The sequence below is a fragment of the Cobetia sp. L2A1 genome (assembly GCF_009796845.1).
Taxonomy (GTDB): Bacteria; Pseudomonadota; Gammaproteobacteria; order Pseudomonadales; family Halomonadaceae; genus Cobetia.
The window spans coordinates 1,325,178-1,382,848 of sequence record NZ_CP047025.1; the positions used below are offsets into that span (position 1 = coordinate 1,325,178).

The 57,671-nt window shown below is 57.5% G+C and carries 49 protein-coding genes and 1 riboswitch (2 of these 50 cut by a window edge); of the genes, 26 read left to right on the plus strand and 23 right to left on the minus strand.

Features of this window, described 5'->3' with window-relative positions:
• On the minus strand, positions 1–1,147 hold the 5' portion of the coding sequence (glcD, locus tag GQR90_RS05730; RefSeq protein WP_158773276.1) for a glycolate oxidase subunit GlcD. 353 nt of this gene lie to the left of the window's left edge; only the first 1,147 of its 1,500 coding nucleotides appear in the window; its start codon is at positions 1,145–1,147; the stop codon falls past the left edge of the window.
• 209 nt (positions 1,148–1,356) lie between these two features.
• Between glcD and glcC the strand changes: the two genes are divergently transcribed.
• Entirely contained in the window at positions 1,357–2,145 is a 789-nt protein-coding gene (gene glcC, locus GQR90_RS05735; RefSeq protein ID WP_233266444.1) for a transcriptional regulator GlcC, read from the plus strand.
• A 97-nt stretch (positions 2,146–2,242) separates the two neighbouring features.
• Positions 2,243–2,827, plus strand: coding sequence for a YqaA family protein (locus GQR90_RS05740; RefSeq protein ID WP_024951654.1), 585 nt, complete (start codon positions 2,243–2,245; stop codon positions 2,825–2,827).
• 27 nt (positions 2,828–2,854) lie between these two features.
• Here GQR90_RS05740 and GQR90_RS05745 read toward each other — a convergent pair whose 3' ends face one another.
• The 4 genes from GQR90_RS05745 to GQR90_RS05760 all read right to left on the minus strand — a co-directional run bounded on the left by GQR90_RS05745 (position 2,855) and on the right by GQR90_RS05760 (position 7,740).
• A complete protein-coding gene (locus tag GQR90_RS05745) occupies positions 2,855–4,246 on the minus strand; it encodes a D-serine ammonia-lyase (protein WP_158773277.1) in 1,392 nt (463 codons plus the stop codon).
• Positions 4,247–4,836: 590 nt separating this feature from the next.
• Positions 4,837–5,256 carry a CBS domain-containing protein gene (locus GQR90_RS05750; protein WP_158773278.1) on the minus strand — a complete coding sequence of 140 codons (420 nt, stop codon included), beginning with the start codon at positions 5,254–5,256 and terminating at the stop codon, positions 4,837–4,839.
• 140 nt (positions 5,257–5,396) lie between these two features.
• Positions 5,397–6,881, minus strand: coding sequence for a dihydrolipoyl dehydrogenase (locus GQR90_RS05755; protein WP_158773279.1), 1,485 nt, complete (start codon positions 6,879–6,881; stop codon positions 5,397–5,399).
• 109 nt (positions 6,882–6,990) lie between these two features.
• A complete protein-coding gene (locus GQR90_RS05760; RefSeq protein WP_158773280.1) occupies positions 6,991–7,740 on the minus strand; it encodes a glutathione peroxidase in 750 nt (249 codons plus the stop codon).
• A gap of 331 nt (positions 7,741–8,071) precedes the next feature.
• On the opposite strand from GQR90_RS05760, the gene GQR90_RS17515 reads away from it, so the two are divergent.
• The 6 genes from GQR90_RS17515 (at position 8,072) to GQR90_RS05790 (ending at position 13,618) form a co-directional block, all read left to right on the plus strand.
• Entirely contained in the window at positions 8,072–8,395 is a 324-nt protein-coding gene (locus tag GQR90_RS17515) for a hypothetical protein (RefSeq protein WP_199269478.1), read from the plus strand.
• 132 nt (positions 8,396–8,527) lie between these two features.
• Positions 8,528–8,689 carry a YqaE/Pmp3 family membrane protein gene (locus GQR90_RS05770; protein WP_035159406.1) on the plus strand — a complete coding sequence of 54 codons (162 nt, stop codon included), beginning with the start codon at positions 8,528–8,530 and terminating at the stop codon, positions 8,687–8,689.
• 335 nt (positions 8,690–9,024) lie between these two features.
• The gene (locus tag GQR90_RS05775; protein WP_442778540.1) at positions 9,025–10,161 is read left to right on the plus strand and encodes an ABC transporter ATP-binding protein; all 1,137 of its coding nucleotides are present in this window, start codon (positions 9,025–9,027) and stop codon (positions 10,159–10,161) included.
• A 76-nt stretch (positions 10,162–10,237) separates the two neighbouring features.
• On the plus strand, positions 10,238–11,362 hold the full coding sequence (locus tag GQR90_RS05780) for an extracellular solute-binding protein (RefSeq protein WP_158773281.1): 1,125 nt from the start codon (positions 10,238–10,240) through the stop codon (positions 11,360–11,362).
• A 129-nt stretch (positions 11,363–11,491) separates the two neighbouring features.
• Positions 11,492–12,763, plus strand: coding sequence for an ABC transporter permease (locus tag GQR90_RS05785; RefSeq protein WP_158773282.1), 1,272 nt, complete (start codon positions 11,492–11,494; stop codon positions 12,761–12,763).
• A gap of 3 nt (positions 12,764–12,766) precedes the next feature.
• Positions 12,767–13,618, plus strand: a complete 852-nt coding sequence (locus tag GQR90_RS05790) for an ABC transporter permease (protein ID WP_158773283.1) — start codon at positions 12,767–12,769, stop codon at positions 13,616–13,618.
• Positions 13,619–13,743: 125 nt separating this feature from the next.
• Here the strand turns inward: GQR90_RS05790 and GQR90_RS05795 are convergent, their stop codons facing one another.
• Positions 13,744–15,864, minus strand: a complete 2,121-nt coding sequence (locus GQR90_RS05795; RefSeq protein ID WP_158775335.1) for a sigma-54-dependent Fis family transcriptional regulator — start codon at positions 15,862–15,864, stop codon at positions 13,744–13,746.
• A 395-nt stretch (positions 15,865–16,259) separates the two neighbouring features.
• Here GQR90_RS05795 and GQR90_RS05800 point away from each other — a divergent pair, with 395 nt between their 5' ends.
• The 7 genes from GQR90_RS05800 (at position 16,260) to GQR90_RS05830 (ending at position 24,856) form a co-directional block, all read left to right on the plus strand.
• A complete protein-coding gene (locus tag GQR90_RS05800) occupies positions 16,260–17,417 on the plus strand; it encodes an ABC transporter ATP-binding protein (RefSeq protein ID WP_158773284.1) in 1,158 nt (385 codons plus the stop codon).
• Positions 17,417–18,631 (plus strand): ABC transporter ATP-binding protein, encoded by a 1,215-nt coding sequence (locus GQR90_RS05805; RefSeq protein ID WP_158773285.1) that lies wholly within the window; start codon positions 17,417–17,419, stop codon positions 18,629–18,631. The genes GQR90_RS05800 and GQR90_RS05805 overlap by 1 nt, the downstream gene beginning before the upstream one ends.
• A complete protein-coding gene (locus GQR90_RS05810) occupies positions 18,631–19,500 on the plus strand; it encodes a carbohydrate ABC transporter permease (protein WP_024951645.1) in 870 nt (289 codons plus the stop codon). Before GQR90_RS05805 ends, GQR90_RS05810 begins: the two co-directional genes overlap by 1 nt.
• Positions 19,501–19,511: 11 nt before the next feature.
• Positions 19,512–20,312 (plus strand): carbohydrate ABC transporter permease, encoded by an 801-nt coding sequence (locus tag GQR90_RS05815; RefSeq protein ID WP_024951644.1) that lies wholly within the window; start codon positions 19,512–19,514, stop codon positions 20,310–20,312.
• 88 nt (positions 20,313–20,400) lie between these two features.
• Positions 20,401–20,673 (plus strand): DUF2160 domain-containing protein, encoded by a 273-nt coding sequence (locus tag GQR90_RS05820; protein WP_158773286.1) that lies wholly within the window; start codon positions 20,401–20,403, stop codon positions 20,671–20,673.
• 227 nt (positions 20,674–20,900) lie between these two features.
• Entirely contained in the window at positions 20,901–22,907 is a 2,007-nt protein-coding gene (locus GQR90_RS05825; RefSeq protein WP_158773287.1) for a DUF4955 domain-containing protein, read from the plus strand.
• A 206-nt stretch (positions 22,908–23,113) separates the two neighbouring features.
• Positions 23,114–24,856 (plus strand): ABC transporter substrate-binding protein, encoded by a 1,743-nt coding sequence (locus GQR90_RS05830; RefSeq protein ID WP_233266445.1) that lies wholly within the window; start codon positions 23,114–23,116, stop codon positions 24,854–24,856.
• A 134-nt stretch (positions 24,857–24,990) separates the two neighbouring features.
• Here GQR90_RS05830 and gcvP read toward each other — a convergent pair whose 3' ends face one another.
• Entirely contained in the window at positions 24,991–27,885 is a 2,895-nt protein-coding gene (gcvP, locus tag GQR90_RS05835) for an aminomethyl-transferring glycine dehydrogenase (RefSeq protein WP_158773288.1), read from the minus strand.
• Between the two features lie 239 nt (positions 27,886–28,124).
• Positions 28,125–28,517: a glycine cleavage system protein GcvH gene (gene gcvH / locus GQR90_RS05840; RefSeq protein ID WP_158773289.1), complete on the minus strand. Its 393-nt coding sequence runs from the start codon at positions 28,515–28,517 to the stop codon at positions 28,125–28,127.
• A 699-nt stretch (positions 28,518–29,216) separates the two neighbouring features.
• On the opposite strand from gcvH, the gene GQR90_RS05845 reads away from it, so the two are divergent.
• The gene (locus tag GQR90_RS05845) at positions 29,217–30,578 is read left to right on the plus strand and encodes an alanine/glycine:cation symporter family protein (RefSeq protein ID WP_442778547.1); all 1,362 of its coding nucleotides are present in this window, start codon (positions 29,217–29,219) and stop codon (positions 30,576–30,578) included.
• Between the two features lie 188 nt (positions 30,579–30,766).
• On the plus strand, positions 30,767–31,900 hold the full coding sequence (gcvT, locus tag GQR90_RS05850; RefSeq protein ID WP_442778541.1) for a glycine cleavage system aminomethyltransferase GcvT: 1,134 nt from the start codon (positions 30,767–30,769) through the stop codon (positions 31,898–31,900).
• Between the two features lie 255 nt (positions 31,901–32,155).
• Here the strand turns inward: gcvT and GQR90_RS05855 are convergent, their stop codons facing one another.
• From GQR90_RS05855 to GQR90_RS05865, 3 genes are all read right to left on the minus strand, one after another.
• Complete coding sequence (locus GQR90_RS05855) at positions 32,156–32,362, minus strand: cold-shock protein (protein WP_024951638.1); 207 nt, start codon at positions 32,360–32,362, stop codon at positions 32,156–32,158.
• 612 nt (positions 32,363–32,974) lie between these two features.
• Positions 32,975–33,637, minus strand: a complete 663-nt coding sequence (locus GQR90_RS05860) for a 3-oxoacid CoA-transferase subunit B (RefSeq protein ID WP_158773291.1) — start codon at positions 33,635–33,637, stop codon at positions 32,975–32,977.
• A gap of 96 nt (positions 33,638–33,733) precedes the next feature.
• On the minus strand, positions 33,734–34,435 hold the full coding sequence (locus tag GQR90_RS05865) for a CoA transferase subunit A (protein WP_158773292.1): 702 nt from the start codon (positions 34,433–34,435) through the stop codon (positions 33,734–33,736).
• Positions 34,436–34,699: 264 nt separating this feature from the next.
• Here GQR90_RS05865 and GQR90_RS05870 point away from each other — a divergent pair, with 264 nt between their 5' ends.
• A complete protein-coding gene (locus GQR90_RS05870; RefSeq protein WP_158773293.1) occupies positions 34,700–35,608 on the plus strand; it encodes a LysR family transcriptional regulator in 909 nt (302 codons plus the stop codon).
• Here GQR90_RS05870 and GQR90_RS05875 read toward each other — a convergent pair.
• From GQR90_RS05875 to GQR90_RS05895, 5 genes are all read right to left on the minus strand, one after another.
• Entirely contained in the window at positions 35,605–36,360 is a 756-nt protein-coding gene (locus tag GQR90_RS05875; protein WP_158773294.1) for an alpha-ketoglutarate-dependent dioxygenase AlkB family protein, read from the minus strand. The two genes, GQR90_RS05870 and GQR90_RS05875, sit on opposite strands and share 4 nt — an antisense overlap.
• A gap of 72 nt (positions 36,361–36,432) precedes the next feature.
• Complete coding sequence (locus GQR90_RS05880; RefSeq protein WP_158773295.1) at positions 36,433–36,981, minus strand: phosphatase PAP2 family protein; 549 nt, start codon at positions 36,979–36,981, stop codon at positions 36,433–36,435.
• The gene (locus tag GQR90_RS05885) at positions 36,953–38,110 is read right to left on the minus strand and encodes a glycosyltransferase family 4 protein (protein ID WP_158773296.1); all 1,158 of its coding nucleotides are present in this window, start codon (positions 38,108–38,110) and stop codon (positions 36,953–36,955) included. The genes GQR90_RS05880 and GQR90_RS05885 overlap by 29 nt, the downstream gene beginning before the upstream one ends.
• A gap of 146 nt (positions 38,111–38,256) precedes the next feature.
• Complete coding sequence (locus GQR90_RS05890; RefSeq protein ID WP_158773297.1) at positions 38,257–39,174, minus strand: LysM peptidoglycan-binding domain-containing protein; 918 nt, start codon at positions 39,172–39,174, stop codon at positions 38,257–38,259.
• On the minus strand, positions 39,164–40,066 hold the full coding sequence (locus GQR90_RS05895) for an acyltransferase (protein ID WP_158773298.1): 903 nt from the start codon (positions 40,064–40,066) through the stop codon (positions 39,164–39,166). The genes GQR90_RS05890 and GQR90_RS05895 overlap by 11 nt, the downstream gene beginning before the upstream one ends.
• Before the next feature lie 268 nt (positions 40,067–40,334).
• Here GQR90_RS05895 and nhaD point away from each other — a divergent pair, with 268 nt between their 5' ends.
• On the plus strand, positions 40,335–41,642 hold the full coding sequence (nhaD, locus tag GQR90_RS05900) for a sodium:proton antiporter NhaD (RefSeq protein WP_158773299.1): 1,308 nt from the start codon (positions 40,335–40,337) through the stop codon (positions 41,640–41,642).
• A gap of 348 nt (positions 41,643–41,990) precedes the next feature.
• Here nhaD and GQR90_RS05905 read toward each other — a convergent pair whose 3' ends face one another.
• Entirely contained in the window at positions 41,991–42,761 is a 771-nt protein-coding gene (locus GQR90_RS05905) for a DUF1338 family protein (protein WP_158773300.1), read from the minus strand.
• Between the two features lie 117 nt (positions 42,762–42,878).
• On the opposite strand from GQR90_RS05905, the gene GQR90_RS05910 reads away from it, so the two are divergent.
• A complete protein-coding gene (locus GQR90_RS05910) occupies positions 42,879–43,778 on the plus strand; it encodes a DMT family transporter (protein WP_158773301.1) in 900 nt (299 codons plus the stop codon).
• A gap of 77 nt (positions 43,779–43,855) precedes the next feature.
• Here the strand turns inward: GQR90_RS05910 and GQR90_RS05915 are convergent, their stop codons facing one another.
• The 3 genes from GQR90_RS05915 to GQR90_RS05925 form a co-directional block, all read right to left on the minus strand.
• On the minus strand, positions 43,856–45,610 hold the full coding sequence (locus GQR90_RS05915) for a monovalent cation:proton antiporter-2 (CPA2) family protein (RefSeq protein ID WP_158773302.1): 1,755 nt from the start codon (positions 45,608–45,610) through the stop codon (positions 43,856–43,858).
• 206 nt (positions 45,611–45,816) lie between these two features.
• Positions 45,817–46,083: a GrxA family glutaredoxin gene (locus GQR90_RS05920; RefSeq protein WP_158773303.1), complete on the minus strand. Its 267-nt coding sequence runs from the start codon at positions 46,081–46,083 to the stop codon at positions 45,817–45,819.
• Positions 46,084–46,302: 219 nt separating this feature from the next.
• Positions 46,303–47,361, minus strand: coding sequence for a YeiH family protein (locus GQR90_RS05925; protein ID WP_233266446.1), 1,059 nt, complete (start codon positions 47,359–47,361; stop codon positions 46,303–46,305).
• Between the two features lie 192 nt (positions 47,362–47,553).
• Between GQR90_RS05925 and GQR90_RS05930 the strand changes: the two genes are divergently transcribed.
• From GQR90_RS05930 to GQR90_RS05940, 3 genes are all read left to right on the plus strand, one after another.
• Entirely contained in the window at positions 47,554–48,462 is a 909-nt protein-coding gene (locus tag GQR90_RS05930; protein WP_158773304.1) for a LysR substrate-binding domain-containing protein, read from the plus strand.
• A gap of 82 nt (positions 48,463–48,544) precedes the next feature.
• Positions 48,545–49,369, plus strand: a complete 825-nt coding sequence (locus tag GQR90_RS05935) for an alpha/beta fold hydrolase (protein WP_158773305.1) — start codon at positions 48,545–48,547, stop codon at positions 49,367–49,369.
• 38 nt (positions 49,370–49,407) lie between these two features.
• Positions 49,408–50,625 (plus strand): MFS transporter, encoded by a 1,218-nt coding sequence (locus GQR90_RS05940; protein ID WP_233266518.1) that lies wholly within the window; start codon positions 49,408–49,410, stop codon positions 50,623–50,625.
• 136 nt (positions 50,626–50,761) lie between these two features.
• Here GQR90_RS05940 and GQR90_RS05945 read toward each other — a convergent pair whose 3' ends face one another.
• The 3 genes from GQR90_RS05945 to GQR90_RS05955 all read right to left on the minus strand — a co-directional run bounded on the left by GQR90_RS05945 (position 50,762) and on the right by GQR90_RS05955 (position 53,625).
• Positions 50,762–51,961, minus strand: coding sequence for an ABC transporter substrate-binding protein (locus GQR90_RS05945; RefSeq protein ID WP_233266447.1), 1,200 nt, complete (start codon positions 51,959–51,961; stop codon positions 50,762–50,764).
• Positions 51,962–52,063: 102 nt separating this feature from the next.
• Positions 52,064–52,831 (minus strand): ABC transporter permease, encoded by a 768-nt coding sequence (locus GQR90_RS05950; protein WP_158773307.1) that lies wholly within the window; start codon positions 52,829–52,831, stop codon positions 52,064–52,066.
• Positions 52,828–53,625: an ABC transporter ATP-binding protein gene (locus GQR90_RS05955; protein ID WP_158773308.1), complete on the minus strand. Its 798-nt coding sequence runs from the start codon at positions 53,623–53,625 to the stop codon at positions 52,828–52,830. Before GQR90_RS05955 ends, GQR90_RS05950 begins: the two co-directional genes overlap by 4 nt.
• Positions 53,626–53,669: 44 nt before the next feature.
• Positions 53,670–53,785, minus strand: a riboswitch (TPP riboswitch).
• 191 nt (positions 53,786–53,976) lie between these two features.
• On the opposite strand from GQR90_RS05955, the gene GQR90_RS05960 reads away from it, so the two are divergent.
• The 3 genes from GQR90_RS05960 to GQR90_RS05970 all read left to right on the plus strand — a co-directional run.
• The gene (locus GQR90_RS05960; protein ID WP_158773309.1) at positions 53,977–54,927 is read left to right on the plus strand and encodes a hypothetical protein; all 951 of its coding nucleotides are present in this window, start codon (positions 53,977–53,979) and stop codon (positions 54,925–54,927) included.
• 142 nt (positions 54,928–55,069) lie between these two features.
• Positions 55,070–56,779 carry a potassium/proton antiporter gene (locus tag GQR90_RS05965; protein WP_442778548.1) on the plus strand — a complete coding sequence of 570 codons (1,710 nt, stop codon included), beginning with the start codon at positions 55,070–55,072 and terminating at the stop codon, positions 56,777–56,779.
• A gap of 171 nt (positions 56,780–56,950) precedes the next feature.
• Positions 56,951–57,671, plus strand: partial view of a GGDEF domain-containing protein gene (locus GQR90_RS05970; protein WP_158773310.1) — the 5' portion only. The gene runs 404 nt beyond the window's last position; only the first 721 of its 1,125 coding nucleotides appear in the window; it begins with the start codon at positions 56,951–56,953; its stop codon lies off the right edge, out of view.

The window sequence follows — 57,671 nt, forward strand, 5'->3', positions numbered from 1 at the left end:
TGGCGACGGCCAGTCCCGACTGGCGTGAAAGCTCGGCAATTCCGGTCAGCACTGTCGGGAGTTCGCGGCGAGGGATGGTGCCATCCATGCAGTAATAGTCAGGCGACATGCGACCGACGGCAGGGAAGGCATTCTTGCGTCCTGCCCAGAAGCGCGCGCGCTCCTGCTCGTCACGTGCCAGACGAATCTCGGTGGCGCCGGCGAGCTCCAGCACCTCACGCACTCGCGCGCAGTCGTCACTGACATCCCCTTCGGCACCATCCAGTTCACACAACAGGATGGCAGTCGCCTCGATCGGGTAGCCAGCATGAATGAAGTCTTCAGCGGCGCGAATGGCCAGGTTATCCATCATCTCCAGGCCACCAGGAATGATGCCGCAGGCGATGATGTCACCGACGGCGCGACCCGCCTTGTCGATATCATCGAAGCTCGCCATCAGTACCTTGGCAGTCTCCGGTTTTGGCAGTAGACGGACCGTCACTTCCGTTACCACACCCAGCATGCCCTCGGAGCCCGTGAACAGCGCAAGCATGTCCAGTCCCGCGGCATCGAGGCTGTCGGCACCAAGTGTCATCGGCTCGCCTTCGATGGTCAGCACTTCCAGTTTGAGCAGGTTATGCACGGTCAAACCGTACTTGAGGCAGTGCACGCCACCGGCATTTTCAGCGACGTTTCCGCCGATGGAACAGGCGATCTGGGAGGAGGGGTCCGGGGCGTAGTAGAGGCCATAGGGGGCGGCCGCTTCTGAAATCGCGAGATTGCGCACGCCGGGTTCCAGACGTGCTATGCGTGCATCAGGGTCAATCTCGAGAATTCTCGCCATGCGTGACATCACCAGCAACACCCCCTGTTCCAAGGGCAATGCGCCGCCGGAAAGGCCGGTGCCAGCTCCCCGCGTGACCACAGGTACGCCAAGGGCATGGCACTCGCGCAGCAGGGCGGCGACCTGCTCGACGCACTCAGGCAGCGCAACCAGCATCGGCATGACGCGATAGGCCGCCAGACCATCACACTCGAAAGGGTGCAGGTCTTCTTCACGGTGCAGTAGCGTCAGGCTCGGCAGCATCGCCGTGAGATGTGCCAGTACCTTGGCCTTGTCGTGTTGCGTCAGCGGTCCATCCAACGCTGGGTCGTACAGGATATTCATGAGGCGACTCCCGAAACGGTCAGTCTTCAATCTGGCGTGCAGACCTCGCATTGTCCATGTATGAGTCAAGTGGTCTGACCAGACATTCGTCTAGTGACTGTCGCTAGTGCTCGTCTGTTTGATAGGGATGTCTGTAGGGTGTGAAGAGTGGTCTGACCAGTGAATCGGCGCGATTGATGACAACGAACAACGACACAAAGAGGTCAGCGATGCAGGTAATGAACAGTGCTCTGCCATCTGATCTACGGGCGCCCGAGCAAGCCGCGGCACGTCTTGAGCAATTGATACTCGATGGCGTACTGAAGCCGGGTCAGATGATCCCCTCTGAGCGTCTCCTGTGTGAGCGATTGGGGATCTCGCGCCCCTCGCTGCGCGAAGGACTGAGACTGTTGCGTGGCAAGGGCATCATTGAAACGCGTCACGGAAAGGGCTCAAGCGTCGCGCAGCTGCTGCCGAGTGCTGATATCAGCCCACTGATGCATCTGTTTCGTGATCATCCGCGCACACTCTACGATTTACTGGAGGTAAGGGCGTTGCTGGAGGGCGAGTCGGCGCGACTCGCAGCACAACGGGGGACGCCGGCTGACCGCGTATTGATTCGCCGCCACTATGAAGCGATGGCAGCCTGCATACGTGAAGCGACGGGCGATACGCTGCCAGATGCCCAGCAGCTGGCTCGCCTGGATCACGCTTTCCATCACGCCATCTGTGAGGCATCACACAATCCGGTACTGGTACATACGCTGCAGGGCATCAATGACCTGCTATTGAGTTCGGTCTTCGCGTCGTTGCGCAATCTCTATCACCGACCCATTCCTCGTGGACAGATCAATGCTCAGCACACGGCGATCTATCGTGCCGTGATGGACCAGCTTCCTGAGGTGGCCGAACAGGCGGCGCTGCATCACTTGCACAGCATTCGTGACAGTTTGCGTGAACTGGAGGCAGAGGACGAACGGCTAGTGCGATCAGCGATGCGTCTGGAAGGGTTTGGGTAGCAGAAAAAATTCGATGTGACGAAGCGCGAGGAGTAGCCGCGCGAGTTCACTCAGGGCAAAGTAGGCGGATCATCTACTCGGAAGCCATGCTGCCACCATGTTGAAACTCTCTTCTGCCAGTGACTGGCTCGATCGTCTCAATCGCTCGCGTCACGCCATGCTGTGGCTGTTCTTCGCTTCAGTGCTGGAGACGCTGCTGATCCCGATTCCGATTGAGGTGATTCTGATCCCGTGGATGCTGCGTCATCCTGAGCGCCGCTGGCGGATAGCTGCCGTGGCATTGGCGGGCAATCTGTCGGCGGCGTTGGTGGGCTTCTATCTTGGCTCCCATGCACTGGCACTCTGGGGTGACAGCCTGATCGGATTCTTTGGCGGTCAGCAGGCCTTTGATATGTTCCAGCAACGCTTCAGCGAACAGGGCTTTCTCGCCATCGTGCTGATCGGCATCGTGCCGATCCCCTTCCAGAGCGCGATGCTGGTCGCTGGCGCCAGCGGTTATCCCGTGGGGTTGTTCCTGCTGGCGGCGTTGATCGGGCGAGGTGTACGCTATTTCGGGCTGGCCGCGCTGGTGGCGCTGCTTGAAGACCGTGCGATGGCACTGTGGCAGCGCTACTCAGGCCCGTTGGGCCTGGTGGGGCTAGTCGCCGTGGGTGCCTGGCTTTGGCAGGCCTTCATGCAATAGCCCCCTCAATACTCAATAAGGCGACTCTCAGCGACGTGAGGCAAGCAGTGCCTTGCCACGCTGATATTCCTCTTCCCACACTGCACGTGGCACCATGCTGCCGCCGGTCGACCAGACGATGTGTGTCGTATTGGCCTGTATCGTCGGGCTATCCAGGCCGACATGCTGTCGCCAGGCCCGCCAGAGCGGTGAATCCTCCAATACGCGTAGCATGCCCGGCACGCCGGCCAGTGCCGATGGTTCAAGTCTCAACCCTTCGCTGTCATAAGCCAGCGCAAGCAGTGCCAGCAAGGTGTCATCCTGCAGGGTGTAGATGCCGCTCAGCAGTGGTGACATGACGCGCCCGACAAAGGCCGAGGCACGGCCCACTGCCAGGCCATCGGCACAGGTGGTGTTATCGATGCCAATGTCCTGCACGGCAATGGCGTCATGTTCGCCGGTCAGCATGCCCAGCAACATGCAGGGCGAGTGCACGGGTTCAGCGAAGAAACAGTGTACGGCATCGCCAAAGGCCAGTTTGAGACCGTACGCCACGCCCCCGGGGCCACCCCCCACACCGCAGGGCAGATAGACGCAAAGCGGATGCTGGGCATCGATATGAATGCGCTGGGCTGCCAGCTGCTGTTCAAGCTCTCTTGCTGCCGTCGCATAGCCATTGAACAGATCACGCGAGCCTTCGTCGTCGATAAAGTATGCGTTGGGGTGCTGAAGGGCCTCACGCCGTCCGGTGTCCACGGCCTCGCTGTAGTCTCCGGAATGCTCGACGACCTGTGCTCCGCGTTCGCGCAGCAAGTCCTTCTTCCACTGGCGAGCATCTGCCGACATATGTACGGTGACGCAAAAGCCGAGTCGTGCGCTCATGATGCCGATGCTCAAGCCCAGATTGCCGGTAGAGCCCACCAGGATGTGGTGCCGAGATAGCAGTTCACGCAGTGCGGATTGTTCAAAGGCGCGATAATTATCGCCAGTGCTGAGTAGGCCACTGTCCAATGCGAGTGTCTCCGCATGCTTGAGCACTTCGTGAATGCCGCCACGCGCCTTGATGGAGCCAGAGACGGGCAGCGCGTGATCACACTTGATCATCAAGCGGCCGAGGAGTGCATTGGCAGGCGTCGTGGTCAGCGATAACGCATGCTGGAGTGCTGGGGCTTCGATCAGCGGCGATTCGATGTTCCCCGCCGTATCACGCGTGTCGGCAAAGGCCTCTGCTATCCAAGGTGCGAAGCGTGCAAGACGTGCGCAGGCTTCATCAACGTCCTGGGGGCTCAGGCCGCTGTCTTGCAGTGCTGGTGAGGCCAGTGCTTCGCGACAAGGCAGCTGGTCAGGGTTTATCCAGCTGGCTTCCTGGTAGGCGACAAGTGATGCGAGTTCAGGAAAGCGGGCGATGAGATCAGCGGTCGTGTGAGGAGTCACGGGCATGCATCAATCCTTGAGGCGACAGGGCAATAGGAGGTAGCGATAGGCTAGCCTGTCCTGCAGGAGCTTGTCAGCTCGGCGCCGTCTGATCAGTTTTACGTTCCTCGCTGATATCAGCGGTGTCTTCAGTTGGCAACGCACGTAGTTCAGTCTTCACATCCAGTAAAGTATTGTGACAAAAAAGGCTGAATCTTTTTGTGTTGAACGGGATAGAAATTGAGAAGCGGTGGTCGTAGTAAGCAAGGATATGATGTTATCGCGATGTTATGTCTGGTTTTAACTGTTCTTATCTCCGCCACGGTTTTTCCTGGCGGATTTTTTTTGTTCAAATTCAGGCAGTCACTCGCCACGTATACGTTCGCGGGAAGGTGCTCTTCTGAAACGGTCACTTTTCTTGCGATGTGAATGTGCCTGACGAGACCGGCGGGGAAATATGTCGCCGCCTGCTTGATTAGCTATCGGGTAATAGTTCATCGATCCGACGTAGTACTGCAGAGTGCTATCAGGTGATGTCGACCCCCCATGAAAAAGCCCCGCTGGCGAGTGCTAGTGGGGCATTTTCATGGGGAGCGTTTTCGAATGGCGATACTGACTCAGCAGCCTGATTGCATGATCAATAGTGCGCTCAGCACATCTCGGCGTGTCACCAGGCCCAGTAGGCGGCCCTGCTCAACAACGGGGTAGACCTTGGGGCGCTGACCGTTCATTCGTTGCGCCAGATCAGTGATGCTGTCACTGGGGCTGACGCTAAGTACTTCATTGCGCATCAAATCACCGACATGGGCGTGTTGGCCGCAGTGGTAGGCACTGTCGAGTAGCTTGCCGAGAATGTCTTGCTCTGAGATAAAGCCGATCAGACGGTCCAGGTCATCGACGACAGGTACGCCGGGTAGACGATGGTGTGTCAGGCCCTGTGCGAGTTCGAGAATGCTGGTGCGTGCCTTCACTCGATAGCAATCGCGGGACATGATGTCGCGAATGGTCGAGGGAACCGTGAGTTGCGCTGCTTTCATGGCAGGCCTCCTGCTCCCCACAGGGAGTCGTTCAATGAATGCCGATAGTCACTCGGATGGCTACCGGCGGCATGCAACCTGTGCCTAGAGCATAGGGCATTCGTACGTGGGTTGCCTGAAGGCGTCAACTCACGAAAGACTCAGTCACCCGGACCACATTCCATGCAGCGCTCGACGATAGCTGGCCCCAGTTGCAAGTTGGCATTGAGGTCACGCAGTGCGGTACGCAGGCCTTCTTCGATCACCGGATGATAGAAGGGCATCTCCAGCATCTGCTCGATGGTCATGCGCTGTTGATGTGCCCACGCCAGCAAGTGAGCAAGATGCTCTGCGCGTGGGCCGAAGATCTCGGCGCCTAGCAGCAGGCCCGTTCCTTGCTCGCCGTAGACGCGTAGCATGCCTTTGTTCATGCGCATCACGCGGGAGCGGCCTTGGCCAGTGAAGTCGACTTCCCCGACCGCGTAGCAATCACAGGCACCATAGCGCTGCTCGATCTCGGCAGTGGATAGCCCGATGGTCGCCATCTGCGGATCGCTGAACACGACAGCAATAGTGCTTTTGCGATGTCCTGCGCGCACATCGGGGAAGCGACCTGCGTTGTCACCCGCGATACGGCCTTCATCCGAGGCTTCATGCAGCAGCGGCAAGTCATTATTGGCGTCGCCCACAATGAATACATTGCTTGGTTTGTCATCGCAATAGCGAGTCTGCAGGGTATGACGATTGAAGATCGGCACGCCGCGTTCATCCAGTTTGAGATTCAGCGCCTCGATATTGAGACGGTCTACATTCGGGCGGCGCCCGGTGGCGGCGAGCAGGTAATCGAAGCGCTCGGTCAGGCGCGCGTCGCTACCACGTTCGATGAAGGTGATCTCCACGCCGGCACCGTTCTCGTCTTCGACGCGTTCGATCTTCTCGACCTTGGCGTCGGGGTCCAGGTAGAACTCTTCATTGAAGACGCGATCAGCATTGGCACGGATTGTCTCGTCGCGTAGCGGCCCGATGGCACCGCCGACCCCGAACATGCGGATACGCACCCCCAGTCGACTGAGCGCTTGACCCAATTCGAGCCCGATGACGCCGGGGCCGAAGACTGCGACGGACTCAGGTAGATCATTCCACTCGAACACGTTGTCATTGATGATCAGGCGATCACCGGCGTTATCGAAGAAGCCCGGATAGCTGGGGCGTGAACCGGTCGCGATGATGACGCGCTCGAAGGTCACGCGGGTCTCGTTGTCGCCGATGATCAGGCTATTGGCAGTTTCGAAACGCGCGTTGCCACGTAGACGATCATGTGACGGGATACCCTCGATGGACTCGATCACGAAACCGACGAAGCGGTCACGCTCACGTTTGACGCGATCCATCACGGCGCGACCGTTGACCTTGACCTCGCCCTGGATCTCGATGCCGAAAGGGCCGGCATCACGGGCGTGGTGCGCCGCTTCTGCCGCACTGATCAGAAGCTTGGAGGGCATGCAGCCGACACGGGCACAGGTCGTGCCGTAAGGGCCACCTTCGATCATGACAACGGAATCGGTGTGTGCCTTGGCGGCACGATAGGCACCGAGACCTGCACTGCCTGCGCCAATGATGGCGACTTCAACCTGGCGTTCGTTCATCTCGTACTCTCCTGAAGGCCCGTGGTAGGCATGAGCCCTTACTGATTAGTGGGATAGGCATGCGATTGCCGGGTGATAGGCATGGCATGCGTGAGAAAAAAGTAACGACTCAGGCGCTGGTGAGGCTGCCGAAATAGCGTGCGACTTCATCACTCCCACCGATGTGCTCACCATCGATCCAGACCTGCGGTACGGTGGCGCGGCCGGTCATGGCACGCAGTGAACGGGAGGTGACGCCACGGGTGCCGACTTCAATCACCTCGTAGCTGATACGGGCCTCGTCCAGCATCTGTTTGGCACGTGCGCAGTACGGGCAGCCCGGCTTGCTGAACAGGGTGGCGAAGCTCGGACGACCGGCATCGACATCCAGGTAATCGAGCATGGTGTCGGCATCGGAAACTTCAAAGGGGTCGCCCGGCTTCTGCGGTTCGATGAACTGCTTCTCGACCACGCCATTGCGGACCAGCATGGAATAGCGCCAGCTGCGCTTGCCAAAGCCGAGATCACGCTTGTCGACCAGCATGCCCATGCCGTCGGCGAAATCGCCATTGCCATCCGCAATCAGGCTCAGGTTCTCGGCTTCCTGATGCTCGCCCCAGGATTCCATCACGAAGGCATCGTTGACTGACAGGCAGACGATCTCGTCGACACCCGCGGCGTAGAAGCGGTCTGCCAGCTCGTTGTAGCGCGGCAGGTGAGTGGAAGAGCAAGTTGGGGTGAAGGCGCCAGGCAGTGCGAAGACCACCACATTACGTCCAGTGAAGATATCGTCACTGGTACGATCAACCAGTCGACCGTCGCGGCGAATCTTGAAGTTGACGACGGGAACTTGCTGGCCTTCGTGTGTATCAAATTGCATGTAACGGGCTCCTGCCTCTCGAGGCATATCCAATCAGGGTGGCGGGCTACTGATATTCGTTCTCGTGAACATCGAGGAATCAGTGCCTTGCGAAACTGGAGCCAGTCTATGCAGATGCTGCTACGGGGTGAATTTGAATGATTCAAGCGACTCGATAGTTTTTCTTGATCATTGGATGTGGCTGAGGTTTATTTCCTCCTGGAGAGTTGTACAGACTTGATATCTGTCACGATCATCCGCAGATAATGGGTAATGCACAGCACAGCACAGCACAGCACAGTCAGGCAGTGACGGCTGACAAGCGAGGCACGAGATGAATGCTAGAGAGTACATGGCCAAGCACAATCTGGAGGGCGGCAAGGACAAGGAGGAAGACAAGCCTCAGAGTCTGGAAGAACACGCCTGGGCAAGAGCACGTGAATCCGGCAGTCATCGCCCCCGGAGCGGCACGCCGCACGACTGGGAAGACTGGGAAAAGTATCACGAACAGCTGGCGGCTGACTCGGAACAGCTGTCGCAGAAGATCGATCACGATTCTCGTGTAAAGGCATCTCAGTCGAAAGAAGCTAGCGATACCGACGGTGAAGGTCATCAAGACAGTGGCAGTGATAATGACCATGTCGGTAGAGACACCAGCAGTAAACATACACATTGATATTGAGTGCATCAGTCTCGATGAATACGTACTGGCAAGATAGGTGCTGGTGCAAGACTGGTGACAAGTGACCTATCGTTCATGACTTCCGTGAGTTCACGGTCGTCATATCCAGACCGCAAGGAGCACATCATGGATATTATCCGCATCATATTGGCTATCATTTTGCCCCCGTTAGGGGTACTGATGCAGGTCGGGATCGCCAACAAGCACTTTTGGATCAACATCATCCTGACGTGCTTCGGTTTCCTGCCAGGCGTCATTCATGCTGTATGGGTCATTACCAAGTTTTGATGCCGTGAATCGTTGAAAGATTTTGAAACCTGAAAGCCCCACTCGCAGACTCTGCGGGTGGGGCTTTTTGCGTTGGCACTTTTTATCGACATTCAGACGGCTGTTTGCCTGAAAGGCACGCCATATATCGGCTGTAAAGAGGCGTAGCTCATTTATCGTATTGACGCACGGGCTGAGTTAAACGCTATTCAGCGCGGGAATACCTTGTCGACTTTGGTTTGACGCCGTAGGGTCAAAGTGGATGGCAGTGGCGGAGAGGGCGGTGGGCAAAGGCCCAGCGGTTCCCGAGTTACCGCTAGACTCCACTAATAAGAACAACATGATGGATACAGCGTATGGTCATGACTGCAGAGCCCGACGTGCCGCAGGAGACCAGCTCCTGTTTTGCTCGATTCAGTGATGTACAGAAGAGTTACGACGGCGAGACGCTAGTGGTCAAGGGCTTCAATCTTGAAGTCCGCCGCGGCGAGTTCGTCACTCTGCTAGGGCCGTCCGGCTCTGGCAAGACCACCTGCCTGATGATGATGGCGGGCTTCGAAACCCCTACCCACGGCGAAATACTTCTTGATGGCGTCCCGATCAATAAATTACCGCCTCACAAGCGCGGTATCGGGATGGTATTCCAGAATTACGCGTTATTTCCGCATATGAGCGTAGCTGAAAATCTTGCCTTTCCACTGGAAGTCCGCGGCATGAGCAAGGAGGAAATCACCAGCAAGGTCGCCAATGCGCTAGACATGGTGAGGCTTGGTGAGTTTGGTGATCGCCGTCCTGGTCAGCTCTCTGGTGGTCAGCAGCAGCGCGTAGCTCTTGCTCGTGCACTGGTATTTGAGCCTGAATTGGTGCTGATGGATGAGCCGCTTGGCGCGTTGGACAAAAATCTGCGAGAAGAGATGCAGTTCGAGATCAAGCGTATTCATCAGCGTCTTGGCGTCACCATGCTGTATGTGACGCATGATCAAACAGAAGCGCTGACCATGTCGGACCGTATTGCGGTCTTCAATGATGGCATCGTGCAACAGTTGGCTACGCCCGAGGCGTTGTATGAAGCGCCCGAGAATGCGTTTGTGGCGTACTTCATCGGTGAGAACAATCGACTCAATGGTGTGGTATCTCGTCTAGATGGTGGCGAAGCGTACTGCACGGTGACACTCGATGGTGGTGAGGAGGTCAAGGCATTGCCGGTCGCCATAAAGGCCATGGGTGAGCGAACTCAGCTCTCACTGCGCCCGGAGCGAGTGCGGCTGTTGGCGGAAGAGAGCAGCGATGCGCCGTTGCCGGACAATGTCTTCACCGCCGAGGTCAAGGAAGTGATCTATCTTGGGGATCACCTGCGAACTCGCGTAGCAGTCTGCGGAAGTGAGGAATTCATCATCAAGACCCCCAATGCTGACGGTTATCCGGTGCTGAAGCCCGGGCAATCATTGAAGGTCGGCTGGGATGCACAAGACTGTCGTGCGCTGGATGCCTAGGGGCAGGTGACGCAGGCACGGGGCAGTACGCAGCAATCAAGACAGCACAACAACAATAAATCAGGGAGAATCATCCATGTCAGTGATCAAGAAAATCATTCCATCTCGTTCGGGTATACCACTGCGCGGTGCGTTGGTGATTGCCATCGCCGCCGCGGGGATGAGCGCAGGCGCCGTACAGGCTCAGACGCTCAATATCGTGTCGTGGGGCGGCGCTTACAGCGATAGTCAGCTCAAGGCCTATCATGAGCCGTGGGAGAAGAAGAGCGGCGATACCATCATCAATATCGACAAGTCTTCCAATGCACTCTCGGGGCTACGTGCTCAGGTGCAGGCCGGTAATGTGACGTGGGACCTGGTGGACATGCTACCCAGTGATGCGTTGATTGCCTGCTCGGAAGGACTGATCGAACCACTGGATGCCGATACGCTGTTTGCACCGGCACCGGATGGCACACCGGCCAGTGAGGATTTCATCGAGGGCTCGCTGAGCGAGTGCTTCGTGCCGCAGATCGTCTATTCCAACATTGTGGCGTTCAATACCGAGATGTTCCCGGAAGACAAGCAGCCAGACTCCATCGATGATGTCTTCAATCTCGAGGAATTCCCGGGCAAGCGTGCGCTGCAGAAAAAGCCGATCAACAACCTGGAGTGGGCATTGGTCGCTGACGGTGTAGCGCCGGAAGATGTCTATGCCACGCTGGACACGGACGAAGGCATTGAGCGTGCCTTTGCCAAACTCGATACCATCAAGGACAGCGTGATCTGGTGGGAAGAGGGCGCACAGCCACCGCAGCTGCTGGCGGATAAGGAAGTCGCCTTCGCCTCAGCGTATAACGGCCGTATCTTCAATGCTGAAGTGAATGAAAAACAGCCATTCTCGATCGTCTGGGATGCCCAGGTCTTCGAGCTGGATGGTTGGGTGGTACCGACTGGCAAGCTGGACAAGGTCAAGGACTACCTGATGTTTGCCACTGATACTCAGCGGCTGGCGGATCAGGCCAAGTACATTTCCTACGGCCCAGCGCGTACTTCGTCTGCATCACTGGTCTCGACTCATGCTGATACTGGCATCGACATGAAGCCACACATGCCGACCTATGGCCCCAACTTCGAGACTGCCATCCCCAAGGATGATGAGTTCTGGGCAGATAATCTCGATGAGCTAAGCCAGCGCTTCAACGCCTGGCTGGCACGTTAATCCTCGCACTGTCCTCGATGGCTCCAGTGGCTTAGGCACGCTGGAGTCATTCTTGATGATGCTCGACAGCCATGCGCTATCGTCATGTGTCTGCCGAGTTTTCGCGGATGGCCGATCAAGGAGTGCAGGATGAGTGATTCCTCCGTACCGGCAACGTCCGGCCCCGAGGGGCTGACTACCGCAGACGGTGTCCCCCTCAAGCAGAGTCTCAATCGCGCCGTGCGCCGCAGTCGCCTCAAGGCACTGTTGCTCGTGGCGCCGCTGTTGATCTTCATCGGGCTGGCCTTCGTCATGCCCATCTTCGACATGCTGTCACGCAGTGTCGATAACCCTGAAGTCTCGACCTACCTCCCGCGAACCAGTGAGTCATTGACCCACTGGGACGGAGAAGGATTGCCGGATGAGGCAGCCTATGCAGCATTGGCTCAGGATCTGGAGGCTGGTCTCAAGGCACGTAATCTGGGGCGAGTGGCATCACGCCTCAATTATGAAATGTCCGGTATGCGCTCCTTGTTCACGAAGAGTGCACGCAAGGCAGGGCGGATGGAGCCACCGTTCAAGGAAGCCCTCATCAAGGCTGACAAGGACTGGCAGGACCCGGATATCTGGCGATTGATCAAGCGTGAGTCTGGGCTTTATACCGCGTCCTACTATCTCGCAGCGATAGATCGACAGTTCTCGCCGACAGGGGAAATTGTCGAGAAGCCTGAGTATCTGCAGATCCATGTGGTGCTGTTCATCCGTACTTTCTGGATGAGTGCCGTCATCACGGGGCTAGCGCTATTGCTGGCTTATCCGGTGGCCTGGCTATTGGCGACCTTGCCTGCAGGGCGTGGCAATCTGTTGATGATTCTGGTGCTACTGCCATTCTGGACCTCACTGCTGGTACGTACGACCACCTGGATCGCAATCCTTCAACAACAGGGGGTACTCAATGACATGTTGGTGGGGGTAGGGCTGATCGCTGAAGAGGCGCGCATCCAGATGATCTACAACAAGACGGGCACCATCATTGCGATGACGCACATCCTGTTGCCATTCATGATCCTGCCGCTCTACTCGGTCATGAAGACCATTCCGCCCAGCTATATGCATGCCGCCCGTTCCTTGGGGGCAGGGCCAGTAACCGCCTTCCGACGTGTCTACTTCCCGCAGACATTGCCTGGTATCGGAGCAGGCTCCATTCTGGTGTTCATCCTCTCCATCGGCTATTACATCACGCCGGCGCTGGTGGGTGGGCAGTCCGGTCGCTTCATTACCAACTTCATCGCCTACCACATGCAGACCTCGCTCAATTGGGGGCTGGCAGCGGCCATTGGCTCAATTCTGCTGGTCGTGGTGATCCTCTTCTATCTGGTCTACAACCGCTTGATCGGTGTGGACAAGGTCAAACTGGGGTGACAGATGGCCATACCTTCTTATGCAACGCGCGGTGAGCGGATCTGGCATTGGGTTTTCTGTACGCTCTGTGCGCTGATCTTTCTATTTCTGATCGGGCCAATCCTGGTCATCATCCCACTATCGTTCAATGCTGAACCGTACTTCACCTTCTCGGACAAGATGCTCTCGCTGGACCCTGAGGGCTTCTCGCTGCGCTGGTATCAGGACTTCTTTACCTCCGATGAGTGGATGCGTGCCATAAAGAACAGCATCATCATCGCGGTCTGTGCGACGGTGCTGGCCACGGTATTGGGAACACTGGCGGCGTTGGGGCTCTCGAGTCGCTTCATGCCGTTTCGCAATACCATCATGGCGATTCTGATCTCGCCGATGATCGTGCCATTGATCATCAGTGCGGCGGCAATGTTCTTCTTCTTCTCAAAGCTGGGCCTGACCCAGACCTATCTAGGGGTCATTCTGGCGCATACGGCGCTGGGTATCCCCTTCGTGGTCATCACGGTCACCGCAACGTTATCGGGATTTGATCACTCATTGACGAGGGCAGCTCACTCGCTAGGGGCGAGCCCGAGTCGTACCTTCTTCCGCATCATCTTGCCGTTGGTGACACCGGGTGTGGTGTCGGGGGCGCTGTTTGCCTTCATCACCTCGTTTGATGAGGTGGTCGTGGTGCTGTTCATTGCCGGTCCGGCGCAGACCACCATTCCGATCAAGATGTGGTCCGGTATTCGCGAAGAAATCAGCCCGACCATTCTCGCAGTCGCCACGTTGCTGGTACTGGTGTCGATCATGCTACTCGCCACACTTGAGATGATCCGCCGTCGAAATGAGCGCCTGAGAGGTCTGACGCCCAGCTGAGATGGCATTGCATGACATGAAAGCCCCCGCAAACGGCGTTTGCGGGGGCTTTCATGTCTTTGAGAGCACCCTTATTGCCAGCAAGTTACCGCTGACCTCAAGTACTGTCTGGCCTTATATGATGGCTAGCCGTGTGCGCCTAGCCGCTTGTAAAGCGTCGTACGACTGATATCCAGTGCGCGGGCCAATCGTGAGACATTGCCACCGAGCGCATCCAGCGCTATTTGCAGTTCTTGTGCGGAAGACAGGTCGTGCAGTGCAGCGATGTGATCATCAAGTGAGTTCTTGGTGACTCGCGAATCGTTATCCGCAAATGATAGTGGATCGGTGTGTGATGGGCAGATGGTGGAAGGTGAAGCCCACAATGCAGGCGACGCAGCAATACCGGCAGTGAAATTCATCACATTCTGCGCGGGATGAAGCATCAGATGGACAGCATCCAGTTGATCACCATCGCACAACGCCAGCGCCAGGCGTAAGCAGTTCTCCAGCTCGCGGATATTTCCCGGCCAGTCATGATCGCGCAAGCAGCGAAGGATGTCCGGTGAAAGGGAGGGTGTATGACGTTGCTGCTCAGCACATAGGCGTGTGAGCAGGGCGTGACTCAGGCCATCGATATCCTGACGCTCTCGCAATGGTGGCAGGGTGATGGTGGCGCCACACAGACGATAATAGAGATCAGCACGGAAGCTGCCTTCACGAACGCGCTCCAGCAATGGCTGATGCGTTGCTGCCACCAACTCGAAGTCGACCCGTCGTGGCTGGCCACCGCCCAGTGGAGTGATCTCGCGTTCTTGCAGCACTCGTAACAAGCGCGCTTGAACGTGCAGCGGCATGTCGCCAATTTCATCGAGAAACAGCCGGCCGCCATTCGCTTCTAGCAAGCGTCCCTCACGGCCTGCCGGGTCTGCCCCGGTGAAGGCTCCTCTGCGATATCCGAATAGCTCGGCCTCCACCAACTCAGTCGGCAACGCCGCGCAATTGATGGCTACCAGCGGCTGATGGGCACGACTGCTGGCTTGATGAAGTGCCTTGACCACCTCCTCTTTCCCGACACCTGTTTCCCCTTGTAACAGCAGTGGCAAGCGAGCATTGGCGAGCCGTTGCAGCAGGGCACACACCTGCGCCCATCCCGGGTCGCCATGATGAAGTCGCGCCAGGCTAGCAGTGAGGGGAGCGGTTGTTGAGGCTGAAGGAGAGGGTGAGTGAGGTGTCGGAGCGGTATGCGATGCCGGTGCACGAGGAGTAATGCGAGGCACAGGTGGTTGGCAGCGTAGCGCATAACCCGTGAGCTGCGGATGATCCGTCAGTATTCGCTGACCGCCTCCCGTCAGTGCCGACCAGTCCAGCTGCCAGCGATCCAATGACTGGCCCAATAATAGATGCACATCGTCTCGCGTCGGTATATTCCCCCCCTTGATGAGGTCATCACCAGTGTCTGTGGTCAGCTGATTGGCGAGCCACTGTAGACCGCGTCTACTGGCGGCGGCGATGACACCGGAAGGCGTGACGGCTAGCAGTGCTGCACTGGGCGAATCCAGCTGGCTCATGTTGAGATGCAGTCGTAGCAGATGATGGTCAGTTCCAAAATGCTCGCCCATACGACGCTGTTCGATGTCATCGGCCAGCACGCTCAGCATGCCCAGGCTGTACTGGCGCACACGGTAAGGATCACAGATCAGCCCCAGGCATCCTTCGCAAGCCCCCGGTGTCAGGCCACGGCTTGACTGCCAGCGCGCTGGAGACAACAGCGCCGCACTCGCACTGGCCAGCCCTTTGAGCAAAGGGGCTTCATGATCTTCCAATGCCACTCGCGCGAGACGATTGGCGCGTGGCGCGTTGAGTGTCTCGGCCAGTGCATTATGTCCAAGTGACTCTTCGCGCCAGCGGGCACCGGGGTTCAACAGCAATGCATCTCGCCCCAACAAGCGCTGATGACCATAACTGGCCAGCACCACGCCGTCGCGATCCGTCAATACCAGACAAGCCTGCCAGTGCTTCAACAGATTATGTATATGGCCAGCGACAGCTGCCTCGACGGTTGCCATCAGACTGGATGCCTGACGCTGGCGCCAAGCCAATTCATCGGGCGGGCAGGCAGTATTGAGAGCAGTATCGGCGAGCGGGTCACTGAAGAACGAATGGCGGGCAAGGGAGTGATTGGTAGGTGAGCTGTTGGAATCTGACGCAGTGGCAGGTGCCACAGATTGTGTGGCTAAAGGATCAGCGGCGTGATGTGACGGCATGGTAGCCCCTTGTACGACGGACCCTGAGGGCCTCTGTTGTTATATGCCTGATCAATTGGGGTGTTCACGAGAATGTTCACTAGTGCGCGCCAAGTGTTCAATCTCGCCGCCCAATCTGTTCAGTTACTGTTCATCAGAGTAGTGGCAAAAGCACCATTCCGCGGGCTAGACCATCGTCGTCCCCCTTCCTTGGTCGGGTATGGCAAGCCACTGAAAGGGCATGAGAAGGCAACATTCTTTACGCGTCAAAGTTGATGTTGCCGCGCTGCCTGCGGGGCTGATCCGGGATCGTTGGCACGCGGTTCGCTTTATGACAGTCAACAGGTGGGCGTGAACACTTGGCAGAGAGCTGCCATGCCAACGCTCTGATGACTTTCACCAGACGAGACAGCGCCATGTCCCTGAGCCTTGAGGCGGTGACCCGCCGGGTTGGCCGCGAGACCCATATCGATACGGTGGACCTGACCTTCGAGCCCGGCTCCTTCAATGTGCTGCTTGGGCGTACCCTATCCGGGAAGACGTCATTGATGCGGTTGATGGCCGGTCTGGATGTGCCCAATGAAGGTCGCATCCTGATGAACGGCGAAGATGTGACCGGCCGACCGGTACGCGAGCGCAACATTTCGATGGTCTATCAGCAGTTCATCAACTATCCGAGTTTGAACGTCTACGACAACATTGCCTCACCGCTCAAGCTGGCGCGCATGGCCCCCGACGAGATTCGTCGTCGAGTGCATGAAATTGCCGAGATGCTGCATATCGAGCCGTTCCTCAAGCGCCAGCCGTCGGAGCTTTCTGGCGGGCAGCAGCAGCGCACGGCGATGGCACGCGCTCTGGTCAAGGACGCCGATCTCGTGCTGTTCGATGAGCCGCTGGTCAATCTTGATTACAAACTGCGTGAAGAGTTACGCCATGAGATGCGCAGCCTGTTCGCGACCCGTAACACCATTGCGGTCTACGCCACGACGGAGCCCGGAGAGGCTCTGGCGCTGGGCGGGACTACCACGCTGATGCACGAGGGACGAGTGCTGCAGTCCGGACCGACCGAGTCGATTTATCACCATCCGGTGAGTGTCGAGGCGGCCCGGCTTTACTCAGAACCCCAGATCAATCTATTCGAGGCTGAAGTACGTGGTCGCGAGTTGTCGTTCTCTGGTGCTGTTGATGCGGGCTCCCACGGCAGTCGCTTCGTGCTGCCTGCTCCGCTGGCGGGATTGGAAAGCGGTGCTTACCGTTTCGGCGTTCGTCCTAGTCACCTGGGGCTCGCACCATTGGCGGATGATGACCTGGAGTTTGCGGTCAATGTGGATATCGCCGAGATTTCTGGCTCCGAAACCTTCCTGCACGTCAGTAATGCTGATCACTCGCTGGTACTGCATTTGTCAGGTATTCACGACTTTGATGTCGATGACGCTATCCGTGTCTACGCGCCAGCACACAAGTTGTTTGTCTATGCCGAAGAAGCAGTGAGAGGGGCTGATAGTGCATTGATTCGCTCTCCGACACGGGCTGATAACACCGTGCCAGCCACCCCATCAGGAGGGCTTGTCTGATGGCAGCGATTCATCTTGATGACCTGGCACATAGCTACATGGCCGCGCCGAGTGGAGATGCTGACTATGCCATTCGGCGCATGAACCATGTCTGGGAGCAGGGTGGTGCCTATGCGTTGCTGGGCCCCTCTGGCTGCGGCAAGAGCACCCTGCTCAATATCATCTCGGGTTTGCTGGCACCATCGGAAGGCGCGGTGCGCTTCGATGATCGGGTGGTCAATCATCTACCCCCGGAAGAGCGCAATATCGCACAGGTTTTTCAGTTCCCTGTGGTCTACGACACCATGACGGTCTACGACAATCTGGCCTTTCCGCTACGCAATCAGCGTCAACCGGAACACAAGGTGCAATCGCGGGTACGTGAGATTGCCCAGGTGCTGGAGCTGGAATCACTGCTCCAGCGGCGTGCTAGTAACCTGACGGCTGATGAAAAGCAGAAAGTGTCGATGGGGCGTGGACTGGTGCGCGACGACGTGGCCGCCATCCTGTTTGACGAGCCGCTGACGGTGATCGACCCGCACCTCAAGTGGAAGCTGCGTCGCAAGCTCAAGCAGATCCATGAGCAGTTCAACATCACGATGGTCTACGTGACCCATGATCAGCTCGAGGCATCGACCTTCGCCGACAAGATCGCGGTCATGTACGAGGGGCGCATCGTCCAGTTCGGCACTCCTCGCGAGCTGTTTGAAGACCCCGCTCACACCTTTGTGGGCTACTTCATCGGCTCGCCCGGCATGAATCTGGCGCGTATCTCACTTGAAGCACAAGGCGTGCGACTGGGAGAGGGTGAGTCCGCACCATTGCTCACATTACCCCGCCCATTACTGGCGACATTGGCCGAACGTTCGGGAGAACTCAAGCTGGGCATTCGCCCCGAGTTTGTAGCGCTTGAGGCGATAGAGCTTGAGACGATGGAACTCGAGGCCGCATCACCTGAAAGAAGCGAGCCTGAAAAGGCGGATCACTGGCTGAGCGGCCAGGTCCTGCTGGTGCAGGATCTAGGGACCTACAAGGTAGTGGATATCGATATCGGCGGTGGCTGTGTCTTCAAGGCACGTATCGAAGAAGATGCCGTCATTCCGCATGGGCGAGTGCGTGTGCGCTTACCGGCCCGCTGGCAGCGCTTCTATCTGGACGAACATCTGCTGGATGTTCAGCCGATGTCGGCTGCCGCAGATATTGGTGTCGTCGATAACAAGGGAGGAGCGGCCTGATGCAGCGCACTCACAACAATCGCGCCTGGTGGCTGGTGCTGCCGGTTGTCATCGTGGTGGCCTTTTCGGCCATCATCCCGATGATGACGGTGGTCAACTACTCGGTGCAGGACATCTTTGATCCCTCGACGCGCTTCTTCGTCGGTACCGAGTGGTATCGCGAGATTCTGCGCGATGAGCGGTTGCACGATTCGTTGATCCGCCAGTTCATCTACTCTTTCGCCGTACTGGCCATTGAGATACCGCTCGGTATTGCGGTAGCACTCTCGATGCCGCGCAAGGGTGCGATGGTCTCGCTGTGCATGATTCTGTTGGCCCTGCCGTTGCTGATTCCCTGGAACGTGGTCGGCACCATCTGGCAGATCATCGGCCGTGAGGATATTGGGCTCTATGGTTGGGCGTTGGGTCAGTTGGGGATTGACTACAACTATGCTTCCAATCCGGCAGATGCCTGGGTGACGGTGCTGGTAATGGATGTCTGGCACTGGACCTCGCTGGTGGCGCTGCTGTGCTACTCCGGTCTCAGAGCGATTCCCGATGTCTATTATCAGGCTGCGCGGATTGATCGTGCCTCGCCGTGGGCCGTGTTCCGTTACATCCAGCTACCCAAGCTCAAAAGTGTGCTGTTGATCGGCATCATGTTGCGCTTCATGGACAGCTTCATGATCTACACCGAGCCCTTCGTGCTCACCGGTGGTGGTCCCGGCACCACTACCACCTTCCTGTCGCAGACCCTGACCCAGATGGCGATTGGCCAGTTCGACCTCGGACGCGCCGCTGCCTTCTCGCTGATCTACTTCCTCATCATCCTGCTGGTCTCGTGGCTGTTCTATACCGCGATGACCCATCAGGACAGTGACGACGCCTGAGGAGACGAGTGATGAAAACACGCAAGCGTCTGGTAATGACGATTTACCTACTGTTTCTGCTGGTGCCGATCTATTGGCTGTTGATCATGTCGTTCAAGTCGAATCAAGAGATTCTGGGCGGCCTGACACTATGGCCAGAGAACTTCACCTTCGATAACTATCACGTGATCTTTACCGACCCGAGTTGGTACATGGGCTATGTGAACTCGATGAGCTATGTGGTGCTCAACATGGCCATCTCGCTGACAGTGGCACTGCCGGCGGCCTATGCCTTCTCGCGTTATCGCTTTCTCGGTGACAAGCATCTGTTCTTCTGGCTGCTGACCAACCGTATGGCACCGCCAGCCGTGTTTCTGCTGCCGTTCTTCCAGCTCTACTCTTCGGTTGGTCTGTTCGACACTCCATTGGCGGTGGCGTTGGCGCACTGTCTGTTCAATGTGCCGCTGGCGGTATGGATTCTGGAAGGCTTCATGTCTGGGGTGCCGAAAGAGATCGATGAGACGGCATACATCGATGGCTACAGCTTCCCACGCTTCTTCCTGACGCTGTTCATTCCGATGATTCGTCCGGGAATCGGAGTGACAGCCTTCTTCTGCTTCATGTTCTCGTGGGTGGAGCTGCTGTTGGCGCGCACGTTGACGGCGACGGAGGCCAAGCCGATCGCGGCGGTGATGACGCGAACGGTCTCGGCCTCAGGGATCGACTGGGGCGTACTCGCTGCCGCCGGTGCCCTGACGCTGATTCCCGGCATTCTGGTGATCTACTTCGTGCGTAACCATGTTGCCAAGGGCTTCGCGCTAGGCCGTGTGTGATCGGCGTCTTGAGCGCTCTTCACGGGAGCGCTCCTCATTTGAGCCCATCGCGCTAAATATCGACGGCGGGCTGTAAGAGGAAACACTCATGGAATGGATGGCCTGGACACTACCTACGACACTGTTCTTTGCGGGAATTGGCATCATTCTGCTGGGCATGACTGCTTGGCAGTTTGCGACGCCTACACTTAGCCGACAGGGGTTTCTGCCAATCGCCACTACCCGCGGCGACCGCCTGTTCATCGGTCTACTCTCCAGCGGCTGGCTACACCTGTTGTGGCTGGGCTTCACCGATCAGGTGCTATGGATCGCCAGTATCGCCTGCGTGATCTGGATGCTGCTGCTGATGAAGTGGGGCTAGGCACGTGTGCAAGAGAGAGTGGCGGTCAAGCGGGAGGTCGCCTGACATGAAAGGACATTGCCCTCGGGCACCTTGGTAGGGCGTGCAATAGAGCGTGGCAATAAGGTGTGGGGAAACAGCGACAGGGAACCCGGGCTACTGAGAAGAGTCCCAAGCGGTTCTGATGGGAGTCTCCGCCATCATCACTATCACTGCCATTGCTTCTGTTTTGCCAAGGATTGTCCTGAATGTCGTCTTCTGAATCTTCCGCTTCTCGTCGTATGACTCGCTTGCTGTTATCGGGGCTGGCCATCATCAGTGTGCTGGGTATCGGGTATTGGGTTAGCCAGTCACGTGAGGCGTCAACGGCGGCGCAAGGCACATCCGCCACGGCAGCCAGACCGTCTGCTACTGAACCGTCTTCTCCTGAAAAGAATGTGACTGAGCACGATATTGATAAGCAGGAGACGGTGTCAGACATGCCGTTGTGGCAGCGTTATCGCAGCACTTGGCTTGCCAATCGTGATCGATCTGCTGAAGAGCGCGTGGCACTACCGTTGCCTGATTTCTCGCATGCTGGCTATCGACAGGGTGAGGCGTTGCCGGCCTCCGTCAATGTGCAAAAGAGTGGGCAGCGAGCTGATGAGAACACACGCCGCTTTGACGTGACTGACTACGGTGCGCGCGGCGATGATGAGATGAGCGATCGTGTGGCCGTCCTCACGGCACATGCTGCGATGCGTCGCTGGCAGCAGGCGGACAGTACTGACCACAGTGACAGTAGTCCGCGACATGGGGTGCTCTATTTTCCTGCTGGAGATTACGTTCTGTATGGCGTTGAAGAGCGTGCCTGGTTCTTTGCACGAATGATTGCTCTCAAGGCAGCGGTGGCTGATGAGGAGCGCCAGCAGGTGTTGCGTGAGGCACTGTTGAAGATGCAGGGCCTGAGTCTGGCAGGCAGTCATTGGACATTGGCAGGTGCGGGCAGTGGCAGCACGCATCTCAAGCAGACGGCCCCCATGCTGCCACTACATGCCAGCTGGTATTGGAGCACGCCTTGGCTACTCCATCTGGGTAGCCTGGACGAGGGAAGAGCGCTGGTCGAGGGTGGCCAGCAGGAAGCCTGGCAGCCACTGGCGGCAAGCTCTCGGAGTCAGCCCGCTGATACGCAAGATACGGTCATGCTGGCGGATTCAGCACAAGATGCGTCCTCGCTTGCAGTGGGTGATGAAGTCCTGCTGGAGAGTATCGACAAGCGCCCTGAAGCGGTGACTCGCGCGTTGGCCCCCTACCAGATGGAGAAGGACGCCAAGACCGGCAAACCACGCTGGTTGATTGAACGTGATGGTGTCGTCAAGCGAGCACGTTATCGCGTGGTGGCGCGAGAGGGAAAGCGTCTGACGCTCTCGCTGCCGCTGGCGCACGAACGCCTTCCGGGTGAATCGTGGCGGATTGCGCGCATTCATCCTGCGCGGGAAGTCGGGGTGGAGGGGGTGGCGTTGAGTGGTAACTGGCGTGGACAGTTCAAGCATCATCGAAGTGCCGAGGATGACAGTGGTTTTGGCCTGTTGGATATCGATGGTGTGACCGACAGCTGGATACGTGACGTGCGGCTCGTCAATTTCAATCAAGGGATCAAGGTGCGTCATAGCTCACAGACAACCCTTGAAAATGTGAAGTTGACCGGCACCCCGGGACACATCGCGATGACGATAAGTGACAGCAACCAGGTGCTAGCAGACAGAATAGTCGACCAAAGTCATGCCTGGCATGCCCCCGGAGTGGCACGCTACGCGACGCATAACGTCTACCTTGAACTTGAGCACGGTGGTGATAGTGGCGTTGAGCTACACGGACAGCAATCGCGGGACACGCTGTTTGATCGCAAGCGCGGTGGCCATGTGCGGGATCGTTGGGGTGCCAGCGTGGGCCATCAGCCCAATCATCTCCGGGGATTGGTGCTGTGGAATCCGGTCAATACCGGTGAGCCGCATGACGCATGGCCCTTCATGCGTGCCGACAGCCATTACGGCAAGGTCATCATGCCGATTGTCGTGGGAGCGACGGGGCGCGCATTGGGGGTTGCCAGCCAGCATGACTATGCACGTGTGATGAATGCCAAGGGCGTGACGGATTACGCTGAATTGCCGGCGATGGATGCGTTACAGGCCATCGTCGAGTCACCGGGAGAAGCCGTGACACCGGCCTCTCTCTATCGTGCTCAGCATGAGCTGGAAGCTGAGAACGCTCATTGAGCAGAAGCTGAGAACGCTCATTGAGCAGAAGATGTTGCAAGAGACACCTGCCAGAAGGAGCCAGAAACGTAACGTCAGTACAGAAGAGTCAATGAAGAGGCGCCAGCAGAAAGATGATGAGCGAGAGCACGCGCCAACATGCAGTAGTCGAGAAAAGTGGTTGATAAAAGCGGTTGAAAACAATAACGCCAATAAAGGGACATCCCATGAGTCAGCAGATGATCAGACCTGCACGCCTGCGTTACGCGATTGCCTTTGCCACTGCCGCTGGATTGGCGGGGCTGTCGAGTCAGGCGATGGCGGATCAGTATCAAGATGCCGCCAAGAAGTGGATCGACAAGGAATTCTCACCCTCCACGCTCAGCAAGGACGAGCAGATGTCCGAGCTTGAGTGGTTCATCAAGGCCGCCGAGCCGCTGCGCGGCATGGAAATCAAGGTGGCGTCCGAGACTCTCACGACGCATGAATATGAGTCCAAGGTGCTGGCCAAGGCCTTCACTGAGATAACGGGCATCAAGCTGACTCACGACCTTATCCAGGAAGGCGATGTCATCGAGAAACTGCAGACCCAGATGCAGTCGGGGCGCAACATCTACGATGCCTACGTCAATGATTCGGACCTGATCGGCACTCACTTCCGTTATGGCAAGGTCGTGCCGATCAGCGACATGATAAAAGGCGATGGCAAGGACTTTACCTCTCCGACGCTGGACCTGGACGACTTCATCGGACTGGACTTCACCACCGGGCCGGATGACAAGCTCTATCAGTTGCCGGATCAGCAGTTCGCCAACCTTTACTGGTTCCGCGCGGACTGGTTTGAGCGTGAAGACCTCAAGAAACAGTTCAAGGACAAGTACGGTTACGAACTGGGCGTACCGGTCAACTGGTCAGCCTATGAAGACATCGCCGACTTCTTCACCAATGACGTCAAGGAGTTGGACGGCAAGCGTGTCTATGGTCACATGGATTATGGCAAGAAGGACCCGTCACTCGGGTGGCGCTTCACCGATGCGTGGTTCTCCATGGCAGGGGCAGGTGACAAGGGGCTGCCCAATGGGTTGCCGGTGGACGAGTGGGGCATTCGGGTCGAGGAATGTCATCCCGTCGGGTCTTCCGTCACGCGTGGCGGTGCCACCAATGGTCCCGCGGCCGTGTATGCGACCGCCAAGTACGTCGAGTGGTTGGACAAGTACGCACCGCCAGAAGCCCAGGGCATGACCTTCTCCGAGTCTGGTCCGGTACCATCCCAGGGCAATATCGCACAGCAGATCTTCTGGTATACCGCCTTCACTGCGGACATGACGCGTGAAGGACTGCCGGTGGTCAACGATGATGGCACGCCCAAGTGGCGCATGGCGCCGTCACCGCACGGCCCTTACTGGGAAGAGGGTATGAAGCTCGGCTATCAGGACGTGGGTGCATGGACCTTCTTTGACTCCACGCCGGAGAAGAATCGTCTGGCCGCGTGGCTGTATGCCCAGTTCGTGACGGCCAAGACTGTCTCGCTCAAGAAGACACTGGAAGGGCTGACGCCGATCCGCGAGTCTGACATCCAGTCACAGGCGATGACCGATGCTGCACCCAAGTTGGGTGGTCTGGTCGAGTTCTACAGAAGCCCGGCGCGCGTGCAGTGGTCACCAACCGGCACCAACGTACCGGATTATCCGAAGCTTGCTCAGCTGTGGTGGCAGTATATCTCTCAGGCTGCCAGTGGCGAGGCGACTCCGCAGGAAGCACTGGATGGGCTAGCCAAGGCGCAGGATCGTATCCTTGAGCGTCTGGAGCGAGCCAATGTGATGCCGAACTGCGGGCCGAAGCTCAATGAAGAACGCGATGCTCAGTACTGGCTAGACCAGCCGGGCGCACCCAAGCCCAAGCTGGAAAATGAAAAGCCTCAGGGCGAGACCATTGCCTATGATGAGCTACTCAAGAGTTGGAAAGAATGATGTCCGAGTCATCAGATTGATGCTGACATGACAAAAAACGCCCCTGCCGGTTTCCCGGCAGGGGCGTTTTTTCATGTGGCACATCCGTCAGAAGCTGTCGGACATATCAGTCGCGACGCTTCAGTCACGACGGTTCAGTCACGATATAGATCGATGCTCGGGCAGGAGCAGATCAACTGACGATCGCCGTGCACGTTATCCACTCGGTTGACCGCCGGCCACTGCTTGGCAGCCTTGACGTGCTCGCTCGGGAAGGCGCCAATCTCACGTGAGTAGCCACGATTCCAGTCAGCATCCATCAGATCTGCCTGAGTGTGCGGGGCATGTATCAGCGGGTTGTCTTCCAGCGTCCACTCGCCTTGCTCGACACGCGTGATCTCGGCACGAATCGCGATCATTGCATCGCAGAAACGGTCGATCTCGTAGAGGGATTCGGATTCGGTCGGCTCTACCATCAGGGTCCCGGCGACCGGGAACGACATGGTTGGCGCATGGAAGCCATAATCGATCAGGCGCTTGGCGATGTCTTCTTCGCTGATGCCGGAAGCAGCCTTGAGCGGACGAATGTCGATGATGCACTCATGTGCCACGGTGCCGTTCTTGCCACGATAGAGCACCGGGTAGTGGCCATCGAGACGGGTGGCGATGTAGTTGGCGTTGAGTATGGCCAGTTCAGTCGCCTCACGCAGACCACGCGCGCCCATCATCTTGATGTAGGCCCAGGAAATCGGCAGGATCGCCGCGGAGCCGAAGGCAGCCGCTGAGACAGCCGTACATTCCGGCTTGACGCCCTGAAGCGGCGTGACTACGTGATTGGAAACGAAGGGTGCCAGATGTGACTTGACGCCGATAGGGCCCATGCCCGGGCCACCGCCGCCATGCGGAATGCAGAAGGTCTTGTGCAGATTGAGGTGTGAGACATCGCCGCCGAAATCGCCGGGACGACAGATACCGACCTGAGCGTTCATGTTGGCGCCGTCGATATACACCTGGCCGCCGTGATCGTGAACGATCTGGCAAGCCTCGCGCACGGTTTCTTCGAACACCCCGTGGGTCGACGGATAGGTGATCATGATGGCGGAGAGCTTGTCACTGTACTGCTCAGCCTTGGTGCGCAGATCATTGATATCGATGTTACCGCTGACGTCACACTCGACCACCACCACCTTCATTGCGGCCATCGCCGCAGACGCCGGATTGGTGCCGTGAGCGGAACTGGGGATCAGGCAGATATCGCGGGCAGCTTCGCCAATGGAGGCTTGATAGCGACGAATTGCCACCAGGCCTGCATATTCACCCTGGGCGCCGGAGTTGGGCTGCATGGAGATGGCGTCGTAGCCGGTGATCTCGACCAGGAAGGCTGACAGCTCATCGATCATCTGACGATAGCCCACCACTTGATCGGAAGGTGCGAACGGATGAATGCTCGCAAATTCGGGCCAGGTGATGGGAATCATCTCGGTGGTGGCATTGAGCTTCATGGTGCAGCTGCCTAGCGGGATCATGGCGTGGGTCAACGACAGATCCTTGTTCTCCAGGCGCTTCAGGTAGCGCAGCATCTCGGTTTCCGAGTGATACCGGCTGAAGGTCGGGTGGGTCAGGAAGTCGCTGTCACGACGGCAGGCAGCAGGGATGCCGCGGGAGCCTGAGGTCAGTAGCTCCTGATCCAGTCCTGCGACTGACAAGCCGTGCTCTTCACCCAGCAGTACGTCAAATAGCACCGCAACATCGGTAGCCGTGGTGGTTTCATCGAGGTTGATCGTGACACGACCATCGCCGTGGTGACGCAGATTGATCTCATGGGTCAGCTCACGGCCCAGAATTTTTCCTTCATCGATATCGGTAATGGTGATGGCATCGAACCAGCTGGAATGCTGCAAGCTCAGGCCGCTGCGCGTGACACCCTCGGCGAGAATGCTGGTCAGGCGCTGCACGCGAGTCGCGATGCGCTTGAGGCCTTCAGCGCCGTGATAGACAGCGTAGAAACCAGCGATATTGGCCAGTAATGCCTGGGCGGTACAGATGTTTGAGGTCGCCTTCTCGCGGCGGATGTGCTGCTCACGCGTCTGCATCGCCATGCGCAGTGCAGGGTTTCCGCGTGAATCCTTGGAGACACCGATGATGCGGCCCGGGATGGAACGCTTGAGCTTGTCGGTCGTGGCAAAGAAGGCAGCATGCGGGCCACCGAAGCCCATCGGTACGCCGAAGCGCTGGGAGGTGCCGACGACGATATCAGCACCGAGGCTACCCGGCGACTTGAGCAGTACGAGGCTGAGCAGGTCGGCGGCGACGACGGTCATCGCGCCCTTTGCGCGAGTGGTTTCCAGCAATGGCGCCAGATCACGCACTTCACCGGTATTGCCTGGATACTGGAACAACGCACCGAAGATATCGTACTCACCGACATTCTCGGCAGCATCGACGATCAGCTCGAAACCGAAGTAGTCGGCGCGAGTACGCATGACGTCCAGCGTCTGCGGCAGCACGTCGTCAGAGATGAAGAAGCGGGTGCTCTTGTTCTTCTTGTTGCCACGTTGACACAGCGCCATCGCTTCAGCGGCGGCAGTAGCTTCATCCAGCAGGCTGGCGTTGGCCAGCTCCATGCCGGTGAGATCCATCACGGCTTGCTGGAAGTTGAGTAGCCCTTCGAGACGGCCCTGAGCGATTTCCGGCTGATACGGCGTGTAGGCGGTATACCAGCCCGGATTTTCCAGCACGTTGCGCTGAATGACGGCAGGCAGGTGGGTGTTGTGATACCCCTGGCCGATATAGGTCTTGAAGACCTTGTTCTGGCGTGCGAGACGCTTGAGGTAGTCCAGCGCCTCAGACTCAGTGCGCGGCCCTTCGAGTTCCAGTTCCCGATTCAGGCGAATCGCGGCCGGTACGGTGCGGTCAATCAGCTGACCGATACTGTCTTCACCGAGCGTGGCCAGCATGCGCGCCACATTGGCATCAGTCGGGCCATTGTGACGGGAAATGAATTCATCGTGTCCGGCCAACTGGGCCAGGGTATGCGTCTCGTGTGCCATGCAAAAAGTCCTGTGCTGCGTCGGGAGCTGCAGAGTGGCGGCTCGCGGGAGGAACATCGCCTTGCCTGTGTGACATCAGCGTATCTCCCGCCTTGAAGCGCGGAATGTGCGATGGCGAGGCAAGGGAGTGAAATGAACAGGTGCTGCAAGGGAAGCTCAACGGCGGCGAAACATGCGCTGAGTGAAGGGCGCCTCCTGCCTTGAAATATATGGCATTTGTAGCAGGAGGCTGACTGGCATCAGGCTTCGCTTTCGACCAGCAGGGTATAAGTCTCAGCGTCTAGCAGCTTCTCGAGCTCATCGCTATCGGCGACTTTCATCTTGAGAATCCAGGCATCGTCGTAAGGGCTTTCATTGACGGACTCTGGTGCGTCTTCGAGGCTCTCATTGATGGCAATGACTTCACCTGCCAGCGGTGCATACAGGTCAGAAGCCGCTTTGACAGATTCGATGACACCGAATTCTTCTTCAAGCGCCAGCTCTCGGCCGATTTCCGGCAATTCGACAAAGACGACATCGCCCAAGGCTTCCTGAGCGTGGTCAGTGATACCGATGGTCACGGTGCCATCACCGTTGTTCTGAACCCACTCGTGACTTTCGGTGTACTTAAGCATGGCAGGAATATTGCTCATGAGTATTTCCTATGTGAAAAGTTTTTCTGATTCAGGGAATCGGTTCGTCATTATGCACGAAGGTATCCAAGCGTGGCAGTGGCTGAATGCCGCGTGCCGCTACGACTTTTGGCGAGTGTGCATGACGCCCGTCTCTCTATCGTGGTCTGCCATTCAGCCAACGTCCAGTCTCATCCTTCAGTGAGTCCTGAGTCCCGTATTGGAAGGCTCAAGGCCGGTTGCCATGGTGTCAGTTGATGATCGATATCTTTTTCAGCGAGCGCCTTGAAGCACCCATTGAGTGGCACTGGATGAATGCCTTGTACCGACTTGCCAGGTCGTGACACTCGCGCTAAGGTGCTGCTTGTTTCGTATAGGAAACTTGTTTCCATGTTGTGCTACGACTGCCGTGCTGTCAATTACTCCTGTATCAGGTGAGCAGATGAAGCCTGCAAGTTTTCACACAATGTTCTCGAGAAGAGCGCTGTTCACTGGATTTCCACACGACACACGATGAAAGGTTATGGCAAGGCGCGATCTATTGTATTTTTTACGTGGCATGTGACTCGCAACCTAGCGTAAAGCCCTGTCGGGCTAGTGAAGTCTGGTGGCTTCCGCTAATGTGAGCCCTCACATGATGATGAGGTCATGTGACGTCTCGTAAGCGTGTACTGAAAATCGTGAAACAAAAATAATTCAGCGGAGGAAATCTGCGTGGAAATGATCAGTTCTATCTTTACCGCCATCAATGGCGTCGTGTGGGGCCCATTGATGTTGATCCTGCTTCTCGGGGTGGGTTTCTATCTTCAGGCTGGCCTCAAGGGCATGCCGATTCGAAAGCTGGGTACTGGCTTCAAGCTATTATGGAGTGGACGCACGCCGGGCAAGGCCAGCGACGGTGAAATCTCTCCGTTCAATGCCCTGATGACATCTCTGTCAGCCACCATTGGTACGGGTAATATCGCCGGTGTGGCGACGGCGATTGCGCTAGGTGGGCCGGGTGCGATCTTCTGGATGTGGATGACGGCGTTGGTCGGGATGGCAACCAAGTATGCCGAGGCGGTGTGTGCGGTGCGTTATCGTGAAGTGGATGACACCGGAGCTCACGTTGGTGGGCCGATGTATTACATCCGTAACGGCCTGGGTGCCAAGTGGGCGTGGTTGGGTGGCGCTTTTGCCTTCTTCGGTTGCTTCGCGGCCTTTGGTATTGGCAACACCGTACAATCCAATTCGGTAGCTGATGCGCTGGAAACCTCCTTCGCTATTCCGCATTGGGTGTCTGGTATCGTGATGATGGTGCTGGCAGGCGCAGTTATCCTGGGCGGCATCAAGCGTATCTCCAGCGTTGCCGGCAAGCTGGTGCCTTTCATGGCCGTCGCCTACTTTGTCGCAGGTATCATCATTCTGATGATCAATGCCGACCAGATCGGGCATGCTTTTGGTCTTATCTTCACCTACGCATTCAATCCTGTTGCCGCGACGGGTGGCTTTGCAGGCGCAGCTGTCATGGCAGCGGTTCGCTTCGGTGTGGCGCGCGGTATCTTCTCCAATGAAGCGGGTTTAGGTAGCGCGCCGATTGCTCACGCAGCGGCGCAGACCAATAATCCGGTCCGTCAGGGGTTGGTGGCGATGCTGGGTACGTTTATCGATACCATCGTCATCTGCACCATTACTGCATTGGCCATCATTACGTCAGGACTATGGTCTTCCGGTGAGACCGGTGCTGCTTTGACCTCGATGTCCTTTGATCAGGCATTGCCGGGCGTCGGTGATCACATCGTGGCTATTGCGTTGGCGGTATTTGCTTTCACTACCATTCTTGGCTGGTCCTTCTACGGTGAGAAGTGTTTCCAGTATCTGTTCGGCACGCGTGCAATCATGCTATATCGCATCTTGTTCGTGATCGCGATTCCACTTGGTGCAATGGCGAAGCTGGACTTGATCTGGCTGATGGCAGATACCTTCAACGCGCTGATGGCGATCCCCAACCTTATCGGTCTGGCGTTGCTGTCACCGGTAGTCTTCAAGCTCACGCGTGATTATTTCGACGGCAAGGATGTGATGGCCGGCGAAGATCGCTAAGACATATTCCTGATGTGATGAGTCATGAGGCTATCCGTCAGTCCTCGTGATCAGCGGACCGGGACTGGGTGGGAGTTGCATGGGTAGCTTCCACTCAGGTGTTCAGATTTTCAGTTCACTAGCCTCCCGCGGCCTGGGTCCCCCCCTTGGCTGTCTGCGAGTTTTGCATGCCAACCTGGAGAATTCCGATGTCTGATTCCGCCTCAGTGCAAGGTCTCAAACAGACCGCACTTCATGACCTGCATATTGAGCAGGGTGCCAAGATGGTCGAGTTTGCTGGCTATTCCATGCCGGTCCAGTATCCGCTGGGCGTCAAGAAGGAGCATGAGCACACTCGCGCCAAGGCTGGCCTGTTTGATGTCTCACACATGGGGCAGTTGATTCTTCGTGGCGAGAATGTGCAGGCGGCGCTTGAGACCCTGGTGCCAACGGATATCGTTGATCTGCCGATAGGGATGCAGCGTTATGGATTATTCACCTCTGATACAGGCGGTATTCTGGATGACCTGATGATCGTCAATGGGGGCGACCATCTGTACGTGGTGGTGAATGCTGCCTGCAAGGATCAGGATGTCGCACATCTACGCGTCGGCTTGCCGATGACGATAGACATGGAGGTGCTCAATGATCGTGCGCTATTGGCATTGCAAGGGCCGTTGGCTCACGCAGTGATGCAGCGTCTGGCACCTGAGGCCTGTGAGCTGACCTTCATGCATCACGCACATGTCAGCATTGATGGCATCGATTGCTGGGTCAGTCGTAGTGGCTATACAGGTGAGGACGGCTTTGAAATTTCAGTGCCAAATGCTGAAGCAGAGCGTTTCGCACGCATGTTATTGGCTGATGAGTCAGTAGAGTTCATCGGCTTGGGCGCACGCGATTCTCTGCGCCTGGAGGCGGGACTTTGCCTCTATGGTCATGATCTGGATACCACGACCACGCCGGTGGAGGGGAGTCTGGTCTGGGCATTGGGCAAGGCACGTCGTCACGGCGGGGTACGTGAGGGAGGTTTCCCGGGAGGAGATGTCATCCTGACGCAGATCGCCAACAAGGATCACACCCGCAAGCGAGTGGGGCTGGTCGCTGAAGGGCGTGCACCGGTTCGCGAAGGCGCTGAGCTGTTCGATGATGAGGGCACGCTTGTCGGTGTCGTAACGTCAGGTAGCTTTGGCCCTACGTATGGTAAGCCGGTAGCGATGGGCTATGTGGCAGTGGCACATGGCGCGTTGGATACGCAGCTGTTTGCTGATGTGCGTGGCAAGCGCCTGCCGATGACAGTGACGAAGATGCCATTCGTTGAGCAGCGCTATTATCGTGGCTAGTGGATTGCCTGAGCTGGTGCTGTAGCATAGCGCTGAAATGAGAACGTCAAAAGGGACTGCCATGGCAGTCCCTTTTTCATGCCGGTGATTCCGTTCAGGCGCTACTCAGCCTATATCGACGCCTCTCACCCTGCATGCGAGAGGGAAGGAAGGCGGGCTGCAAGAGAGTGACCGGAATGACAGGCACAAAAAAGCCCGCCAGAGGCGGGCTTTTTTGTCGGAGGAGGGGTTAGCCTCATCCTGCTAAATCAAAGCTTAGTCAACCAGCTTGATGTTAGCGGCCTGGAGGCCTTTCTTGCCCTGGGTGACGTCGAAGGAAACCTTCTGACCGTCTTGCAGAGACTTGAAGCCTTCAGCCTGAATTTCGGAGAAGTGTGCGAACAGGTCGTCACCGTTGTCGTCCGGAGAAATGAAGCCAAAACCTTTAGTGTCGTTAAACCACTTGACTGTACCAGTTGCCATGATCGTAATTCCTTACTGATGATATTGCCGGGAGTTACCCGATATTAAGTGGGTAAAACAAGGAGGATATGCACCAGGTACCGAAGTGTTTCGATCACGACTGACGATATTCGACTTGCTAACCAACGAGAGCAATACTGCGCTGCTCAGACGCTAAGGTCAAATGAAATATCGAAAACTTCTCTGTTTGGCTAATGATCGTGCGGTAGATTTGAGCAAATACGCACGTCGTGAGCTGCAAGAATTCCAAAGAGAAAGGTGCGCCAAAGTGGGTGACTTCTTATCCCGTTATATTATGCGAAAGAATTAATGTAGATTGCGGCAGTATGCGTCGGCTTCTCTGCCATGAGGATGAAAGTGCTGTGAGATGTGCTTGCTGAAGGAGTAGTTTTAGGTAATAAAATGCTTTAATATCAATGGGTTGATAGAAAATACCGACAGCGATGGCAGCGCTGTCGGTGGATGGCAATAAAGCCATCAAGGCTCTCGGAGAGGAGGTGTGATGCGCCCATCACACCTTGAGAGAGATCGATCAAAAAGCGATGCGTCGAATAGGCGGAATCACCCAGCACTATTGGATAAATGTTGGGCAGAAAGTAATGGTTTTACTTTTTACGCATCGAGCTGCATTTCTGGCACGTGGTCCGGAATAATTAGTTTTCCAGCGGTCAGGCGACTGATGTCTTCGACGCTGACGCCGGGTGCGCGCTCCAGTAGATGGAAGGCACCGTCCTTGATCTCGAGGAAGGCTAGATCAGTCAGTACGCGGCGAATGCAGCCAGCGCCGGTTAGCGGCAGCTCACACTGACTCAGCAATTTTGACTCACCGTGCTTGGAGGCGTGGGTCATGGTGCAGATGATATTTTCGGCACCGGCGACCAGATCCATCGCGCCACCCATGCCCTTGACCAATTTGCCGGGAATCATCCAGCTGGCGATATTGCCATTAACATCGACTTCGAAGGCGCCGAGTACGGTCAGATCAACGTGCCCACCGCGGATCATCGCGAAGGATTCAGCTGAGTCGAAGATGGCCGCACCGTCGATGGCAGTGACGGTTTCCTTGCCGGCGTTGATCATGTCGGCGTCGACTTCATCCTCGTAAGGGTAGCGACCCATGCCCAGCAGGCCATTCTCGGACTGCAGCATCACTTCGATACCATCAGGGATGTAGTTGGCGACCAGGGTCGGAATCCCGATGCCCAGATTGACGTAAGAGCCGTCCTGAATTTCCTGAGCCACTCGCTGGGCCATCTGTTCACGTGTCAAAGCCATGATTCATTCCTTGTCTTGAGCGCCATCACCGTCGGGTGGCGCATTGCCGTATCGAGAAATAGCGTGTTGAGACAGTCGGTGCAGGCGGAGCGAGGCTCAACGCGCACGCACAGTGCGCTTCTCAATGCGTTTCTCGAATGTCCCCAAAATGACACGGTCGACGTAGATGCCGGGCGTATGGACGTCAGCTGGGTCCAGCTCGCCGGGTTCCACCAGCTCTTCCACTTCTACCACGGTGATCTTGCCGGCGGTTGCAGCGAGCGGATTGAAGTTGCGTGCAGTATGACGATAGACGACGTTGCCGTAGCGATCTGCCTTCCAAGCCTTGACGATGGCAAAGTCACCCTTGATGGCCTCTTCGAGAATGTAGGGGCGACCGTCAAATTCACGCACTTCCTTGCCTTCACCGATGGGGGTGCCGTAACCGGTGGCAGTGAAGAAGGCAGGAATGCCAGCGCCGCCAGCCCGCATCTTCTCTGCCAGCGTGCCTTGCGGGGTAAGGATGACTTCCAGCTCACCATTCAGCAGCTGTTTCTCGAACAGGGCATTCTCACCTACGTAGGAGGCGATCATGGTCTTGATCTGCCGGTCTTCCAGCAGCACACCAAGACCGAAGCCGTCGACGCCACAGTTGTTGGATACCACGGTCAGATCCTTGACGGCGAGACGCTTGATCTCCTGGATCAAATTCTCGGGGATGCCGCACAGCCCGAAGCCACCGGCGATTACCGTCATGCCATCTTGCAAGCCAGCCATGGCATCAGCGTAGCTGGTCACCACCTTGTTGAATCCTGCCATGCGAATCTCCTTGAGCGTATTGTAGTATTTGAAGCCATGTCGACATGCCGGGATGCTTGAGTTGTTATCCCAGTCCACAAGAGGATGAGTTCATCATTGCCGACAAAAGAGAGGCTGTATATATTTGCATAGGTTTGTTTTTCAGATGAATTGATAAGTTATGCTGATTAGTCCATAGGTCTGAGACGATTTTTGATCTCCTTTCCCCGCGGGATAATGCGCCAAGTATCTGCTTCTGTTGTTTTCCCCTGATGAGGAGTATGCATGACACTCAAGCAGCTACGGGCCTTTGTGGCTGTCGCCCGTACCTTGTCATTTGTCGACGCCGGTACGCTAGTGCATCTCTCGCAGCCAGCCTTGTCACTGGCGGTCAAGAATCTTGAGGAATCGCTGGGCGGACGGCTATTTCAGCGCTCCACTCGGCAGGTCAGTTTGACACCAGAAGGGCGCGCATTCTTCCCGCTCGCCCGACGGTTACTGTCGGATTGGGAGCATGCTGAAGATGAGATGCGTCAGCGCTTCAGTCTCGGCCGCGGACGTGTGGCGCTGGCTGCCATGCCGACCTTTGCCGGTAATGCATTGCCCAGTGTTCTGACCGCTTTTCGACAACAGTTTCCCGAAATCACTATCGAGGTGAATGATGTGATTGCCGAGGAAGTGGTGGAGCGCGTCACTGATGGACGAGTTGAGCTGGGCATCAGCTTTGACCCTGGCGTACGCGAGGACCTGATTTTTGAGCTGCTCTTCGAGGACCGCTATGTCGCCATCATTCCCCCCGGGCATGCACTGCTGGAATTGAATCCCCAGTCCATCGATTGGGCACAGCTGCTGAAGGAAGATTTCATTACCCTGCAACGGCCTTCGGGTGTCCGTCACATGCTGGAGCAGCGTCTGGCTGAAGCAGGTCTGGGACTGGCGGTAGCCTTTGAAACCCACCAGCTGGTGACGTGTGGGCGAATGGTGGCGGAAGGTTTGGGAGTCAGTGCCGTACCCGCAATGAGTGCCGCTCAGATGGCCGCACTGGGGTGTCACTGCCTGTGCCTGGAAGGCCCCGTTATCCATCAGAAAGTGGGTGTGATACGTCGTCGCCGTCATGAGCTGTCCGTTGCAGTGCAAGCCATGCTCGATACGTTACGCGCACGCTATCCGAATGCCAGCCACTCGAGCGTTTAGCGCGAGGGCGTCAGTAGCTGTCGATAGGTCAGGCTAATGCGCAGGCCATCCAGCTTGCGTGGGGGTAGCGCGTGATGCAGGCGGTCCTGGCAGCCGCGACCCATTACCAACAGCGAGCCATGTGGCAGCCATAGATTGAAGGCTGGCGAATCAGCATAAGGACTACGCGGATGTCCCTTGAAGCGTAGTGGACGCATCTGTCCCAGTGAGATGGCCAGCACGACAGGACGATCGCCTAGCTCTGGCTCGTTGTCGCTGTGCCAGCCCATGCGGTCATCGCCATTGGCGTAGCGATTGGCCAGCAGGCTGTTGAAGGATGCGTTGATACGCGGCTCGATACGCACTTTCTGATCTGACTGAACGCCGAGTTCATCATTGATCGCCCGCCGAGATAACTCACCAAGATGCCAGGCCACCGGTAGCCACGGTGTCGGCTCGAACAAGCTGCCGGAGTAGCGATAACGAGCCCCTATATCCCCCATCCACACTTGTCGGCGCGGGATGGGGTGAGTCTGCCCATGCACGCTCAGACTAGGGCGTTGCCAGTCGAGAGTGCCTTCCAGCGTGGTAAACGCCTGATCGGCTTGTAGCGGTGTCAGTGCTTGCGGTTTGAGGTATAGCGGATGCAGCGGATGACGATACCAGCCGTGGGCGAGCATCTGCCAGTCTTCAGGCAGCTGCTGAGAGGCGCTTGAAGCCAGCGGATTCAGGTGTGCCGCGAACAGATCATCGGTAAGAGCGGGTGTCTTCATTTCGCGAGCTTGCCAGAGCAGCATTGTGCTGGGCAAGCCCCTGATGCCAAAAGGCTTGGCGAGACAGCTGCGCTAGCGTGCCAGACTTTCAAAGCTCAGGATCGCAACCTCTGCCAGGCCCAGTCCGAGTAGCGCGCCGGCGAGTACATCGCTGACGTAATGCAGCCCCAGAATCACGCGAGATAGCGCAATCAGTAGTGCCAGTGGTGTCACGACGACGGCCAATTCTGGCACCTGTTGGGCGCTCAGGCTGGCAAACAGTGTGGCATGCAGGGTATGGCCGCTAGGGAAGCTGTAGCGATCCAGCGGTGGCATGGTGCAGTTGATGGTGTTGAAAGTAATGAAAGGGCGTTCGCGACACAGTCGCGTCTTCAGTGCGCGGTAAAGCAAGGCTCCCGCACCGGCCGCGAGGCCGAATTCCAGTAATAACCAGCCACCCAAGGCATGGTGAAACGGCAGACTCAGTGTCAGCAGCAGCCATGCTGGCCAGTCGCCGAGTCGCGAGACCGCTCTAAATAGCGCCAATACTGGCCGAAACAGCGCCAGACGAGCGACCTGTCGACACAGGCGCCATTCCAGCAGATCCAGTCGTTCAAAGACGAGAAGGTTGCGATCGTGCATGGGGTTTTTCCTCGGCGTGGCGCAGGCAGGCGAGAAAGCCATCGGCGATACGGCTCCAGCCTAGCGGTTCGACGCGCACACGCGCAGCGCGTCCCAGACGAGCGATGCGGGCCGGCCGCTGGCAGACCTCCACCGCCTGTTCGATGAAGCGCTCGGGCTGCGTGCAAGGTGCTAGCAGCCCCTGATGATCATCACGAATCACTTCTCCTGCTGCAGCGTAGTCAAAGGCGATGACGGCTAGCCCACTGGCCATGGCTTCCAGGACAACGTTGCCGAAGGTTTCCGAGAGCGAAGGAAACACGAATAGATCCGCGCTGGCATAGTGGGCGGCAAGGGCTTCGTCAGTCTGAAAGCCGGCAAAGATGGCCTCCGGTAAGCGCTGTTGCAATCGTTCGCGAAGCGGGCCATCACCGACCAGCACCAGTACGAGGTCTGGCTGAACGGTTTGCATGGCATCGTAGGTACGAATCAGCAGCTCGATATTCTTCTCGGCAGCCAAGCGGCCCACGTAGAGTGCGACAGGCTGTTGAGAGCTGACTCCCCACTGTTGACGGAGTATCTCGCTGCGATGGCTCGGCGAGAAGCGGGCGCAGTCAAGGCCACGTCCCACAACCTGTACATGCTGAAAACCCTGTTGGATGAGGTTGTCGGCCTGAGCACGTGTCGGGACGAGCGTCATGCGTGCGGCATTATGGAATCGGCGCAAGCCATACCGCACCAGCGGGCGAAGTGCCTTGAGGTGATAGTGAGTGCTGTATTGATCGAAGTTGGTATGGAAGCCGGCGACCACCGGTAGGCCCAGGCGGCGTGCTACCAGTAGTGCGCTGATACCAAGCGGGCCTTCCGTCGCGATATAGACCACGGTGGGGCGATAACGGCGCCATAGCTGCATCAGGCGATGAGGCGCGGGAACGCCAATTTGAACAGTATCGTAGCCGGGGAGGCGGAAGCCACGTACTTGTAGCTCTTGCTGAACACGTGGCTCATGGCTGCCATCACGCGTGGCAGGACGGATGAGTTGAAGCTCACAGCCGCGCGCGATGAGATTCTCGCACAGATGGCTCAGAGTATGAGCCACGCCATTGATCTCCGGATGCCAGGTTTCACTGACGAAGGCAATGCGCTCCATGACGTCTCCCTATGTGGCAATGAATCCAAGTATTGGCCAGCAGGGTGACGACGACATAACAATCAGATGACGAGGCGATGACACCCGAGCCTGATAAGGTCCGGGTGTCATGAGAGGGTATGGCTTGTCTCGCAAGGCTAACAACCTTAGCGTTTTTCGAGGATGTCGCGTGGATTGATGGGCTTGCCACCATGACGTACATCGAAGAGCAGCTCGTTCTGGCCAGCATGGTCACGTGCGACACGGCATAGCGGCGTGCCTGGTGCTACCTGCTGACCTACCTTGACCAGAATCTCACCGCATTGTGCCAGTACGCTCTGCAGATTGCCGGAGTGGTGAATGATGACCACATTCCCCAGCTGCCGCATGGTATCGGCGAAGCGTACCTGGCCCTTGGCTGGGGCACTTGCGACGCTATTGGTTCCGGTACGAATCTGCATCGGCGCGAGCTGCCCGTTGTTGTTGGTGCCAAATTCACGTACCACCTGACCAGTGGCAGGCCAGCGCCACAGTTGCCTCGGCTTCTTCAAGGGGCCAGGGTCGGGCCGCGCGACAAGGCTACCGGCACTGGCGCGCCCGATGGGAGCACTGCGACTTGGCCCGCCGTTGAGAGGTACCGAGATAAGCACACCTACTTTCAGGTCATTGGGATTCAGTCCCGTGTTGGCTGCCAGGATACGCTGAGGGCTAGCGCCGAAGTAGCGGCCGACCTTGGAGTAAGTATCACCAGGCCGCAACTGATAGCGATAGGGGCCACCAGAAGGCGCCCTCTCGCTGGCAGTGGGCACCAGAATGCGCTGGCCTACCTTGAGATCTCGAATCTTGACGCCGGGATTGAAGCGCGTCAGTCGCAACAAGGGGATATCGGCATCACGTGCGATCTTGCCCAGCGTATCGCCTTGCTGGATGGTGACCCACTGGCCTGCCGGTGAGCCTGAGTAGCTGCCTGTTGCACAGCCGCTAAGCCACAGTGACAGGCACACGAGCCCCAGCCAGCGAAGAGCGTCGCAGAGAGAAGGGAATGTAAAAGCGCGATCACCGTCGTGGACGGTTTCAGTGTTCATCAATGTCATTTCCTGCTCGTGACAATCGGGCATCCTTGTCCTTCCAGACCTGGTTGAGCCATTGCTGGAAGCGCTCGCGATAGGCGGCGTCCGCATGATAATTCCCGCTCAGCATCCAGGATTCCAGTGGACGCTGCACGATAGCGACGCTGACATCGCCACCCTGTCCACACAGAAACTCCCAAAAACTGGCGCTAGCATAGCGATAATCGAGGGTAGCATCGAGAATGCCGGACAGTCGGTCGCCAAGAATATTGATTACCTGAGCACTGCCCCCAGCACGCGGCCTGAGTAGCTGAGTGAACGGGCTTTGTTGCTCATCATGCTTTGTTGGCGTGAAGCGCGTGCCTTCAACAAAGTTGAAGATTGCCATCGGGGCCTGACGTGCTCGCTCGCAGATACGGCGTGTTGCCTCGCGGTCACGGGCTGCCAGGCGCGGATTTCCTGCCAGCCTTTCACGGCTATAGCGACGCATGAACGGAAATTCTAGCGCCCACCAGGCCAAACCAATCACCGGCACCCAAATCAGTTCTTGCTTAAGGAAGAATTTGGGCATTGGCGTTCGACGATGCAGCGCGTATTGCAACACGAAAATATCGGTCCAACTACGGTGATTGGCAATCACCAACCACCAGCGCCGACGCGCCGTCCCGTCCTTCAACGCGTCAGGCACGCTGACATGCCAGCGCGGGCGTATCCAGGCATGAATCCACAGATTATTGGTGCCAATCCAGCCCATGGCGAGATAGTTCAACCCTTCCAGCAGGTGCAGCTGTAAGCGGCGTGAAGGGGCAATCAGCTTGATCAACGCCAACAGGTATAACGGCGTCGCCCAGAACAGAGTGTTGATGATCAGAAATAGCAGGCTGATGACACCTCTGATACTCGACATGCATGACTCCTTCATCATATCGCGCCATCGTAATTCACCGGCGAGTGGAAGCCCACCCCGTAGCTACAGATGGGAGCAACGTATCGTTGCGTCCATTGAACGCACCGCAGGTCGAATGGTGGCTCTCTGCGCCGTGTGCTGTCATGTAGGTGCTGGCTATTTTGCCAGTCGATACGACATCGAGAAGGTCTGCTCATGATGAGCAGACCAGTTTACGCACTGCCAAATCGCGGTCGCGCAGGGCGACAACTCAGGGAGCAAGAGTGACATGTGGTTGCAGATATTATTAGTGGGGCTGGCGTTGGCTGCCTTCGTGCTGATCGCGATCGAAGATGTGATTCATCTTAACAAGGCCAAGACGACTCTGCTGCTGGGGACGTTTAGCTGGTTGCTGTTGTTCATCTTCGGACCGATGGCTTTGAAGGTAGACGACGTGGCGGAGGCGCTGAACGAAAATCTGCTGGAGATCGCCACTCTATGGCTTTTCCTGATGGCCGCCATGACCTTTGTCGCGTACTTGAATGCCAAGGGTCTCATCGCCAATCTGATCTATCGTTTATTGCCCAAGCGGATTGGAGAGCGAGGGTTGCTCTATCTAACCGGCACTTTTGCTTTTGCCTTCTCATCGTTGGCGGACAACATCACTGCCACGTTGGTGTCGCTGACGCTTGTGCTGTCACTGGGATTGCCACCTAAAAAGACACTTCGCTTCGCGGTGCTCGCGGTGTTCGCGGTCAACTCTGGCGGTGTGGCGCTGATTACCGGTGATGTGACCACTCTGATGATCTTCCTCGCGGAGAAGGTACGTATCAGTGAGTTGATGTTACTGGCGATACCGTCCTTCTTCAGCGTGATGCTGCTGGCGACGTTATTGTTGCCTGGTTTGGGCGGCGAAGTGACCTTGGCGCGTGAACCTCGCCAGACTCGTCGGATTGACCGCCTTGTCGCGTGGCTATTTCTGGCGACTATTCTCTCGACCCTCGGTCTCAACGTGTTATTCGGTATCCCGCCGTTGCTGACCTTTCTGTTTGGCATGTCGATCATGTTCCTTCTGGGACACGTGGCCGAGCAGCGGAGCGACAATGAAGACCGCAGAATCCTTGATTATATTCGTATAATCGAATTTGATACGTTGCTGTTCTTCCTCGGTATCCTGCTCATGGTGGGGGCGCTGAAGGAGGCGCGTCTGTTGGAAGGGCTGGCACATCTCTATGAGATGATGCCTGCCATGCAGGCCAACTACCTGGTCGGTCTGTTGTCAGCCGTGGTTGATAACGTGCCGCTGACGGCAGCAGTGCTCAAGGCGGATGTCAGCATGAATGATGCTGAGTGGCTCGCGTTGACCTATGCCGCGGGTGTCGGAGGATCACTACTGGTAATTGGCTCTGCGGCAGGCGTGATAGCGCTGTCGAAGGTGCGCGAAGTCAGCTTCATGAGTTATCTGCGCTTTTTCCCTGCTTTGCTGCTGGCCTATAGCGTTGGCTACATGGGGGCATATTGGCTGGGAGGGCAGGTGACCAACACGCCGATGTCCATGCCGTTGTCGCTGGTATCTCTTCAGCAGCTCATCAGTTGATATAGCAGTCTTGCCGCCGGTAGCAGAGCCGCGCGTAGCGCGGATGATGAGAAGAAAACGAGTGACTGCGGCATCCGGTGATGGTTTTTTGATCAATTTGTTGTCAGTCGCCTGATATCGATGACAATACGTAGCTGTACAGAGATTCTTCACAGCCTTTTCCACAGCTTCTGTTGATAACCTGGCTACGACGTTAGGCGTAGAAGATGTGGCGCATGCTTCGGCCAGATGAGGAGTGATCCTGTGGATAAATGCCAGGGTGTCTTGCGTCAGTAGAGATGGAAAAACGCCCTCACCGTTTCTGGTGAGGGCATTTATTGAGGCATGAGGCGAAAGCGCGTACTTACGTCACGCGCTTAGCTGGCAGAGCGTATACTCCGGCAGCAGCTGCTCTGCCGCACGCTGCCCCTGATCGTTACTTTCCGCTGCCAGCAGTGCGATACCTCCCAGTACCACCATGTGCTCATCACCGTCGGCAAACACCATGCGCTGTGCATGCGCTGGGTAATAGTGATACTGCAGCTTGGGGTTGATCGGCAATATCGCATGATGACGACCAGATTGCGGAGCCATGCCCTGCATGAGCATCCCTTCGTTCACGGCTTCCAGTGTTTCACCGAGTTCATCGGCATTGAAGCCTACATGATGCAGGCGCGGGCCCATTACGGACAGCCACGCAGCCAGAGGGTTGGCTTCCAGCAAGCGTTCAAAGGTCGGCCAGTCGGGCATGTTCCAGGGACGACAAGGGGCCAGCAGATTCTGCCCCTTGCAGTCGTCGCGATGGCTCTGGCTGATCAGGCGCTTGAGAAGATCACGATGCAGGGGAGGCAGGCTATTGGCTTGCAACTCGGCCAGCATCACTGCTGTTCCCCCATCCGGGGGGAGCAGCAGATCTACCAGAAGCCCACGGTCTGCCATCGCATACTGCTTGATGCGGCGATACCCCTGGTGGTAGAGGCTCGGGAGCAGTTTTTCGCTACGGAACGGACCCTGATCAAGCGTCAGGAACATCAGGTACTCGGGCTTGATGGCGTCTGGCCAGATATCCAGCGCGCCGATATCCGGGTGACGATGGACGAAGTCCAGCCATAGCTGCTGTTGAAATTCCTCGCGTTGCATGAAGCCTCCTTGAGCGGGCCGTAGGAACCCTGTGCTGGATGCGATTATAGGGAGTTGTTCGAAAGGCCATTCAACGGCTTTATCCGATTTTTTGAGACATACGAGCGGAGTGTGAAAATGCCAGTGCTGGTGGCGTATTGCGTGGTTCTCATGGTGTGGTCGACGACACCGCTGGCGATTTCCTGGAGTGCTTCCGGCTGGCTTCCTGCATGGTCCGCGATGGGCAGAATGTTAATTGCCGCATGCATCGGTTACCCATTGTTACGCATGTTGGGGCTGAAAATGGATCTCTCGAGGGCTGCCATACGCAGTTATGTCAGAGCCGCTCTGGGTATCTGGGGAGGAATGTACTTCGCCTATATCGCAGCGGCTTGGTTACCAAGCGGTATCATGTCGTTACTGTTTGGACTGGCACCTCTACTATCGGGACTTTATGCACGCTGGTGGTTGAAAAGTGCGCCACTTGACAAGCTGCAGTGGTTGGGGTTTGCGTTGGCTCTTGGTGGACTGGGTATTGCCGTCTCGGATTCACTGGCCCTTCCACCGGGTAGCTGGAAGGGGGTGTTGATCATGTTGTTGGCGGTCAATTGCTTCGCCGCCTCAGGAGTACTGGTGCAAAAGGAGCGAGCGGGACTGCATCCTCTGGTGCAGACGGAAGGTGCCTTGCTGGTATCGCTGCCGCTGTATCTTGTCTGTGGCTTGATCGTCGATGGCATTCCAGAGGCATTACCGGTAGGGCGCCCGTTGGCTGCGATTCTCTATCTCGGCGTATTCGGCTCGTTGATCGGTTACCTGTGCTATTACTTCGTGCTTTCACGCCTGTCGGCCAGTACCGTTGCCTTGGCCACCTTGATCACGCCGATCTTTGCCATGAGTCTTGGCGCTGCGCTCAATGGTGAGGTTGTATCCAGTCGCGTTCTGTTGGGGGCGCTGTTCATCGTGGTGGGGCTGTGTGGCTATCTCTTTGGGCCACACTGGCGTGCCCGTCTCCAGGGCGGACGCGTAAGGCGTCATTGAAAGATCCCGCCAACAAGAAGGCCGCCCCATGGGGCGGCCTTCTTGTTGGCGGGGCGTCAGCGTGTCAAGTGCAAGGCTCAAGACTTCGTCTGGAACAGTCGCTTGAGCTCTTCCATGCCCGATTTCGCACTCGTGACCAGCGCTTCAGGATCATAGCGATTCTCGAAATCACTCTGGAGCATCGAGTCGTCCATCTCACGGAAGGCACGAACCACTTCCGTGGCACGTGTGCTGGGATACCCCATGGCAACCAGCAGCTCGCTACCCATTTCCAGGCTGCTGGCATAGGTCTCACGAATGATGTGTTCCACGCCAAGCTCCATCAGCTCCCAGGCGTGAAGACGGTTACGTGCTCGCACGTACAACTTGAGGTGGGGAAACTGCTGGCGAACGGTACGCACGATATTCGTGGTGGTGGCTGCATCATCTACCGCAACCAGCATGATCTGGGCGTGTTCTGCGCCTGCCGCCCGCAGGAGTTCCGTCCGGCTCGCGTCAGCATAATAGATACGTGAACCGAACTGGCGAACGAACTCGACCTGCGCAATGTTGGGATCCAGCGCGGTGAAATTGATGCCCTGTGTCTTGAGTATGCGGGCGCTCATCTGTCCGAAACGCCCGAAGCCGGCGATGAGGACCGGCGGTGTTTCTTCGCCGAAGTCTTCATCAAAGGGACGTTTGGCTTCGCGAGCTGCGCCGAGCTTGCGAGCATAACGATACAGGAAGGGGGTGGCGGCCATGGAGAGCGTGACGGCACTGATGACCAGGCTGGTGAGTGTCTGATCAAAGATACCCGCTGCCATGCCTGCGGTCAGCAGAACGAAATCGAACTCTCCTCCCTGAGCCAATACCGCGGCCAATGGCAGCGCCTCGGAGAGTTTGAGGCGCGCGACACGCCCCACCAGAGTGATTACCAATATCTTGCCGACCATCAGTGCGAGTGTCAGACCCAGGACTGTCAGCGGACGTTCCATGACCAGTGAAATGTCCACTGACATGCCGACTGCCATGAAGAAGAGACCCAGCAGCAGGCCCTTGAAGGGGTCGATATTGGCTTCCAGTTCATGGCGATAGACGGTGTCGGCCAGCAGGACACCGGCAAGGAAAGCCCCTAGTGCCATGGAAAGCCCCACCCACTCCATCAGCAACGCGGTACCGATGACCACCAACAGGGCAGCGGCGGTGAAGATCTCATGGATTTCGCTACGGGCGACCATCTTCAGCAAGCGCGGTACGACGAAACGCCCCACGATGATGACGGCAGCGATCATGCCAATACCCTTGACCACATCTAGCCATCCGGTGCCGGTTGACGTGTCGAAGTTATCGGAAAATAGCGGGAGAAGGGCCAGGAGCGGTATGACGGCCAGGTCCTGAAAGAGCAGGATGGCAAACGTCGATTGTCCATGTGGTGTTGCCAGCTGTTGATTCTCACTCAGCACCTGCAGGGCAAAGGCCGTGGAGGAGAGTGCGAGAATGAGGCCCAGCAGCGCGGCTGCCGAAAGCGAGAGACCCAACCACAGGCCAACCGGCGTCAGCAGGGCGCCACACAGGAGCATCTGTGCGGTACCCAGGCCTGCAAGCTTCAAACGCATGTCCCATAGTCGCTTGGGCTCGAGTTCCAGTCCGATCATGAACAGCAGCATGACCACGCCAAACTCTGCAAAGTGCAATACTTCGGTGGGTTCCGAGATGAAACCGATTGCGGAGGGCCCCAGCACGACCCCGATGGCGAGATATCCCAGGATGGATCCCAGGCCGAGACGCTGAAACAGCGGTACGGCCACGACTGCACAGCCCAGCAGTACGGCTCCTTCCATCAACATGTTCATGCTTGCTTCCTTGTCCTTCGGTCCGTCAGAAGCCGTGAATTGTCGCCGCCCTCCAACGGTGCCGCAAGCGATATACCGGTTCATTTAGCGAGAGTCACCGGTTCGATAGCCTGAAGGTTGCCGTCATGGGCAAAAAAAAGCCCCCGCATGATGCGGGGGCTCTAGAAGCTGCCTTGTAATAGATACCCAAGGCCAGGAGTGGCGTATCAGCCCTGCGGCATCAGCGCTTCGTCCTGCACATACTGATTGAACTCGGTGAAGCCGCCAATGTGGTTCTGATCGACAAAGATTTGCGGCACGGTATCGACCGGCTTGCCGATGGTCTTTTCCATGTCAGCCTTGCTGATGCCTTCGGCATGGATGTCGATGTAGCGATAGTCGAAGTCATCGCGCTTGGCGGTGAGTTCTTCAGCGAGGTCCTTGGCGCGGACACAGAAAGGGCAACCCGGACGACCAAAAATGACTGCAAGCATGATGTTCTCCTGAATATCTCAGCACGGGTTAACGTGACTGGAAAAGAGTTTCCGGCATGGCCGGTGAATGATTCGTTGGTCGCTATTGTGCTTCAGCATCGCTTAGTTTGCCAATTGAGCGATGCTACCGCAGCGATTGCGGCAATCAATCACCTGCCTCATCCGTTGCCTGTATCGTCTGTAAATCAATTGCTCGATCTGGTGGTACCAGTGTGCGTGTCAGCCTTGGCCCATCAACAGCAGGTTGGCACCAAAGCCACCAACTACCAGCAGGACGAACAGGATCAAGGCCAGCAGAAAGGGCTTCATACCCAGTGAGCGCAGACGATCGATGCGCGTCTCAACCCCGAGGCCGGCCATGGCCATGGTGAGGGCAACGCTGCCGACGACGGTCAGGCTGGAGTGAACTGCTGCCGGGATCTCACCTGTGCTGTTGATGCCAGCCATGGCAATGAAGCCGAGCGCGAACCAGGGGATGGTCATGCTGCCGCCGGATTCACGCTCATCGCCTTCGGTGCGGGCTCGCATGGCCCACAGCTTCGGCAGTAGCAGCAGGAAGGGTACCAGCATCATCACACGCATCAGTTTGACGATCAGTGCATTGGCCAGTGCGTCCGGCCCGACGGCTTCACCGGCCGCCACAACCTGTGCGACTTCGTGGATGGTAGAGCCGATATAGATGCCGAACAGGCCTTCATGCATTCCGCTCAGAGGGTAGAGCAGCGGATAGACGAGCATGGCCAGTGAGCCGAACAGCACGACGGTGGCGACGGCCATGGCAGTGGCGGCCGGACGCGCCTTGATCATGGATTCGGTCGCCAGTACCGCGGCTGCGCCACAGATGGCAGAGCCTGCGCTGGTCAGAAGTGCGGTATCACGATCCAGACCCAACCAGCGAGTGCCCACGAAGTAGCCGGTGCTCATGACGGCAGTGATCACGATCACGTCGAGGAAGACCACGCTCCAGCCCAGGCCAAGAATCTGCTGCAGCGTGATGGAAAGGCCGAACAGGATGATCCCCAGGCGCAGCAGCTTCTTGGTGGCCATGTGCAGGCCCGGCGCCAATGCCTGGGCATGGCGGCTGGTGATGGGCAGGTTGCCGACCACGATGCCGCACAGCAGCGCGAAGACCAGCGGACTGACGCCCGTTGACGCCAGGGCCGGAATGGAATGCAGGGCAAGACCCACCAGTGTCAGGCCGCCGCAAAGGGCGAGCCCGGGAACCATGCGTCGAAGACGCTCAGCGGTCGCGGGGGCATTCAGGGTCTGTGCTTGCATGTACCTTCTCCTTTGGATAGCCGTCCTGTCATCAACGGGCAGTCGGTGCAATGAGCTGCCTCGCCATTCCGTGCTCGCTGCTTGCTTCTTGGTGTTCAGTGCTTAGTGCTTCTGGTTTGATGATTAGTCTATTGCGGAATATTATCTTATGGTTAGTCGATTATTCTTTTACTACTTACCGGAAAAACCGATATGCAGATCCATATCACTTTGCGTCAGCTCCAGGTGTTCGTGGCCGTGACGCGCCATGGTTCGGTGAGTGCTGCTGCCCGTGAGATCGGCCTGTCACAATCGGCCTCAAGTCAGGCCTTGTCAGAACTTGAGCGCCACCTTGAAGTGCAGCTGTTTGAGCGCCTCGGCCGGCGTCTGGCCTTGAATGCCAATGGCCGCCGCCTGTTGGCGCGTGCCGAACAACTGCTCGAGCAGACACACGCGCTGGAGCTGGAGGCACGTGAGCCCGGACTTGAGGGCGGCCATCTGCGAGGGGAGCTGGAGATCGCTGCCAGTGCGACGATTGGTACCTGGTTGTTGCCGGGTCTGGCGGGCGCCTTCATGCGTGAGCATCCGGGGACTGATCTCAATCTGCGCCTGCGCAATACTCATCAGGTGGTGGAGTCGGTGCTCAATTTCGATGCTGAGCTCGGGCTGATCGAAGGTGACTGCCACTCGCCGAAATTGATGAGCCAGACCTGGCGCGAAGATGAGCTGGTGGTGGTCGCACCGCCCACACACGCACTGGCCTTGCGTGGCGAGCCTCTGAATGATGAGGATCTTGCGGCGGCCGACTGGATTCTGCGCGAGGGAGGCTCCGGGACCCGAGCGGTATTCGAGCGTGCCTTGCACGGACGACTCGAGCGGTTGAAGGTCCGCATGGAGCTGGGGCAGCACGAGGCCATCAAGCAGGCCGTATTCGCCGGGCTGGGGATTGGATGCTTGTCGCACTTGTCGGTAGCGGCGGAGCTGGCACGCGGTGAACTGATCGTACTGCCGACACCGCAGCTTAATCTCAAGCGCCACTTTTCAATGCTGTGGCACCCAGAGCGCTATCGCAGTCCCCTTTGGCAGGCGGTAAAGGTCTACCTGGAAGCCAGCCCACGCTGATCTGATCCTATCTGCTAGATAGTCTGCTAACATGAGTGTTCTCTGAAATCCGGTATCATTTTTGACGTTTATCGAGGTGGTGATGAGCACAACGGTCGAGCTTTTTTATAATGAGAGTGACGCTCGTGCAGCCGCTCAAGGTGAAGATAATGCTCAGCAGGAATCAACGCCGCTGGTCATTCTGCACGGCCTGTTCGGCAGCGCTGACAATTGGCGTTCGCATATCAAATCGTGGGCCGAGACACGTCGCGTGATTGCGGTAGATCTGCGTAATCACGGGCGCAGTCCGCACGTGGCTGGCATGAGTTATCCAGAGCAAGCGGGCGACGTCATCGCGATGCTCGATAAGCTCGAGATAGCATGTTGCGACCTGCTGGGTCACTCGATGGGTGGCAAGGTCGCGATGCAGGTCGCGTTGGATGCGCCAGAGCGCTTGCGTAGCTTGATTGTCGCTGACATTGCGCCAGTAGTTTACGAGCATGGTCATGATGAGATATTCGACGCTCTCGACGCCGTGCGTGATGCGCATCCGGCTTCACGCAAGGACGCTGATGGCGTCATGGCGCAATATGTCGAGACACCAGCGATTCGCCAGTTCCTCGCGACCAACCTGGTGCGTCTTGAAGATGGCAGCATGGGTTGGAGAGTGGGGCTTGATCAGATCGCCGCGGGCTACACGCAGATTGTCGAGGCACCGCAGGGGCAGGCCCCGGTTGAGATGCCGACATTGCTGTTGCGGGGTGAGCGCTCCCACTATGTGCAGCAGGATGGCCTGGCAGCGATGCGTGAACGTTTCCCGGCGCTGGAAGAAACCTCGCTGGATGCTGGCCACTGGTTGCACGCGGAACGTGCTGCTGAGTTTCAGCAGGCGGTGCTGATATTTCTCGATCGCGTCTCGCGCACTTGAGTAAGCCGCGCGCCTTCGCTGACGCTATCTTGCCTCCTGTGACAACCCACGAGCGATTGATCGTGGGGTTGGTCACCTTGCTTCAGTTTGCTGTCATCATGGGGTTTACCATGGTGATGGCGCTTGGGCCTGACTTTGCCGAGTCGCTGGGGATTCCGCTTGATCGCCTGGGTTATATCGTCGGTAGCTATCCTCTCGCCGCTGCGGTCGGCACGCTATTGTGGACACGGCATGCTGACCGCTTTGATCGCCGCTGGGCAGTACTCGGCTTTTTGTTCGGCGCAGCGCTCTGTCATCTGATTGCCAGCTTTGCCACGGGTTACGAAACGTTATTGGCGGCCCGGATGCTGGGTGGCCTGTTTGGCGGTCCTGCCGCGGCGACAGCACTGGCCATCGTGATCGATGTGGTGCCCGGAGTCAGGCGCGGACGTGCGATGGGCATGGTGATGGGGGCATTTTCGGTGGCATCAGTGCTCGGATTGCCCTTTGCACTATGGCTGTCGGAAGGTTTCGGATGGCAGGCACCTTTCCGAGCCGTAGCATTGTTGGCCTTGCTGGTCTGCGGGTTGTTGGCTTGGGTGCTGCCCCCGATTCGTGGTCATCTCGATAATCCTGATACGCGCAATCGTAGTCGCAAAGGCACTACGATCATGGCGATTCTGGCCCAGCCCAATCATCGGCTTGGATTGGCATTGATCGCTACCGCGATGTTCAGCAATTTCCTGGTGATTCCCAATCTGGCCAGTTATCTGCTGTTCAACCTGGATTTGCCGCGCGAAGATCTGGGCAGTCTCTACATGATTGGCGGTGGCCTCTCGTTGGTGGGCATGCAGTTGACCGGCCGTTTGTGTGATCGCTACGGCTGTGTCTGGCCGGGTACCATTACTTGCCTGCTGACGGCATTGGTGGGGTGGGCGTTCTTGCTGCACTCGCCAGGTCCATCGCTTATCTGGATCGGGTTCGGCGCGTATATGTTGTTCTCCTCGGCACGTCGGGTGGCCCAGAATACACTCAACAGCTTCATTCCAGCCGACCACGAACGTGCCGCCTTCACCAGTACCCAGAGTGCCGTACAGCATCTGAGTTCTGCTGCGGGCAGTTATCTTGGCGCAGGGCTGCTGGTGAGTACGCCAAGCGGGGCTCTCGAGGGCATGCCCTTACTGGTTTCCGTACTGGTGGTTGCCTTGATGATCCAGCCACTGCAGATGGCCTGGCTATCGCGGCGATTGGCAAGGTACCCCCTACAGGAATCCTGATGGAGGCAACGTCAGATACACGATAAAAAACGCCTGCTCGGCATGATGCCGAGCAGGCGTTCTTGTATGGCGCATTCATTATGCTGCTAGAGACGCTGTTTTCATGACGCTGCTGGTATATCGACAAGTCGTAGGATCAAGGTGCGTTGACATCGACGGCCAGGTGGCCAAGCGACTGGCGCTGCTTGATCATGCCGCGTTCAAACAGGAAGTTCTCGAAATCACGATAGCGACCGGCATCAAGGGCGGCAGGGCGCAGCGCAAAGCGCGGCAGGGTCGCGTACCAGGCTTTCTTGTTCAGCTCAGTGTCCAGCGCCGGATCAGACTTGCGGAAAAGCTCCCAGCCCTTGTCAGGATGATTGATCATCCATGCCGTCGCTTCGCCCACAGCCGCGAGGAAGGCGGCATATTGAGTGTGCTTGCGCGAATAGCTGTCGCTATTGGCGACGAAGATCAGCTCGTCATAAGTCGGTACACCTTCTTCTTCGATATAGAAAGCACGCCCCTTGACGCCTTCCTGTGCCATCTGGGCCAGCTCGAAGTTACGGAAGGCGCCGGTGACGGCATCGACCTTGCGAGTCAGCAGAGATGGCGTCAGCGAGAAATTGACGTTAATCAGCGTGATGTCATCAAGGCTGAGGCCACTGTGCTGAAGCATGGTGGATAGCAACACTTCTTCAACCCCACCGACGGAATAGCCGACACGCTTGCCCTTGAGGTCTGCCATCGAGTGAATATCGCTATCCGCGCGCACCACCACCACGTTGAGCGGAGTCGCGACGAGGGTGCCGATACGCACTAGCGGCAGACCCTGATCGATCTGCAGGTGCAGCTGCGGCTGGTAGCTGATGGCAATATCGACACGCTCTGCGGCAGCGAGCTTGGGCGGTACGCTAGGATCAGCGGGTGCGATCAGCTCCACTTCCAAGCCGTGCTTCTTGAACAGTCCCAGCGCTTGAGCCAGCACCAATGGGCCATGCCCCGGATTGGTATACCAGTCCAGCATGACCTTGAGGTGTGTCAGCGGCTTCTCGGCCGTGGCCGCCTTTTCTGATACACCTTCGTCAGCGGAATCTTTATCAGCCGTATTCTTGGCTGCGGCCTTCTCGTCTTTCGCTGTCGATTGGCTGTTGATGGCGGCAACGGGCTCACTGGTCGCATCAGCAGAGGCGTTGGTCGTCGTGGCAGTTGCGGGGGTATCGCTGGCGGCATCCGCCGCCAATGCAGTGCTGGGCAGGGTGCTCAGGAAGATTGACGCAAACAATGCCGCGAGTGGTAGCCGCAGCTGGCGTGCCAACATGCTGAGTCGGCATGGCGCCGATGGCGAAAGAGGCATGGCGTAGTTCCTTGTGATCACGGGGTGTTGGGTCTGCCGTTCAATGACAGGCAGCATGAAATCATTGAGCACGGCAGTGGTGTGTATCGGTTAGGCGCAACATCAGTTGAGGCGAGTCAGGCTGTCGCGATGCCAGGGCATCAGCGTGCGTAACAGAGCATCAATCGAGAAGTAAAGCAGCAGTGAGAACGTGACCAGTACCAGTAGCGCGGCAAACATCAGGTCGATTTCCATTCGCGCGTTGGCGTTGAGCATCAGGTAGCCCAGTCCTTGACTGGCACCGGCCCATTCGCCGATAACGGCGCCAATGGGGGCCGCAGTGGCTGCCATGCGCATGCCGGAGGCAAGCGACGGCAGGGCGGCGGGCAGCTGAACATGGATCAACAGACGCCATGGGCTCGCACCGAGGGTGTGGGCAAGGTCTAACCACCCCTGGCGCGTCTGACGCAATCCATCGTAGCCGGTAGAGGCAACAGGGAAGTAGATGATCAGCGTTGCCATCACTACCTTCGACAGCATGTCGTAGCCCAGCCATAGCACCAGTAGCGGCGCGATGGCAAAGAGGGGGATGACCTGGCTGATCAGCAGTATCGGCAACAGGGTGCGGCGCAAGCGAGGAATGAAGGCCAGCGCCAATGCGGTACTCAGGCCGAGCAGAATGCCCAGTACCAAACCGGCGAGAATCTCGGTAAAGGTAATGCTCGCATGGTGAGCAAGCGTCGGTGCCTGCTGGATCAGCACCTTTGCGACTGCCAGTGGGGCGGGCAGAATGTAGGGGGGCACTTCGGTGATGACGATGACCAACTGCCAGAGACCCAGCAGGACGCAAGTGCTGATCAATAGGTGACGGAGTGCATGCAGACGCTTCATGCGTGCACCTTCGTGGTTGCCGGAATAAAGGCCTCACTCGGGTCTCGCAGTCGCGCGATCAATTCGGCCTGCGCCTGTTGCAGGGCAGGTGCGTCAAGAGGGACGGGCCGCGGCGGTGACATCCCCGGCAGGCGATCGAGTACGGCGCCATGGCTTTCGCGTGTAGCTGGGCGTAGCAGTAACAGTTGATCCGCAAGGCGCAGCGCCTCAAGGGGGTCGTGCGTGACCATCAATACGGTGCGACCTTCCAGCAGGCGGCTAGCGAGATCATGTAACTCAAGGCGTGTGATGGCATCTACGGCAGAGAAGGGCTCGTCCATCATGACGACCGGGGCTTCCTGATAGAGAGTGCGCGCCAGTGCGACTCGCTGACGCTGCCCACCGGAGAGGGTATCTGGCCAGGCTTTCTCGCGCCCCGCTAGCCCAACTGCAGCCAATAGCTCGCGTGCGCGAGCGATGTTGCGTGGGCGCCCGTGGAGGTCATCCCCCAGGCACAGATTGTCCAGCACACGCCGCCAGGGGAGCAGCAAATCCTGCTGAGCCATCCACGCCACTCGACCAGATAGAGGGTGGCCATCATCGGTGTGTAGTTCAAGCTGATGGTGGTCCGGCATCTCGAGACCTGCCAACAGCCGCAATAGTGAGCTCTTGCCGCAGCCGGAGCGTCCGAGCAGCGCTGTCCAGCTGCCGGCATCAAGACGCGCCGTCAGGTCGCGAAATAGCGTGTGGCCAGCGTAGTCAATGCGAGCGTTATTGAGGGTAAGTCCCAGCGACACAATGTAGTCCGAAGTCATGCGGCGTGCCGGCAGGAGGAAGCACGCAGGACGCCTTGACTAGCAGGCAGGCGCCCAGGATTCCCTCCGCCGGTATCAACCGGATCAGGTTCCAGGGGTTGCCGTGTCGCGTCGTGCGCAGTGGCTCTCAGCCCGTCACCGGGCACCCCCATCCAGTGCACAGTGTAACGTTACCGCCTTGCTGGTTGCATCCCTGCCATCGTCGGGTGTGGTGACTTGATTAGTCATCGTCTCAAATCATCGTCTCAAGTCACGGTCATTACCGGATAAACGTGATGCTATGCCGCGTGGCATTCCGTTGGGTATGCTGTTGAACATGTTGTTGGAGCCTTGTTGCCATTGGAGATCGCCATGCCTGACACTTCGGATCTCTCGAGCTGCTCGCACTATCCTGTGCCACCACAGCGCCCCGATACCTCTTCGGGGCCGCTTCCGCGCGGTTGGCCAGAAGACGCCCTGACTCGCAGATTATCCATCTATCTCGGTCAATCGCTTGAGCCGCTGGCACTGGCATGGCCGGACAGTGCCAATTGGCTTTGGCGGCAGCGGGGAGGCACGCCGGGCATCATCAAGCTGGCGCGCACTGGTCCCGATAATGATCCCTTCTGGCGCGCGATGCGGGGTGTATTCGGGGCTGATCGCTGGCGTCAGCCTGAGGCACTGACGCATCTGGCGGGTGCGTTGCCGGCGCGTTTACCACTACCACCACTTCCACTGACCTATCTCGGGCGTCTCGATGGTGCGCCGGTCTGGCATCTGCCGTGGTCCAGTGGGCAGCCCAGTGATCTCAGCGCCACCTTCTGTGAACTCCTCGGTGATCAGTTGGGACGTTTGCATCAGGATACGGTCTCAGGCTTCGGTCAGCCGTTGGCACAGCCGATGCCATTATTGCACTGGAATGCACGTGTCATTCGTTTCCTGGGTCAGCACCCGCGGCGGGCGGAGCTTGGTGATTTACTGACACGCACCTTCAGTCAACCGAGTCGCGCGGTCTGGAGTCTGCCGGATATGCGCGGCGATCAGTATCTGTGTGCTGCCACCGGGTGGGTCTGGAGCGACTGGGAGGCGCTGGTATGGGCGCCTATCGAGTTCGATTGGGCATTGATCGAGTTGCTGTTGGAAACGTCCACCCAGCGTCAGGCGTTCATGGCGGGTTATTCTCGGCATGGCAGGATGGTCGATATTGAAGGGCAGCGCGGACTTTGCCGCGCTTTGCTGTGGGCCATGGAGGCGTTTGGTCCGTTGTCGTTTACCGCACTTGCCGCCGTGCCTGCTTGGGTATCTCCGCGAAGCCTCCCTTGAGCAAGGTGCGCGGGCCGGTAGCTGCAAGTGCATGAATGGCTGAGAAATTTCTCTGCAACCCCGGCGTCGACATGGAATACTGTCCGTGAGTCGTCGCGGACGTCACTCGAGATCTGGTGCAGGGCATGGCGGGGGAGAGAACGTGGTAGAGAACCTGAATTATTACTTCTTGTTGGCAGGGATGCTGATCGCACTGAGCGTATTGGCTAGCCGTGTATCAGCGCGGCTGGGCACGCCGCTGCTGCTGTTGTTTCTTGGCCTTGGTATGTTGGCCGGCGAAGATGGCGTACTTGGCATTCAGTTTGACGATGCCTCTACAGCCTATTTGATCGGCAACCTTGCCTTGGCGCTCATCTTGCTCGATGGCGGTCTGCGTACTCGACTCTCTACCTTCCGTGCAGGTCTCAAACCTGCGCTGTTCCTTGCCACCTTTGGTGTCTTCATTACCAGCGGACTGGTTGGTCTGCTGGCCATGTGGCTGTTTGATCTCACCTTGATAGAAGGCTTGCTGGTCGGGGCAATCGTTGGTTCGACTGATGCGGCTGCTGTCTTCTCGCTACTTGGTGGACAGAGCGTTCACTTGAACGAGCGCGTTGGTGCGACACTTGAAATCGAATCCGGTACCAACGATCCGATGGCGATCTTCCTGACGATCACGTTGGCCGAAATCCTGACTGGGCAGCTAACCGGTGTGGCTGCTGGCGTGGTGAGTTTCCTGCTGCAGTTCGGGGTAGGAGCCGGCATGGGGTTGGGTGGCGGCTGGGTGATTGCGCGTCTGATGCGTTATCTGGATCTGGCTCCTGGCCTTTATTCGCTATTGGCGCTGGCACTGGGGTTGAGTCTCTTTGCGACCACCAATGAGCTGGGTGGCAGTGGTTTTCTCGCCATCTATCTATGTGGCCTGATGGTTGGCAACCTTCCGGGGCGCCATCTCGAACATATTCTGCCTGTCCATGATGGCTTGGCACATCTATCGCAAATTGTACTGTTCCTGATGTTAGGACTTCTGGTCTCACCATCCACCATGCTGCAATTTGCGCTGCCTGCGGCTGCCTTGAGTTTCGCGCTGATTCTGGTGGTGCGCCCGCTGGCGGTTATCCTCTGTCTCAAGCCCTTCTTCCGCTTCCGTTGGCGAGAATTATGGTTTATCAGCTGGGTAGGGCTAAGAGGGGCGGTGCCTATCGTGCTAGCCATTTTCCCGGTGATCACTGGTGTGGAGAATGCGGCTGTTTATTTCAATGTCGCGTTCTTCGTCGTGATCATCTCGTTGCTGGTTCAGGGCTCATCGCTGGCACCAATGGCACGCTGGCTCAAGGTGATTGTGCCACCGGGTGCTCAGCCTAGTCGGCGTAATCTGCTCGGTATCATGTCGGTCAATGATTACGAGATGCTGGTCTATCGCGTCGATAACACGGCGCTCGAAGGTGTCGCACTGCGCATGCTGCGCTTCCCCTCGGGTGCCAAGGTGGGGGCGCTATTTCGCTCCAAGGTGTTGATACATCCCAAAGGCAGTACCTGTCTGCATCAGCAGGATGTGCTGTGCGTGGTAGGACGTTCCTGTGACGTGCCGAGCCTCAATCGCATGTTCAATGGCGAGAGTCTGCAGCATGAGCAACGCGCGTTCTTCGGCACCTTTACACTGGAGGGAGGAGCCAGCATGCAAGATATTGCTGATGTCTATGGTCTGACTCTTTCACAGGGTGAACAGCAGCTGACGATCGGGGAGTTCATCACACGTCGCGTTGGTGGAGTACCGGTGGTCGGTGATGATGTCGATTGGCATGGCATTCACTGGGTGGTGAATGAGGTAGAGGGTAATCGCATCACGAAAGTGGGGTTGCGCTTGCACTGATACTTTCTTATGGGGAGTGGAGGGAAGAGAAGGCGGGGTGCGTGTAATGTGCTGATCACCTTTCGACTGAGGAATATCGTACTCTGGTCATGTCAGGCCAATGTGTGCATGGCATATGTGCATGACAGAGTCTGGTCACCGCTTGTGACCAGCAGCGCAGGAGTTGATCTCATGGCCAGTCCACATCCCCATCTCGCGCACTTCCTGATGCGCTTTGAGCATTTTCCGCCCGGTCTCACGTCGGACGAGAAAACCTTCCATGCCACGTTCAATGTGGTCTATACGCTAGCGGTTGCCTGTCATCTCTTCTATTCCATCATGATGTTGTGGCTGGGAGAGATGACCATTCTGGCGTTGAATCTCGCCATGCTGGTCGTCGACCTCGTGTGTCTGCAGCTGCATCGTGCGCGCCGTGAAGTACTGGCAGCCAATCTGCTGGCCTTGGGTACCTGTGCCCAGATCAGCTTCTCCTTGCGCTATTTCGGGCCAGAAGCAGGTTTTGACTACTTCTATTTCGGTGCCTTGCTATGCATCTATAGCATCCGTACATCGTTCACGCGGCGTGTGATGCTGTGTGCGGCCTGCCTATGCATGCCATTGGCAGCCTACCTGGTATTGATGATGGAAGGTGCAGTGAATCCGTTGTCAGCTGGCTGGGCTTTTGCGTTCCGGGTCATCAACCTGTGTGTGCTGACTATCTTCTTTACGCTAGTGCTGGTGCAGATGGGGTGGTCGTCTGATCGACTGCGGCAGCGGTTCGAATCTGGCGTACGCTTTGATGAACTGACTGGTGCGCTGAGCCGCGGTGAGCTGATCGATCAAGGTCGCGGCATGTTGGTCGATATCGGGCCAATGAGCGTGATGATGGTCGATGTCGATCACCTCGGTCTCA

What these genes read in the sequence shown, in the direction of transcription:
- GQR90_RS05815 (WP_024951644.1), top strand. Translation starts at nt 19,512, where the DNA reads ATGAAAACACGCAAGCGTCTGGTAATGACGATTTACCTACTGTTTCTG.
- GQR90_RS05830 (WP_233266445.1), top strand. Translation starts at nt 23,114, where the DNA reads ATGAGTCAGCAGATGATCAGACCTGCACGCCTGCGTTACGCGATTGCC.
- nhaD (WP_158773299.1), top strand. Translation starts at nt 40,335, where the DNA reads ATGTGGTTGCAGATATTATTAGTGGGGCTGGCGTTGGCTGCCTTCGTG.
- GQR90_RS05780 (WP_158773281.1), top strand. Translation starts at nt 10,238, where the DNA reads ATGTCAGTGATCAAGAAAATCATTCCATCTCGTTCGGGTATACCACTG.
- GQR90_RS05820 (WP_158773286.1), top strand. Translation starts at nt 20,401, where the DNA reads ATGGAATGGATGGCCTGGACACTACCTACGACACTGTTCTTTGCGGGA.
- gcvH (WP_158773289.1), bottom strand. Translation starts at nt 28,517, where the DNA reads ATGAGCAATATTCCTGCCATGCTTAAGTACACCGAAAGTCACGAGTGG.
- GQR90_RS05870 (WP_158773293.1), top strand. Translation starts at nt 34,700, where the DNA reads ATGACACTCAAGCAGCTACGGGCCTTTGTGGCTGTCGCCCGTACCTTG.
- GQR90_RS05930 (WP_158773304.1), top strand. Translation starts at nt 47,554, where the DNA reads ATGCAGATCCATATCACTTTGCGTCAGCTCCAGGTGTTCGTGGCCGTG.
- gcvP (WP_158773288.1), bottom strand. Translation starts at nt 27,885, where the DNA reads ATGGCACACGAGACGCATACCCTGGCCCAGTTGGCCGGACACGATGAA.
- GQR90_RS05785 (WP_158773282.1), top strand. Translation starts at nt 11,492, where the DNA reads ATGAGTGATTCCTCCGTACCGGCAACGTCCGGCCCCGAGGGGCTGACT.
- GQR90_RS05895 (WP_158773298.1), bottom strand. Translation starts at nt 40,066, where the DNA reads ATGTCGAGTATCAGAGGTGTCATCAGCCTGCTATTTCTGATCATCAAC.
- GQR90_RS05740 (WP_024951654.1), top strand. Translation starts at nt 2,243, where the DNA reads ATGTTGAAACTCTCTTCTGCCAGTGACTGGCTCGATCGTCTCAATCGC.
- GQR90_RS05760 (WP_158773280.1), bottom strand. Translation starts at nt 7,740, where the DNA reads ATGCAATTTGATACACACGAAGGCCAGCAAGTTCCCGTCGTCAACTTC.
- GQR90_RS05875 (WP_158773294.1), bottom strand. Translation starts at nt 36,360, where the DNA reads ATGAAGACACCCGCTCTTACCGATGATCTGTTCGCGGCACACCTGAAT.
- GQR90_RS05955 (WP_158773308.1), bottom strand. Translation starts at nt 53,625, where the DNA reads ATGACTTCGGACTACATTGTGTCGCTGGGACTTACCCTCAATAACGCT.
- GQR90_RS17515 (WP_199269478.1), top strand. Translation starts at nt 8,072, where the DNA reads ATGGCCAAGCACAATCTGGAGGGCGGCAAGGACAAGGAGGAAGACAAG.
- GQR90_RS05945 (WP_233266447.1), bottom strand. Translation starts at nt 51,961, where the DNA reads ATGCCTCTTTCGCCATCGGCGCCATGCCGACTCAGCATGTTGGCACGC.
- GQR90_RS05915 (WP_158773302.1), bottom strand. Translation starts at nt 45,610, where the DNA reads ATGAACATGTTGATGGAAGGAGCCGTACTGCTGGGCTGTGCAGTCGTG.
- GQR90_RS05745 (WP_158773277.1), bottom strand. Translation starts at nt 4,246, where the DNA reads ATGCCCGTGACTCCTCACACGACCGCTGATCTCATCGCCCGCTTTCCT.
- GQR90_RS05880 (WP_158773295.1), bottom strand. Translation starts at nt 36,981, where the DNA reads ATGCACGATCGCAACCTTCTCGTCTTTGAACGACTGGATCTGCTGGAA.
- GQR90_RS05925 (WP_233266446.1), bottom strand. Translation starts at nt 47,361, where the DNA reads ATGCAAGCACAGACCCTGAATGCCCCCGCGACCGCTGAGCGTCTTCGA.
- GQR90_RS05910 (WP_158773301.1), top strand. Translation starts at nt 42,879, where the DNA reads ATGCCAGTGCTGGTGGCGTATTGCGTGGTTCTCATGGTGTGGTCGACG.
- GQR90_RS05845 (WP_442778547.1), top strand. Translation starts at nt 29,217, where the DNA reads ATGATCAGTTCTATCTTTACCGCCATCAATGGCGTCGTGTGGGGCCCA.
- GQR90_RS05935 (WP_158773305.1), top strand. Translation starts at nt 48,545, where the DNA reads ATGAGCACAACGGTCGAGCTTTTTTATAATGAGAGTGACGCTCGTGCA.
- GQR90_RS05790 (WP_158773283.1), top strand. Translation starts at nt 12,767, where the DNA reads ATGGCCATACCTTCTTATGCAACGCGCGGTGAGCGGATCTGGCATTGG.
- GQR90_RS05960 (WP_158773309.1), top strand. Translation starts at nt 53,977, where the DNA reads ATGCCTGACACTTCGGATCTCTCGAGCTGCTCGCACTATCCTGTGCCA.
- GQR90_RS05805 (WP_158773285.1), top strand. Translation starts at nt 17,417, where the DNA reads ATGGCAGCGATTCATCTTGATGACCTGGCACATAGCTACATGGCCGCG.
- GQR90_RS05825 (WP_158773287.1), top strand. Translation starts at nt 20,901, where the DNA reads ATGTCGTCTTCTGAATCTTCCGCTTCTCGTCGTATGACTCGCTTGCTG.
- glcC (WP_233266444.1), top strand. Translation starts at nt 1,357, where the DNA reads ATGCAGGTAATGAACAGTGCTCTGCCATCTGATCTACGGGCGCCCGAG.
- GQR90_RS05860 (WP_158773291.1), bottom strand. Translation starts at nt 33,637, where the DNA reads ATGGCTTTGACACGTGAACAGATGGCCCAGCGAGTGGCTCAGGAAATT.
- gcvT (WP_442778541.1), top strand. Translation starts at nt 30,767, where the DNA reads ATGTCTGATTCCGCCTCAGTGCAAGGTCTCAAACAGACCGCACTTCAT.
- GQR90_RS05795 (WP_158775335.1), bottom strand. Translation starts at nt 15,864, where the DNA reads ATGCCGTCACATCACGCCGCTGATCCTTTAGCCACACAATCTGTGGCA.
- GQR90_RS05750 (WP_158773278.1), bottom strand. Translation starts at nt 5,256, where the DNA reads ATGAAAGCAGCGCAACTCACGGTTCCCTCGACCATTCGCGACATCATG.
- GQR90_RS05775 (WP_442778540.1), top strand. Translation starts at nt 9,025, where the DNA reads ATGGTCATGACTGCAGAGCCCGACGTGCCGCAGGAGACCAGCTCCTGT.
- GQR90_RS05950 (WP_158773307.1), bottom strand. Translation starts at nt 52,831, where the DNA reads ATGAAGCGTCTGCATGCACTCCGTCACCTATTGATCAGCACTTGCGTC.
- GQR90_RS05905 (WP_158773300.1), bottom strand. Translation starts at nt 42,761, where the DNA reads ATGCAACGCGAGGAATTTCAACAGCAGCTATGGCTGGACTTCGTCCAT.
- GQR90_RS05890 (WP_158773297.1), bottom strand. Translation starts at nt 39,174, where the DNA reads ATGAACACTGAAACCGTCCACGACGGTGATCGCGCTTTTACATTCCCT.
- GQR90_RS05810 (WP_024951645.1), top strand. Translation starts at nt 18,631, where the DNA reads ATGCAGCGCACTCACAACAATCGCGCCTGGTGGCTGGTGCTGCCGGTT.
- GQR90_RS05800 (WP_158773284.1), top strand. Translation starts at nt 16,260, where the DNA reads ATGTCCCTGAGCCTTGAGGCGGTGACCCGCCGGGTTGGCCGCGAGACC.
- GQR90_RS05865 (WP_158773292.1), bottom strand. Translation starts at nt 34,435, where the DNA reads ATGGCAGGATTCAACAAGGTGGTGACCAGCTACGCTGATGCCATGGCT.
- GQR90_RS05855 (WP_024951638.1), bottom strand. Translation starts at nt 32,362, where the DNA reads ATGGCAACTGGTACAGTCAAGTGGTTTAACGACACTAAAGGTTTTGGC.
- GQR90_RS05755 (WP_158773279.1), bottom strand. Translation starts at nt 6,881, where the DNA reads ATGAACGAACGCCAGGTTGAAGTCGCCATCATTGGCGCAGGCAGTGCA.
- GQR90_RS05770 (WP_035159406.1), top strand. Translation starts at nt 8,528, where the DNA reads ATGGATATTATCCGCATCATATTGGCTATCATTTTGCCCCCGTTAGGG.
- GQR90_RS05885 (WP_158773296.1), bottom strand. Translation starts at nt 38,110, where the DNA reads ATGGAGCGCATTGCCTTCGTCAGTGAAACCTGGCATCCGGAGATCAAT.
- GQR90_RS05920 (WP_158773303.1), bottom strand. Translation starts at nt 46,083, where the DNA reads ATGCTTGCAGTCATTTTTGGTCGTCCGGGTTGCCCTTTCTGTGTCCGC.